General features: G+C 59.9%; 52 protein-coding genes, 1 tRNA gene and 1 pseudogene (2 of these 54 running past the window's edge). 23 read left to right on the top strand and 31 right to left on the bottom strand.

Annotated features, from left to right (window positions below; translation table 11 throughout):
• From GNP00_RS09625 to GNP00_RS09600, 6 genes and pseudogenes are all read left to right on the top strand, one after another.
• Positions 1-454, top strand: a pseudogene (locus GNP00_RS09625) (NAD-dependent epimerase/dehydratase family protein) (its annotated part extends 611 nt beyond the left edge of the window); the annotation flags it as partial.
• Between the two features lie 2 nt (positions 455-456).
• Entirely contained in the window at positions 457-1,572 is a 1,116-nt protein-coding gene (locus tag GNP00_RS09620) for a glycosyltransferase family 4 protein (RefSeq protein ID WP_011582095.1), read from the top strand.
• Complete coding sequence (locus GNP00_RS09615) at positions 1,572-2,702, top strand: CgeB family protein (protein ID WP_011582094.1); 1,131 nt, start codon at positions 1,572-1,574, stop codon at positions 2,700-2,702. Before GNP00_RS09620 ends, GNP00_RS09615 begins: the two co-directional genes overlap by 1 nt.
• Positions 2,702-3,796, top strand: coding sequence for a CgeB family protein (locus tag GNP00_RS09610; RefSeq protein WP_011582093.1), 1,095 nt, complete (start codon positions 2,702-2,704; stop codon positions 3,794-3,796). The genes GNP00_RS09615 and GNP00_RS09610 overlap by 1 nt, the downstream gene beginning before the upstream one ends.
• Entirely contained in the window at positions 3,793-4,884 is a 1,092-nt protein-coding gene (locus GNP00_RS09605; protein WP_011582092.1) for a CgeB family protein, read from the top strand. Before GNP00_RS09610 ends, GNP00_RS09605 begins: the two co-directional genes overlap by 4 nt.
• Positions 4,885-4,916: 32 nt before the next feature.
• Positions 4,917-5,909: a UDP-glucuronic acid decarboxylase family protein gene (locus GNP00_RS09600; RefSeq protein WP_011582091.1), complete on the top strand. Its 993-nt coding sequence runs from the start codon at positions 4,917-4,919 to the stop codon at positions 5,907-5,909.
• Here the strand turns inward: GNP00_RS09600 and GNP00_RS09595 are convergent.
• Positions 5,896-6,270, bottom strand: a complete 375-nt coding sequence (locus GNP00_RS09595) for a hypothetical protein (protein WP_157038100.1) — start codon at positions 6,268-6,270, stop codon at positions 5,896-5,898. The two genes, GNP00_RS09600 and GNP00_RS09595, sit on opposite strands and share 14 nt — an antisense overlap.
• A 35-nt stretch (positions 6,271-6,305) precedes the next feature.
• Between GNP00_RS09595 and GNP00_RS09590 the strand changes: the two genes are divergently transcribed.
• Together GNP00_RS09590 and GNP00_RS09585 are read left to right on the top strand one after the other, a co-directional pair.
• Entirely contained in the window at positions 6,306-7,424 is a 1,119-nt protein-coding gene (locus GNP00_RS09590; RefSeq protein WP_157038099.1) for a DNA topoisomerase IB, read from the top strand.
• Positions 7,425-7,623: 199 nt separating this feature from the next.
• Positions 7,624-7,779: a hypothetical protein gene (locus GNP00_RS09585; protein WP_166015960.1), complete on the top strand. Its 156-nt coding sequence runs from the start codon at positions 7,624-7,626 to the stop codon at positions 7,777-7,779.
• Here the strand turns inward: GNP00_RS09585 and GNP00_RS09580 are convergent.
• From GNP00_RS09580 to GNP00_RS09570, 3 genes are read right to left on the bottom strand one after another with little or no spacing between them, the layout of a single operon-like run.
• Positions 7,764-7,964, bottom strand: a complete 201-nt coding sequence (locus tag GNP00_RS09580; protein WP_083764495.1) for a hypothetical protein — start codon at positions 7,962-7,964, stop codon at positions 7,764-7,766. The genes GNP00_RS09585 and GNP00_RS09580 overlap by 16 nt on opposite strands.
• A gap of 11 nt (positions 7,965-7,975) precedes the next feature.
• The gene (locus GNP00_RS09575; protein ID WP_011582089.1) at positions 7,976-8,275 is read right to left on the bottom strand and encodes a hypothetical protein; all 300 of its coding nucleotides are present in this window, start codon (positions 8,273-8,275) and stop codon (positions 7,976-7,978) included.
• A gap of 14 nt (positions 8,276-8,289) precedes the next feature.
• A complete protein-coding gene (locus tag GNP00_RS09570; protein ID WP_011582088.1) occupies positions 8,290-8,670 on the bottom strand; it encodes a DUF427 domain-containing protein in 381 nt (126 codons plus the stop codon).
• Between the two features lie 132 nt (positions 8,671-8,802).
• Between GNP00_RS09570 and GNP00_RS09565 the strand changes: the two genes are divergently transcribed.
• The 4 genes from GNP00_RS09565 (at position 8,803) to GNP00_RS23875 (ending at position 12,681) form a co-directional block, all read left to right on the top strand.
• Positions 8,803-9,387, top strand: coding sequence for an HPF/RaiA family ribosome-associated protein (locus GNP00_RS09565; protein ID WP_011582087.1), 585 nt, complete (start codon positions 8,803-8,805; stop codon positions 9,385-9,387).
• Positions 9,388-9,552: 165 nt separating this feature from the next.
• Entirely contained in the window at positions 9,553-10,356 is an 804-nt protein-coding gene (locus GNP00_RS09560; protein WP_011582086.1) for a nucleotidyltransferase family protein, read from the top strand.
• Positions 10,349-11,071, top strand: coding sequence for a metallophosphoesterase family protein (locus GNP00_RS09555; protein ID WP_011582085.1), 723 nt, complete (start codon positions 10,349-10,351; stop codon positions 11,069-11,071). The genes GNP00_RS09560 and GNP00_RS09555 overlap by 8 nt, the downstream gene beginning before the upstream one ends.
• Before the next feature lie 242 nt (positions 11,072-11,313).
• Entirely contained in the window at positions 11,314-12,681 is a 1,368-nt protein-coding gene (locus tag GNP00_RS23875; RefSeq protein ID WP_011582084.1) for a DUF2793 domain-containing protein, read from the top strand.
• A 7-nt stretch (positions 12,682-12,688) separates the two neighbouring features.
• Here the strand turns inward: GNP00_RS23875 and GNP00_RS09545 are convergent, their stop codons facing one another.
• The 15 genes from GNP00_RS09545 to GNP00_RS09475 form a co-directional block, all read right to left on the bottom strand.
• A complete protein-coding gene (locus GNP00_RS09545) occupies positions 12,689-13,231 on the bottom strand; it encodes a glycosyltransferase (protein ID WP_041544792.1) in 543 nt (180 codons plus the stop codon).
• On the bottom strand, positions 13,114-13,887 hold the full coding sequence (locus tag GNP00_RS23870; protein ID WP_166015958.1) for a glycosyltransferase: 774 nt from the start codon (positions 13,885-13,887) through the stop codon (positions 13,114-13,116). Before GNP00_RS23870 ends, GNP00_RS09545 begins: the two co-directional genes overlap by 118 nt.
• Positions 13,884-15,107: a hypothetical protein gene (locus GNP00_RS09535; protein ID WP_157038097.1), complete on the bottom strand. Its 1,224-nt coding sequence runs from the start codon at positions 15,105-15,107 to the stop codon at positions 13,884-13,886. Before GNP00_RS09535 ends, GNP00_RS23870 begins: the two co-directional genes overlap by 4 nt.
• Before the next feature lie 4 nt (positions 15,108-15,111).
• Entirely contained in the window at positions 15,112-15,927 is an 816-nt protein-coding gene (locus GNP00_RS23865; RefSeq protein ID WP_425483013.1) for a sulfotransferase domain-containing protein, read from the bottom strand.
• A gap of 73 nt (positions 15,928-16,000) precedes the next feature.
• Complete coding sequence (gene rfbD, locus GNP00_RS09525) at positions 16,001-16,888, bottom strand: dTDP-4-dehydrorhamnose reductase (RefSeq protein WP_011582081.1); 888 nt, start codon at positions 16,886-16,888, stop codon at positions 16,001-16,003.
• The gene (gene rfbB / locus GNP00_RS09520) at positions 16,885-17,943 is read right to left on the bottom strand and encodes a dTDP-glucose 4,6-dehydratase (RefSeq protein ID WP_011582080.1); all 1,059 of its coding nucleotides are present in this window, start codon (positions 17,941-17,943) and stop codon (positions 16,885-16,887) included. Before rfbB ends, rfbD begins: the two co-directional genes overlap by 4 nt.
• Complete coding sequence (gene rfbC, locus GNP00_RS09515) at positions 17,940-18,509, bottom strand: dTDP-4-dehydrorhamnose 3,5-epimerase (RefSeq protein ID WP_011582079.1); 570 nt, start codon at positions 18,507-18,509, stop codon at positions 17,940-17,942. The genes rfbB and rfbC overlap by 4 nt, the downstream gene beginning before the upstream one ends.
• Complete coding sequence (gene rfbA, locus GNP00_RS09510) at positions 18,502-19,383, bottom strand: glucose-1-phosphate thymidylyltransferase RfbA (protein WP_011582078.1); 882 nt, start codon at positions 19,381-19,383, stop codon at positions 18,502-18,504. The genes rfbC and rfbA overlap by 8 nt, the downstream gene beginning before the upstream one ends.
• Positions 19,384-19,678: 295 nt before the next feature.
• Entirely contained in the window at positions 19,679-20,695 is a 1,017-nt protein-coding gene (locus GNP00_RS09505; RefSeq protein WP_011582077.1) for a glycosyltransferase family protein, read from the bottom strand.
• Positions 20,696-20,704: 9 nt separating this feature from the next.
• Positions 20,705-21,394, bottom strand: a complete 690-nt coding sequence (locus GNP00_RS09500; protein WP_011582076.1) for an ABC transporter ATP-binding protein — start codon at positions 21,392-21,394, stop codon at positions 20,705-20,707.
• A gap of 2 nt (positions 21,395-21,396) precedes the next feature.
• Entirely contained in the window at positions 21,397-22,164 is a 768-nt protein-coding gene (locus GNP00_RS09495) for an ABC transporter permease (protein ID WP_011582075.1), read from the bottom strand.
• Positions 22,165-22,170: 6 nt separating this feature from the next.
• Positions 22,171-23,373: a KpsE/RkpR family capsule polysaccharide export protein gene (locus GNP00_RS09490; RefSeq protein WP_011582074.1), complete on the bottom strand. Its 1,203-nt coding sequence runs from the start codon at positions 23,371-23,373 to the stop codon at positions 22,171-22,173.
• Positions 23,360-25,384 (bottom strand): capsular polysaccharide biosynthesis protein, encoded by a 2,025-nt coding sequence (locus GNP00_RS09485; RefSeq protein ID WP_011582073.1) that lies wholly within the window; start codon positions 25,382-25,384, stop codon positions 23,360-23,362. Before GNP00_RS09485 ends, GNP00_RS09490 begins: the two co-directional genes overlap by 14 nt.
• 33 nt (positions 25,385-25,417) lie before the next feature.
• On the bottom strand, positions 25,418-26,593 hold the full coding sequence (locus GNP00_RS09480) for a polysaccharide biosynthesis/export family protein (protein ID WP_011582072.1): 1,176 nt from the start codon (positions 26,591-26,593) through the stop codon (positions 25,418-25,420).
• Positions 26,590-27,960: a capsular polysaccharide export protein, LipB/KpsS family gene (locus GNP00_RS09475; RefSeq protein WP_166015954.1), complete on the bottom strand. Its 1,371-nt coding sequence runs from the start codon at positions 27,958-27,960 to the stop codon at positions 26,590-26,592. Before GNP00_RS09475 ends, GNP00_RS09480 begins: the two co-directional genes overlap by 4 nt.
• 490 nt (positions 27,961-28,450) lie before the next feature.
• On the opposite strand from GNP00_RS09475, the gene GNP00_RS09470 reads away from it, so the two are divergent.
• Both GNP00_RS09470 and GNP00_RS09465 read left to right on the top strand, forming a co-directional pair.
• Positions 28,451-29,206, top strand: a complete 756-nt coding sequence (locus GNP00_RS09470; protein WP_011582070.1) for a polysaccharide deacetylase family protein — start codon at positions 28,451-28,453, stop codon at positions 29,204-29,206.
• Positions 29,191-30,213: a glycosyltransferase family 2 protein gene (locus tag GNP00_RS09465; protein WP_343037182.1), complete on the top strand. Its 1,023-nt coding sequence runs from the start codon at positions 29,191-29,193 to the stop codon at positions 30,211-30,213. Before GNP00_RS09470 ends, GNP00_RS09465 begins: the two co-directional genes overlap by 16 nt.
• A 196-nt stretch (positions 30,214-30,409) precedes the next feature.
• Here the strand turns inward: GNP00_RS09465 and GNP00_RS09460 are convergent.
• Positions 30,410-30,484 (bottom strand) — tRNA-Val (locus GNP00_RS09460).
• A gap of 72 nt (positions 30,485-30,556) precedes the next feature.
• Positions 30,557-30,919: a cell cycle two-component system response regulator CpdR gene (cpdR, locus tag GNP00_RS09455; RefSeq protein ID WP_011582068.1), complete on the bottom strand. Its 363-nt coding sequence runs from the start codon at positions 30,917-30,919 to the stop codon at positions 30,557-30,559.
• A gap of 188 nt (positions 30,920-31,107) precedes the next feature.
• On the opposite strand from cpdR, the gene GNP00_RS09450 reads away from it, so the two are divergent.
• The gene (locus GNP00_RS09450; protein WP_011582067.1) at positions 31,108-31,998 is read left to right on the top strand and encodes an N-formylglutamate amidohydrolase; all 891 of its coding nucleotides are present in this window, start codon (positions 31,108-31,110) and stop codon (positions 31,996-31,998) included.
• Between the two features lie 337 nt (positions 31,999-32,335).
• Positions 32,336-33,115 carry a histidinol-phosphatase gene (gene hisN, locus GNP00_RS09445; protein WP_011582066.1) on the top strand — a complete coding sequence of 260 codons (780 nt, stop codon included), beginning with the start codon at positions 32,336-32,338 and terminating at the stop codon, positions 33,113-33,115.
• Here hisN and GNP00_RS09440 read toward each other — a convergent pair whose 3' ends face one another.
• Positions 33,116-34,087: an alpha/beta fold hydrolase gene (locus GNP00_RS09440; RefSeq protein ID WP_011582065.1), complete on the bottom strand. Its 972-nt coding sequence runs from the start codon at positions 34,085-34,087 to the stop codon at positions 33,116-33,118. It lies immediately after the preceding gene.
• Between the two features lie 423 nt (positions 34,088-34,510).
• On the opposite strand from GNP00_RS09440, the gene GNP00_RS09435 reads away from it, so the two are divergent.
• Complete coding sequence (locus tag GNP00_RS09435; RefSeq protein ID WP_041544787.1) at positions 34,511-34,975, top strand: Hsp20 family protein; 465 nt, start codon at positions 34,511-34,513, stop codon at positions 34,973-34,975.
• Positions 34,976-35,035: 60 nt separating this feature from the next.
• On the opposite strand, the gene GNP00_RS09430 is transcribed toward GNP00_RS09435, so the two are convergent.
• Positions 35,036-36,094: a threonine aldolase family protein gene (locus GNP00_RS09430; RefSeq protein ID WP_011582063.1), complete on the bottom strand. Its 1,059-nt coding sequence runs from the start codon at positions 36,092-36,094 to the stop codon at positions 35,036-35,038.
• Positions 36,095-36,554: 460 nt separating this feature from the next.
• Between GNP00_RS09430 and gltB the strand changes: the two genes are divergently transcribed.
• Together gltB and GNP00_RS09420 are read left to right on the top strand one after the other, a co-directional pair.
• On the top strand, positions 36,555-41,279 hold the full coding sequence (gene gltB, locus GNP00_RS09425; protein WP_011582062.1) for a glutamate synthase large subunit: 4,725 nt from the start codon (positions 36,555-36,557) through the stop codon (positions 41,277-41,279).
• Positions 41,280-41,375: 96 nt separating this feature from the next.
• Positions 41,376-42,830, top strand: a complete 1,455-nt coding sequence (locus GNP00_RS09420; protein ID WP_011582061.1) for a glutamate synthase subunit beta — start codon at positions 41,376-41,378, stop codon at positions 42,828-42,830.
• A gap of 45 nt (positions 42,831-42,875) precedes the next feature.
• On the opposite strand, the gene GNP00_RS09415 is transcribed toward GNP00_RS09420, so the two are convergent.
• The 3 genes from GNP00_RS09415 to GNP00_RS09405 are packed head-to-tail and all read right to left on the bottom strand — an operon-like array spanning position 42,876 to position 46,364.
• Positions 42,876-43,841, bottom strand: coding sequence for a hypothetical protein (locus tag GNP00_RS09415; protein ID WP_011582060.1), 966 nt, complete (start codon positions 43,839-43,841; stop codon positions 42,876-42,878).
• Between the two features lie 38 nt (positions 43,842-43,879).
• Entirely contained in the window at positions 43,880-45,130 is a 1,251-nt protein-coding gene (locus tag GNP00_RS09410; protein ID WP_011582059.1) for an SGNH/GDSL hydrolase family protein, read from the bottom strand.
• A 10-nt stretch (positions 45,131-45,140) separates the two neighbouring features.
• A complete protein-coding gene (locus GNP00_RS09405) occupies positions 45,141-46,364 on the bottom strand; it encodes a lytic murein transglycosylase (protein WP_011582058.1) in 1,224 nt (407 codons plus the stop codon).
• 201 nt (positions 46,365-46,565) lie between these two features.
• On the opposite strand from GNP00_RS09405, the gene galU reads away from it, so the two are divergent.
• Complete coding sequence (gene galU, locus GNP00_RS09400) at positions 46,566-47,450, top strand: UTP--glucose-1-phosphate uridylyltransferase GalU (protein WP_011582057.1); 885 nt, start codon at positions 46,566-46,568, stop codon at positions 47,448-47,450.
• A 3-nt stretch (positions 47,451-47,453) separates the two neighbouring features.
• Here the strand turns inward: galU and GNP00_RS09395 are convergent, their stop codons facing one another.
• Entirely contained in the window at positions 47,454-48,968 is a 1,515-nt protein-coding gene (locus GNP00_RS09395; protein ID WP_041544786.1) for an outer membrane beta-barrel protein, read from the bottom strand.
• Positions 48,969-49,152: 184 nt separating this feature from the next.
• Between GNP00_RS09395 and GNP00_RS09390 the strand changes: the two genes are divergently transcribed.
• A complete protein-coding gene (locus GNP00_RS09390) occupies positions 49,153-50,148 on the top strand; it encodes a KpsF/GutQ family sugar-phosphate isomerase (protein WP_011582055.1) in 996 nt (331 codons plus the stop codon).
• Positions 50,149-50,157: 9 nt separating this feature from the next.
• On the opposite strand, the gene GNP00_RS09385 is transcribed toward GNP00_RS09390, so the two are convergent.
• Positions 50,158-50,619 (bottom strand): NfeD family protein, encoded by a 462-nt coding sequence (locus GNP00_RS09385; protein WP_011582054.1) that lies wholly within the window; start codon positions 50,617-50,619, stop codon positions 50,158-50,160.
• Positions 50,620-50,630: 11 nt separating this feature from the next.
• Positions 50,631-51,590: an SPFH domain-containing protein gene (locus GNP00_RS09380; protein WP_166015952.1), complete on the bottom strand. Its 960-nt coding sequence runs from the start codon at positions 51,588-51,590 to the stop codon at positions 50,631-50,633.
• A gap of 409 nt (positions 51,591-51,999) precedes the next feature.
• On the opposite strand from GNP00_RS09380, the gene GNP00_RS09375 reads away from it, so the two are divergent.
• On the top strand, positions 52,000-52,902 hold the full coding sequence (locus tag GNP00_RS09375) for an N-acetylmuramidase domain-containing protein (protein ID WP_011582052.1): 903 nt from the start codon (positions 52,000-52,002) through the stop codon (positions 52,900-52,902).
• Positions 52,903-52,999: 97 nt separating this feature from the next.
• Positions 53,000-53,641: a 2-dehydro-3-deoxy-phosphogluconate aldolase gene (locus GNP00_RS09370; protein ID WP_011582051.1), complete on the top strand. Its 642-nt coding sequence runs from the start codon at positions 53,000-53,002 to the stop codon at positions 53,639-53,641.
• 50 nt (positions 53,642-53,691) lie between these two features.
• Here the strand turns inward: GNP00_RS09370 and GNP00_RS09365 are convergent, their stop codons facing one another.
• Complete coding sequence (locus GNP00_RS09365; protein ID WP_041544785.1) at positions 53,692-55,473, bottom strand: peptidoglycan L,D-endopeptidase MepK; 1,782 nt, start codon at positions 55,471-55,473, stop codon at positions 53,692-53,694.
• Positions 55,474-55,755: 282 nt separating this feature from the next.
• Positions 55,756-56,288, bottom strand: the end of a protein-coding gene (locus GNP00_RS09360; protein ID WP_011582049.1) for a sigma-54-dependent transcriptional regulator. Its footprint extends 985 nt past the window's final position; only the last 533 of its 1,518 coding nucleotides appear in the window; its start codon lies off the right edge, out of view; its stop codon occupies positions 55,756-55,758.

The raw sequence follows: 56,288 nt of genomic DNA, 5'->3' as shown, positions 1-56,288 counted from the left end.
GCATCAGTTCGGCACCGAGGACCAGGGCTGGGTGGCCCATTTCCTTATCCGCGCGTTGCAAGGGCAGCCGATTTCAATCTACGGAAACGGCAAGCAGGTGCGCGATGTGCTCCACGTGTCGGATGCGGTCGCTGCATACCGCCGCGTGCTCGACAACATCGATGCCGTAAGCGGCCGGACATTCAATCTCGGCGGAGGCGTGCGCAATGCGGTGAGCCTTCGCCTTGTGCTCCAGGAGATCCGCCGCATCACGGGAACGGAACCCGTAGTCGGATGGGGAGACTGGCGAGCGGGCGACCAGTACTATTTCGTCGCGGACACGACCCGTTTGCAGAGCGAACTCGGCTGGAGCGCCACCATTGGCTGGCGCGAAGGGTTGAAGGATCTTGCCGATTGGCTGCGCAAAGCACGCCGGCTGGAGCCACCCCATCACCAGGAAAGGCTGAGCGCATGAACATGTTCCGCGTGCCGGCGCAGGAAGGTCGCCCGCTCGATCAACGCCGGGTGCTTATGACCGTGGACGCGGTGGGCGGGGTGTGGCGCTACGCCATGGAACTCGCCCGGGGGCTGCTCAACCACAAAATCGATGTGGTCTTCGCCGGGCTCGGGCCGCAGCCTACAAGTCATCAGGCGGACGAGGCGAAGCGGCTGGGCAAACTCGTCTGGCTGGACGAGCCGCTGGACTGGATCGCCCCCGACGAAGCGGCGGTGAAGCACCTGCCCGCCAAACTCGCTCACCTCGCGCGAGAAGAGCGCGCCGATGTCCTGCACCTCAACCTGCCTTCCCAGGCAGCGGGCATCGAAACGGATCTGCCGCTGGTGGTCGTCTCCCATTCCTGCGTGGTTACGTGGTGGCACACGATGCGCGGCGAGAAGCTGCCGCAAGAATGGCAGTGGATGAAAGGCCAGAATGCAAGAGGCATGGCGCGGGCGGATGTGGTGGTGGCGCCGAGCGGCATCCACGCACAAGCCATCGGCGAGTGCTATGGCGAGCAGCCCAAGCTGACGGTCATCCACAACTCGATCAGCGCCTTCCTTCACGGCGGGGAGAAGCAGCCGCTCGTCTTTGCGGCAGGCCGCTGGTGGGACGAGGGTAAGAACGGACGCGTTCTCGACGAAGCAGCCGCCCGGACCTTATGGCCGGTGGTGATGGCCGGGTCCACCAAGGGACCGAACGGGCAGGAAATATCGCTCTTGAATGCCCGGCGTGCCGGCGAAATCCCGCACCGGCAGGTGCTGAGCGAGGTCAAGCGGGCGGGCATCGTCGCATCGCCTTCGCTTTACGAGCCCTTCGGGCTTGCCGCGCTGGAGGGGGCGCGCGCCGGCGCGGCGCTTGTTCTGTCCGATATCCCGACCTATCGGGAGCTCTGGGGCGGTGCGGCCATTTTCTTCGACCCGCACGATGCGGGGGCTCTTGCGCATGCGGTGAACAGGCTGGCATCCGATTCGGGGCTTCGCAACGAGCTTGCGGCCAGGGCGCTGGCACGCTCGCGCCGTTTCACGCCGGATATCCAGGCTGGCCGCATGGCAGAGCTCTATCGAGAACTCGTCGACCGACCCATGGCCGCGTGATGAAAATCCTGCTCTACACACATTCGCTTATCTCCGACTGGAACCACGGCAACGCCCATTTCCTGCGCGGGGTGATGCGCGAGCTCGCAGCGCAAGGACACACGGTGCTCGCCTTGGAGCCGGAAGACGGCTGGAGCAGGACCAATCTTCTTCGCGATCAGGGGGAAGCCGCGCTTGCACGGTTCCAAAGCGATTTCCCGGAACTGGTTTCGCTCGCTTACGGCCACGGCTTCGATCATGAGGAAATGCTACACGATGCCGATGTGGTGATCGTGCACGAATGGACTGAACCAGCTCTCGTCGCACAGATCGGGCGCGCGCGGGCAAGGGGCGGCACGTTCACGCTCATCTTCCACGATACCCACCACCGCGCCGTTTCCGCCGAGCCGCAGATCGCGGAGCTTCAGCTCAGGGATTATGACCTTGTGCTTGCCTTCGGCGAGACGCTGCGAGAGCGCTATCTGAAAGCCGGCTGGGGACAAAATGTCGTCACCTGGCATGAGGCGGCCGATACGCGCCTCTTCCGACCGATCGCTGGTGAGGAAAAAAATGGCGATCTGATCTGGATCGGCAATTGGGGAGATGACGAGCGCACCGCCGAAATCAGTGAGTTCCTGATCAAGCCGGCATCAAGGCTCGGCCTGAAGGGCAGGGTTCATGGCGTACGCTATCCGCCCGAGGCGCTTGGCGCGCTGGCGGAAACGGGCCTTTCCTTTGCCAGATGGATCGCCAATCACGATGTTCCGGTGGCGTTTGCAAGGCATCGTGTCACCGTTCACATTCCGCGCAGGCCTTATGTCCACGCGCTACCGGGGATCCCGACTATTCGCGTGTTCGAGGCGCTGGCCTGCGGCATTCCTTTGATTTCAGCACCGTGGAACGACGCCGAAGGCCTCTTCCGGCCAGGTACAGACTTCCTCTTCGCGAATGACGGGGAGGAAATGGCGGCCGAGCTTCGCCGTGTCCTTTCGGACCCGGAGCTTGCCGCCAGCCTTTCGGCGGCCGGGCTTGAGACCATCCGCAAGAAGCATAGCTGCGCGCATCGTGTGAATGAGCTTTTCGATGCGCTCATGCATCAAGGCACATTGAGGGTTCGAAAGCAGTTGGCACGGATGGAGGCCGCAGAATAATGAAGATTGCATTTTACGGATCGAGCCTCGTTTCGTCTTACTGGAACGGCGCGGCCACCTATTATCGCGGCCTAATCCGCCATCTTGCCCAGCTCGGCTACGAGGTGACTTTCTACGAGCCCAATGTCTATGAGCGCCAGCAGCACCGGGACATGTCACCTCCGGATTGGTGCCGCGTCGTCGTTTATGACGGCACGCAGGAGGCGTTGAAAAGCGCCACTGCAAAGGCTGGTGAAGCCGATGTGGTCGTGAAGGCAAGCGGCGTCGGCTACGAAGACGACATGCTGATGGATCATGTGCTTGCCGCCGCACGGCCAGATGCGCTCAAGATCTATTGGGACGTGGATGCGCCGGCTACGCTGGCGGAGCTCAGGAGCAATGCCGGCCATCCGTTGCACCGTCAGCTGAGCAAGGTAGACCTGGTACTCACCTATGGCGGCGGAGAGCCGGTCGTTTACGGCTATCGCGCCTTCGGCGCGCGCGAGTGCATACCGATCTACAATGCGCTCGATCCCGAAACTCACCATCCGGTCGCGCCGGAAGGCCGCTTTACCTGCGATCTCGGTTTTCTTGGTAACAGGCTGCCGGACCGTGAAGCGCGCGTAGACGATTTCTTCTTCAGGGCAGCGGCTATGTCGCCGAAGCAGACGTTCCTGCTCGGGGGGTCGGGCTGGGACGACAAACCAATGAGTCCGAATGTGCGGTATATCGGACATGTCCCGACCCGCGACCACAATGCGTTCAACGTCACGCCGAAGGCGGTGCTCAACATCAGCCGCGCCAGCATGGCGGAGAATGGGTTTTCGCCGGCGACCCGCGTGTTCGAAGCGGCGGGGGCGGGCGCCTGCCTCATAACGGACGCCTGGGTGGGCATCGATTTTTTCCTGAAGGAAGGGGAGGAGGTGCTCGTCGCACGCGACGGCCAGGAAGTGGCGGAAATCCTGACGGGCCTCGATCCAGAATCGGCGCGAACGATAGGAGAACGCGCGCGGGCGCGAATATTGCGCGACCACACCTATGCACATCGGGCAGCCGAAGTGGATCGCATCATCACCAACTTCTTCCGCTCACGACGTGTGGAGGCGGCGGAATGAGCCGGCCGCTGTCCATTGTCATACTGGGTCTGACGCTTTCCTCCTCCTGGGGAAACGGTCACGCGACGACCTACCGCGCTTTGCTGCGCGGACTTCATTCTGAAGGTCACAAGGTGCTCTTCCTGGAGCGGGACGTGCCCTGGTACGCCGAAAGCCGCGACCTGCCTAACCCTGACTTCTGCCGGCTCGCCTATTACAATGCGGTTTCGGATCTCGACCGTTATATTCCAGCGCTCAGGAACGCAGATGCGGTCGTCATTGGCTCCTACGTGCCGGATGGTGCCGCCGTCATCAACCGGGTGGCGGCAATGCAGCCGCGCCTACTTTGTTTTTACGACATCGACACGCCGGTCACACTGGCAGCTTTACAGCGAGGCAAGGAAGAGTTCCTGACGCTCAGGCAGGTCCCGCTTTTCGACATTTATTTTTCCTTTTCCGGCGGCGGCGTTCTCGACCGGCTGGAGAGCGAATTCGGCGCCCGCCGGGCAGAGGCGCTTTATTGCTCCGTGGATGAAGATGCTTATGGGCCCACCGGCGAGGATGCGCGCTGGGATCTGGGTTATCTTGGCACCTACAGCCCCGACCGCCAGCCCGTTTTGGAGCGGTTGCTGATCGAACCTGCAAGAAGGCTGCCGGAGAAGCGCTTCGTGGTGGCGGGGGCGCAGTATCCTTCCGATATAGCCTGGCCGGAGAATGTCGAGCTCATTACGCATCTGCCGCCCGAGGCGCATGCCTCGTTCTACAGCCGGCAGCGCTTCACGTTGAATGTCACTCGCGCCGATATGGTGGCTGCCGGATGGTCCCCCAGTGTGAGAGTGTTCGAAGCGGGAGCATGCGCGGCACCGATCATCAGCGACCGCTGGCGGGGGATTGAGGAGATATTCAGGGACGGCGAATCCATCCTGCTTGCGGATGAAAGCGATCAGGTTGTCTCCATTCTCACCGGCATGGCCGAAGCTGAGCGCGACGCGATAGGGCGGGCGGCGCGCGAGCGGGTGCTGGATAGCCACACAGGGAGGGTCAGGGCGCGGCAACTCGCGGGCATTCTTCGAGAAGCGGGCAACGCTGTGCTGGCGAAGGCCGTTTAACGCATCGACCATCGGGTCAGAAGGAACTCTGAATGGATGTCGTAAGAGGGAAGGCGAGGCGAAAGCGCGTGCTGGTGGCAGGCGGAGCCGGCTTTGTGGGGTCGCATCTTTGCGATGCGCTGCTGGCCGAGGGCTGCAAGGTCGTATGCGTCGACAGTTTCCTGACGGGAGCCTATGCCAATATCGCTCCGCTGGAAAACCATGGGAGATTTCAGCTTATTCGGCAGGATATCTGTAAGCCGCTCAAGCTGGAGGACAAGCTGGATGAGATCTACAATCTCGCATGTGCGGCCTCTCCGCCGATCTACCAGATGGACCCTGTCCATACCCTGATGACAAGCGTGCTGGGCACGCGGAACCTGCTTGCGCTGGCGGAAAAACACGGTGCCCGCTTCCTGCAGGCCTCCACAAGCGAGGTCTACGGCGACCCCGAAGTCCATCCGCAGCCGGAAGATTACCGCGGCAATGTCAACCCGACAGGACCGCGGGCCTGCTATGACGAGGGAAAACGCGCTGCAGAGGCACTCTGCTTCGATCTTCTTCGCCTCGGGCGGGTGGATGCGCGCGTGGCGCGGATTTTCAACACCTATGGACCGCGCATGAAGGCCGATGACGGCCGTATTGTCTCAAATTTCATCAACCAGGCGCTTCGGGGTGAGCCGCTTACAATCTACGGAACGGGCGAGCAGACACGCTCTTTCTGCCATGTATCGGATCTCGTCAGAGGCCTTGTCGCCTTGATGGAAGTGCAGCCCAACCCGAAAATGCCGATCAATCTCGGCAATCCCGGAGAATTCACCGTCAATCAGCTCGCCGCGATCATCAGCGAGAGCGTTCCGGGAGCGAAAGGCGTGATCCATCGTCCGCTGCCGCAGGACGATCCCCAGCGCCGGCAGCCAGATATTAGACGCGCGGAGAAATTGCTGAATTGGTCTCCCCGAATTGCGCTGCGGGAAGGTCTGGAGGATACGATTGCTTGGTTTCGGCTCGCCGACGAAGCGGAGAAACGCACTACGGCTGCTTGACCCAATCCGGCGCGGACACTTCCTTGCGAGCAGCGGCAGCCTCCTCCCGGCTCCGCTTTTCTTGAAGCATTTTCTGGAGCTTTATCGCCAAGGTGAGCAGCTTCTCGGGAACCGGCTCCTTTTCGATCTCTTCCAAGAGCAGGGGGAGGTCGGAAGGCAGTCCCTCCGCCGCCTCGGCGTGCTTCCTGTGCGGCTCTTCACTGCGACTCATGACAACCCCGCAATCCTTTTTCCGCAAGGTTTGTCGCCATATCGCATGCTTGGCAATCGTTGAACCCGGAATTCGCATGGTTTTCTGCCGGAAACTGCTCTTTTTCCATGTTGCTGGTGCGCGAGAGGAACAATCGGCATTGCCGCTCATTAGGCCAGACGCGTCATTCGGTGGGCAGGGAGTTCATGCTGGACGTTCTGGAAAGTTCAAAGATCACGCCGCATGATCCCGTGGAGGATGCGCTGCGGGCGGATCTCACTTATGTCAACGACAGCGAGCCGGGGATCGTAAGGCGGCGTGCCGGCAAAGGTTTCTACTACCTCGCGCCGGACGGTGCGCGCGTGGAGAATCCTGAAACGCTCGCCCGCATCCGTAAGCTTGCCATCCCTCCAGCCTGGATAGACGTATGGATCTGCGTGCGGCCTGATGGCCACATCCAGGCCACCGGTCGCGACCAGCGCGGGCGCAAGCAGTACCGGTATCACGAAGCGTGGTTCACCTGTAGGGATGAAGCAAAGTTCTCGAGCCTCGTTGCATTCGCCGAAGCGCTTCCAAGCCTTCGGGCGCAGGTGGACGGGGATTTGTCCCGCCGCGGCGTTCCGATCGAGCGTGCCATCGCCTCGATTGTCTGGCTGCTCGACAATACGATGATCCGCATCGGAAACGAGACTTACACAAAGGAAAACAAGAGCTTCGGGCTGACAACCCTGCGCAGCCGCCATGTGGAAATCGAGGGTTCGAGCCTGCGGTTTTCATTCAGAGGCAAATCAGGGCAGGAATGGAAGCTGAAGCTGGCGGATCGCAGAATCGCGCGGATCGTGCGTACGATCCAGGAGCTGCCGGGCCAACAGCTGTTTCAATATATGGAGGAGGACGGGGCCCGCCGACCGGTGACCTCCCAGGACGTCAATGAATATATTCGGACCTATGCCGGCGGGGCTTTCACCTCCAAGCATTTCCGTACGTGGGGCGCGACGCGGGCGGCCGCAATTCTTCTTGCCGTCGAACCTCCGGAAACCAGCAAGCGGGGAAGAAACCGGCAGATCAACGCTATCGTGGACCGGGTCGCCCGGCGGTTAAACAACACCCGCGCGGTCTGCCGTCGCTGTTACATCCATCCAAAAGTCATCGAAGCTTGGGAGGAAGGCAGGCTGGCCAGCGAGATGCTGGAGATACGCCGCCGACATCGCAAGCCGCTGAAGGGTTTGAGCGGAGAAGAGTCGCTGGTGCTGCGCTGGCTGCGTGGTAATGGGACCGGTTCTCAACGGAACCAAGCATCCGTCCTCGACGTTGGCAGCACATGAGGACGCGCGAGCAGAAGAATTTTTTTCGCAGCCTCATGGCGGAGCTTCTGCCAGGCTGGATCAAACAGAAGCGGCAAGAACCGCGTTTTCGGCCCCGTGCCGATCCCGCCCGCTCTAGCGGGACCGTGCAAAAGGATCGCCGTTCCTCCACTGAAGAAAAGCAGGCGGCGGAACGCAGGTTTTAGCGCTGGAGAACTTCATGGCCGAGTATTTATGGTTTTTCGCAGTTGGGATCGCGCCTTTTCTGGTGGCGGGGCTGGTGGTCTACGCCCTTCTGCGACGCCGCCGGCTTACCCCTGAAGAGAGGGCGGCACGCGACGAAAAGACCAGAGAGCTTTATCAGGACAGGCGCTGAAGCCTGAAGTCGATCCCGTGAGAGAGGCGGCGCGGCGGAGTTTCGCTTTCATCGGGATTTGGCCATGGTTCTTCGTCCGGCAGCCTTTCGGGATCTGGCTCGCGCACGGGCTCAGGATCGGGAAAGGGTTCTGGTGGCGGTGGGGGAGGTGGCGTGGGATCGGGGATGGGGCGGGGAGTGCTCATCGCATCCTCCTTCAACTCTGCAAAAGGGCGAACGTGCCCGTTATGATCAGCGCGATCCCGGCAATCAGCAGCACGTAAATAAGCAGTGAACCAGGTTCACGCCGACGGGGGGGATCGCCAGGCCTGCGGTTCTCATGTTCCATCCGGCGCTGCTCGGCCGAGGGCGGCGCACCGCTCGCTTCATCGTCGGTGCCGAGGGGCGCTGCCGCCGGGTCCGGATAGCGGACTTTGTCGTTTGTCCGCCCCTCATCGATATCCGCACGCAAGCGATCGGTCGTCGGCGGGTCGGTCCGCGGCTTTCGTTCAGACATTGGTGCTCTTTCGCTCAGGGAGCATGGGGCACGTGCACTACATCTTCTTGCGGCACTGCCTCAATACGCATTCTCGAAGGATCAAAAGCGGCATGCTGGCGAATGGGGGCCAGCTCCGGCGGCGGCTCGTCGTGAGCCCACATCACGTCCTGCGCGGATTCACCGACGGCCTGGACGTTCCAATAGCGAGTCCTGCCTCTGCCGGGCACGTCGCGTTCAGTTCCAGTCTCGGTCAGGAACTCGAAATAGATATCGCGCAAGGGGATGTAGAAAGCCGGATCCTCACCTTCCCGATGGAGGAGAAGCGCGTCCTTTGTCGAGGCGATCATCGCATCGGAGAACATGACGTTGACGGTGCCTCCAAAGGGCTCGACCGTTGTCCTTGAATCGTTCACGGGGCATTTCTCCTTCTCTCTGTCTTCCTAACGTCCGCTACACCGGCTGGTTCCGGTGCCAGCCGGCATGGGAACAACCGCCACACTGCGGCGGTTAATGCGCAAGATGCCTGCGGCAGATGCGAGGTGAATATGCAAGTTCCGCTACAGATTGCGTTCCACAAAGCCGAAAAATCGGATTGGGCGGAACAGGAGATCCGCGCCAGAGTAGACAAACTGCAAACCTACCATGACCGGATCATCGGCTGCCGCGTGACAGTCGACCAAAGAGCACGCAACGTGGAAGGCACGCTGCCGCCGGTCGTGCGCATTGAGATAAGCCTTCCGGGAACCGCGCCAGTCATCGTGGCTTACGAGCCGGATCGGCTGCAACAGAAATACCAGTCACCGGATCTGGGCAATGCCATCAATGACGCCTTCAACCTGGCCGAACGGCGGCTTGCGCAGATCAAGGAAGCGCGCGACGGGCGCAACAAGGACGGGCATCACGATAGCCAGAGGCAGTTCCTTGGGCAGGTGGCGCAGCTTTACCCCAACGAGGACCACGGTTTCCTGCTCACGAATGAAGGCAGCAGCCTCTATTTTCACCGCAATTCACTGCTGCAAGGCGACTTCGACCAGCTGAAGGTCGGCGACGAAGTCCGCTACGTGGAAGAGGTTGGCGACACGGGGCCACTGGCCACGAAGGTCAGGGTGATTTCCAACAACAAGGCTTGATTTGATGGTTCGGAGCGCGCGCTGGGCGCGCGGCGGCGAACGCTTGCTTCTCTGCCCGCCCGCGAAGGGCTGGTTGCGCCTCCACGGGTTCCAAAAGCTCAAGGGCAGGTGGGAACCGCATACCGCGCCGGGGAATTGTCCTAGACGATCAACAGGATGACCGCGATGATCACAGAACCGGAAAGGTTCCTCCTGTCCGCCGCACCGCTGGAGGCCAGGGCAGAGCCCATCCTGGACAGCGCGGAGGCCGAGAGCTTCTATGGGGAAGCCATTGGCGAGCTGCGTGAAGCGGGCATACCCTTCATGGTGGCCGGCACTTTCGCGGTCGCCGCCTATACGGGCATTTCTCGCCTCACCAAGGACTTCGACATCTTCTGCAAGGCGGGCGACTGGCCGCGGCTGCTTTCGCATTTCAAGAGCCGTGGCTACGAGATTTCCATCCAGGATGAGCGCTGGCTCGGCAAGGTCAGCCGCGGGCCGATCTTCTTCGACGTGATCTTCGCTTCGTCGAACGGAACGACCCCGGTCTCGGACCTTTGGTTCGAGCATTCCTGCGAGACCAACCTGCTGGGTCATTCCGTGCGGCTGGTAGGGCCGACCGAACTGGTCTGGTCAAAGCTCTTCATCCAGAACCGCAACCGCTATGACGGCGCGGACGTGGCGCATCTCATTTTGCGCGCCCATGAGCGTATCGACTGGAGGCGCCTACTGCAGCACATGGAAGTGCATTGGGAGGTGTTGCTCATCCACCTTCTCAATTTCCGGTTTATCTATCCCAGCGAGCGTGGATGCGTTCCCGTATGGCTCATGGACGAGCTGCTCGACCGGCTTGCCCATCAACGCCAGCTTCCGCCGCCAGAGGCGCGGATCTGCCGCGGACGCATGTTTTCCAGCCTGGATTATGAGATCGCCGTGCGGGAATGGGGTTTTGCCGACAACGAGGAGATGGTGAGCGGAAGAGATGAATGAAACCAACTCCCATACGCGCATCGCCGCAATCGGCGATCTTCACGTGAAGGAAGATGCGACCATCTCCTACCGCCAGATGTTCAACGAGATCGCCCGCGAAGCCGATATCCTGGTGCTTGCGGGAGACCTTACCGACCTTGGAAAGCCCCGTGAGGCGGAGCTTCTGGCGGAGGATCTGCGTGGCTGCGGCGTGCCGATTGTGGGTGTGCTCGGCAATCACGACTATGAATGCGACTCGGTCGACGAGGTTGCCCGCATATTGCGGGAAGCGGGCGTGCATCTGCTCGACGGGCAGACGGTGGAACTGAAAGGCGTGGGCTTTGCCGGCGTGAAGGGTTTCGCCGGGGGATTCGGCAAGCGCATGCTCGCCTCCTTCGGCGAGCCGGCCATTAAGGCGATGGTGGGCGAATCCGTGAAGGAGGCCATGAAGCTGGAGAATGCGCTGCGGCAGGTGAGGGCGGAAAAGTCGCTCGCTATCCTTCATTACGCGCCCATCCTCGAGACGGTGGAAGGCGAACCGCCGGAAATCTATCCTTTTCTGGGCTCCGCTCGCCTGGGGGAGACGATCGATCGTTTCCAGGTGGGAGCGGTGGTGCACGGGCATGCGCATCATGGAGCCTATCAGGGCACGACTGCAGGGGGCGTGCCTGTCTACAATGTGGCTCGGCACATCGACAAACCAACCGGTCAGCCTTACGCAATTATCGAACTTTGAGACGGCTATTCAGGAGGGGACAGATTTTGGAAAATTCCCTCCAAGTGCTGCGTAACAGGCATACAGCCTGCCCGGCTGTTAAGGCGGATTTTGCTTTGAAAGCAGAATCTTAAGCCCGCGGTGCGCCCGCCACGCATCCCTCCGGGAAAGCTAGCTCATTCAGAAAAGACAGAGGTTTTATCCCCCTCCCTCGCCCTCATAGCAAAATGCGCGGCAGGTCAAGGCGCATGGAGGCGTGAGCGATGAGCGAAGAAACCCCAAATTTGAACCTCCCTTATATCCTGCCATCCCAGGCGCAGAAGCATGTGACGCATAACGAGGCCATTCGGGCGTTAGACGCGCTGGTGCAGATCGCAGTGCTTCAGCAAGGTCTGGAAACGCCGCCTTCCGCCCCCGCCGAAGGCGAACGGCATATCATAGGGGATGCGCCGACAGGCGCCTGGAGCGGGCAGGCGGGGCGGATCGCTGCATTTCAGGATGGGGCATGGGCGTTCTACGCGCCGCGCGCCGGGTGGCTGGCCTATGTTTCGTCTCAAGGCCAGATGGTCGTCCATGACGGTGTCGCGTGGCAGCCGGTGCGAAACAGGATTTCGGCAGACGACCTGCAAAACCTGGCGGGCGTGGGCATCAATGCGGCTTCGGACGCGGTGAACCGGCTGGCGGTGGCCGCGCCGGCCAGCCTGTTCAATCACGAGGGCGCCGGGCATCAAATGAAGGTGAACAAGAACGCTCCCGCCGATACGGCGAGCCTTTTGTTTCAGACCAATTGGTCCGGACGCGCCGAAATGGGACTTGCGGGGGATGATGATTTTTCCATCAAGGTGAGCGCCGACGGAGCCGCGTGGGCCACGGCGCTGACCGTGAGCCGGGCCAGCGGCGCGGTGGATGCACCCGCGGGCTTATCCATCGCGGGGAATGCGGCCTGGCATGCCGGAAATTTCTCGCCTGCATCAAAGCAGGATGCGCTTACCGACACGCGCATGGTCGAACTGTTCCAAACTGCGGCTAACGGTACCTTGCCCACGTATATCGACTTTCATACCGAAGCGGGGACGGACTATGACGCGCGGATCGTGCGCTGGAACAATAGCAACGGCACGAAGGCCGGCTGGTTCGAAATCGCAAACGGCGGCTCCGGCACGCTTTCCCTTACACCGGCCGGACCCAGTTGGAACGGCAGCCAGATCGCGCGCGACGGGTCTTCGCCGCAGTTTGGAAATCAGGTGCGGGTTTCTGGCGTAGCGCCCGCCTTTCTGCTCGTCGAGACTGATACGAACGTCTCCTCCCGCCTCGTCGCGGACGCGGGTGGGCTATACATTCAAGCTGCTGCACAATCGGGAAACGCCGGGATAATTCGCATCGCCGGCTGGGCAAACACAGACATTGGCGCTTTTCAAGTGCGCTATGACGGCGCATTCCGCAATATTCACCACGCTGGCGCGCCCATCACCTTGCGCAGCTATACGGTAGCGGAGATGCCAAGCGCCGCCGCTGCTGGGGCAGGTGCAATCATTTTCGTCACCGACGATGCGGATGGCCCGGTGCCGGCGTTTTCTGATGGCCTAGATTGGCGAAGAGTGAGCGACAGGGGCGCTATCGGCATAGCTTAAACAGGTACTAGTCACATAGCGATGCGTATAGCTCATTGTACTTGGATATCTGTGTTTCCCAAGTTGGGACCTTGTCCTTACAGGGATTGGAATAGATGCTCCAATTCACGGTTGAGATAGTCTTCACATGCGAATGTGCAGTCTCCATGTCAACAGCAAACGTGTCGAACTTATTTCCGTTGACACCATCTATAACGGCATCTGCTTGCCCGCCCCCATTTGATGTAAGAACCCACTTATTTCTAATGAGCGCTTCTCTCACCACGAGGCCATACGATTCAGGTATCCTAGATGGAGAAATCACTACATCGACGATGTTGTAAAAGTCCTCTACGGCACCATGGTCCACCGGTTTTATGAATTCAATTTTATTATCTCCAAATCCATCAACCAGGAAGCTATCTAAACTCCGTTTTCCATTCATATTCGATATTATTGCAAAACGGCAATGCTCGGGCGCTCTGAGCGCAATATCAATGACAATATCGATGCCTTTGTGAGCGGCATCCCCTCCGAGAAATCCAAAATACACCTCTTCCTTTTTTTCCATGGAACGCGTTTTGCCGGTCTCGGAACGTCGACTCCATTTTCGATTGTATGCACATTACTATTTACCATTCCGCTGCTCTCATAAAGATTCTTCATGAAAGTGGAGACGTGTACGACGGCATCGAAATTAGCATATAAGCTTTTCAAAATTTCCGCACGAGCTGTCATGTCAAATGCATTTGCGGTGCAATAAAGGCATGTACCGTGATCTATGTATTTTACTTGGCCGCAGAATATTTGATCCTCGTGCCATAAGAACTGCCTCTCACACAGCCACCAACTGTCATGGATGGTAACAATAGATTTTATACCAAGATTATTAACGGATTGCACCATCTCTATCCCCATTGTCTGTATAGAATGGAAATGGACGAGATCTTGCTTGTATTTCTGACAAATTCTCACGATGCATTCAGCTACTGTAGAATTCCTATGAAATGAAATATAGCTGCTCGGCTTGGAGATCGTTAAAACTACCGACGTTATATTATAATCTAAACCATGTTCCTCTATAGATATTGAGTTTCCATACTTAACCGAAAAAAGTATTATATTTGACTCTTTCTCTAATCCTTTGGCAATGCGTTCCGCGACTATGCTTCCGCCGCCAGTGAGATACGGTGAGAAGTGGACGTTAACAAACAAAATAGTTTTCATTGTAACAGGTCTTTTACATTTTTCGTGCATACATTCGGGAGGTAAATTCCTGACGCTGTAACTTTCTCAATTCTATCTCTAAAAGCGCCTCGAATGTCTTTGTAACTCTTCCATTTTGCGAGAGCTTCAAGGCAAAATTCTATGTCCCTACCCTTGTCATTTAAAATGTGAATAGAATCGCTGGCCCGAAGTTCCTCTTTCGCATACGTAGATTCTGGCGATTCTGAACATAGAACACTTGCTGAGAGAAGGAAGCTTTCCTGCATCCGAATTGCGCTCTTGCAGCGGTTAAATAAGTGATCAGCTAGCGGGATCACTGTTACGGGGAAGCGGGCCACGCGAAACAAGTGTGGTAGATAATTCAGCGCCGGAAGATTTCTTACGCGATCTTTGTAGTGGTTCAACCAGTCCATCTTGGGGGTCGGACCAGCTAAAGACAAAACAGCACCTTTGTTAATCCCAAACAGTTTTTCGAAAAACGATCGCACATTATTGAGGTCGTTCTCTACGCCAGAGGAAAGAGAGGTCATCAATATATTATCCGGAAGTTTTATATCCCAATCCTGGGTTGAGTAGTAGGTCGCAACCGATAAATGCTGATCATCCAGCGAGTTTCTCCAGATTACAACTTTTCCTGGCGAGTAACCCGAGGCTAGATCAGCTATAGGTTGGGTGGAGGCGCAGTAGACATGGGATTGGCGGAGCATCTCTTGGTAAAAGGGGACAGCCTTATAAAAGCTCGAGACCAATTGCGCTGATAAGCCCGCTAGGCCTGGATTCAGATCCAGGGCCTCCTCCGAAAAAATGGCATCGTCGATGTCAAGAATAACCTTTCCTCGTTCGGTGGCATACTTCATCATCTTGATAGTGCGCTCTGAAGGCTCAGGTCGCTGAAAAAGAAAATGGGAATAGCCATTAAGCTCTGAGGTAGACACTATTTCGTTTTCGGGAACTACCTCATATTGTATGTCCTCTCTCCGAAATGCCTCAATTTTCTGCTGAACTCTATAGCGGACACATTGGCGCAGATGTGGGTTGTAAATTATCAAAATAGATGGCTTGCTCTTCAGGTTTGGGAGCGGTAATCGATTAACGGCGTTTGCGTTGAATCTGGCGCTGACTAGTGCTCCCGCACGTGAAGCGCGCAAAATAGCTTTTCGATTACTCTCCCGTTTTAGAAATTTAGCGATAGTGATAGCGTTTAAGACGCGTCGATACACAGCTTCAATCCTGCCTAACACACCACGATGCTGGGAGCGTGCCCAACAGATTCCCTAGCTCTGCATAGATCGGTTCATACGTTACTCTTAACTTCTCAATGAGATCCCGGGAAAACTCCCTTTGCGGACCCTTGTTGATGGACTTGGATAGCGATTCTGAGTAATTTAGTTTTATCCCTAAAAAGCTAGAAAGATCTTTCGCAAAGGCCTCCTTGTCCGACATTACGTTCTCGAAAATGTAATATCTAAACTGATCTTTCGGAAATACAGATAGTATAGTTCGTACCGTTTCAGAGTAGCGCGACCTGGAGTATACGTCATTCTTTTGAGCGAAGCTTAATATCTCGGCATCTGATATGCGGTCGATGAGGGTGCCTTGTCCGGAGAACTGCAGCTGAAATTTCAGGTGAGATAATGTTCGTTGGACGGGGTCTCGCATGATAAACGTTATCCGCGTGTGCGGGTCGAACTTCCTCACGTGCTCCCAGCCGGAAATCGGCAGGTGACAATATGTGTTCGACAAGTCGGCAATATACCTAGCTTCGTCAGATTCCTGAAAGAGGTTATAGTACCAGTAATCGTTAATATCATTTCTTAGGTATAAGGAGAACCAACGAAATAGGTCGTAAATTTCTTTGTTGCTTGCGCTGTCAGACATAGATGATATGATTCGTTGGATGCGAGACTTTCGTGCCTCATGTCCGATGAGTTTATAATCTGTATGAAGATAGCTGAAATAGTCTATTTCTTTAACGGGCGAGGTAATGATTCGTTTGTTGCTTTTTAGGAGATGTAGGAGCCAGGTTGTCCCTGCCTTCATTGCGCCAGCATTGATGTAAAGTCGTGGCCTCATTGGTTAACCTCAGTACATCGGTTTTGTGGTATTTGGATGTTCAGTGTGCGCCCGAAGCTGCCCCTAAAAGTTCCACCACCGCCTCCCGCCAAGCGGGCGCGCGGTAGCCGAAGGCATCGGCGAAGCGGTCGCAGCACAGACGGGAGTTTCGGGGGCGGACGGCTTTCGTGGGATAGTCTTCCGTGGCGATCGGCGTCACGCGTGCGGAAGGTCCGCCGCGGCGGGCGCTTTCCTCAAAAATATGCGCGGCAAATTCATGCCAGCTGGCTTCGCCCGATCCTGCCAAGTGATAGGTCTTTCCCCAGCCTCGCGTTCCCTGCACCCGACGCGCTTCGGCCGCGGCAAGGATGCCGCCGGCAATATCGTGCGCGGATGTCGGATTGCCGATCTGGTCGCAGACTACGCGGATCTCGTCCCGCGCCTCGGCGAGCTTCAGCATGGTTTTCAGAAAATTCCGGCCATAGGGGCTGTAGACCCAGGCCGTGCGCAGGATCAGATGGTCCGGGTTTTGCTCCCGCACCGCCCTTTCGCCGGCGAGCTTGCTTGCGCCGTATACCGAAAGCGGGTTGACGGGATCTTCCTCGCGATAGGGGCGGGCAAGCGCGCCGTCGAACACATAATCGGTGGAGATGTGGATGAGTGGAATGCCGCGCGCGGCAGTGGCGCGCGCGATAAGGCCGGCGGCTGCGCCGTTGACGGCATGCGCAAGCTCAGGCTCGTCCTCCGCTTGGTCCACTGCCGTATAGGCGGCGGCATTGACGACGAGATCGGGCGCATGGCGGGCGATTGCCGGCGCGATGGTGCGCGGGTCGGCAAGGTCCAGCTCGGGCCGTGCGGCGAAATCCAGCGCAAGATGCGGATGCCGGGCGGCCCGGTCGAGCAGGCTGCGCGCTAGCTGACCGTTTTTCCCCGTAACCAGGATCTTCATGCCGCGCCCAGTCTTTCGCCCTGATAGGTTCCCATGCGGATCGGCTTCCACCACCAGGCGTTGGCAAGATACCAATCGATGGTTCTCGCCAGCCCGGTTTCGAAGCTCACCGAAGGTTTCCAGCCGAGTTCCCGGTCGATTTTGCTCGCATCTATGGCATAGCGCCGGTCGTGCCCCGGACGGTCATGCACGAAGACGATGAGGTCGCGGCGCGGCTTTCCCCCAGGGCGGGGGCGGCGCGTATCGAGCAGGTCGCATATCGTCTCAACCACGGCCAGGTTCGTACGCTCGGAATTGCCGCCGATGGCGTAGCTTTCCCCCACCCGACCGTGCCGGAATACCTGTTCCAGCGCGCGGGCGTGATCCTCGACAAAAAGCCAGTCGCGCACATTTTCGCCGCTGCCGTAAACCGGGAGCGGCTTTTCCTCGAGCGCGTTCAAAATTGTGAGCGGGATGAGCTTTTCGGGGAAATGGAAAGGACCGTAATTGTTGGAGCAGTTCGAAAGCACCACCGGCAGCCCGTAGGTGGCATGCCACGCGCGCACCAGGTGATCGGCCGCCGCCTTCGAGGCCGAGTAGGGCGAGGAAGGCGCATAAGGGGTGGTTTCGTCGAACTTCTTCGACGGATCGAAGGGAAGGTCGCCGAACACCTCGTCCGTCGAGACATGGTGGAAGCGGAAGCGCGCCCGGCGCTCTCCGTCGAGCGAGCGCCAGTAATCAAGGGCTGCCTCCAGCAGCCGGAAAGTGCCTACGATGTTCGCCTCAATAAACGCGGCCGGGCCATCTATGGAACGGTCCACATGGCTTTCGGCCGCCAGATGCATGATCCCGTCAATGGCGAAGCGGTCGAAAGTCTCGCGCATCTTGCGCATATCGCAAATGTCGGCGCGCACGAAATGATAGTTCGACTGCGTTTCGATTTCGCTGAGCGAGGTGCGATTGCCGGCATAGGTGAGCTTGTCGACATTGATCACGACATTGCCGCGGTTTGCCGCCAGCCGACGGCAAACGGCCGATCCGATAAAGCCCGCACCGCCCGTTACAAGTATCCTCATGCACCTTCTCCGTAGCGGAAGCCCGTTTCCACCTCGGCTAAATCGGGCGCGGCCCGATCCTTCCCGGAGAGAAGGGGCTTTATTTCTTTGGGCCAGGCAATGCCAATCGCCGGATCGTCAAAGCGGATCGCCTGATCATGTTCGCGGGAATAGAAGGCGCTGACCTTGTAAACGACCTCCGTGTCCGGTTCGAGCGTCATGAAGCCATGGGCGTAGCCCTTGGGAATGAAAAGCTGGTTCCACTTGCGGGAGGACAGTTCCACGCCAACCCAGCGGCCAAAGGTGGGCGATCCTGCGCGAATATCGACAGCGACATCGAGGATCGCCCCGCGCACGACACGGACGAGCTTGTCCTGCGCAAAAGGAGGTTTTTGAAAATGAAGTCCGCGAACGGTGCCCGGCACACTCGAAAGCGAGTGATTGTCCTGGACGAATTCGACCGCGATCCCGGCCTCCGCGAAAGCTTTCGCATTGTATGTCTCCGAGAAGAAACCCCGCTCGTCGGAAAATTTTTCCGGCAGGATTTCTTGAACGCCCTCAAGCTCCATGGTGCGAAACTCAGGCATTCTCGAGCTCCTGGGCACAGCGGATGACATAGGAGGCGTAGGCGTCGTTCTTCATCCGGCGCGCCCTGGCGATCGCTCCCTCGGGAGACAGCCAGCCCATATGCATCGCGATTTCCTCCGGGCAACAGATCTTGATGCCCTGGCGGTGCTCCATCGTACGCACGAAGGAGGCTGCCTCATGCAGACTGTCGGGTGTACCGGTATCGAGCCAGGCATAGCCTCTTCCCAGCCGCTCAACCGTCAGAGCGCCGCGCTTCAGGTAGGCCCTGTTCACGTCGGTTATCTCCAGTTCGCCGCGCGGGGAGGGCTTCACGTCGACGGCTATGTCGATGACATCATTGTCATAGAAGTAAAGTCCGGTGACCGCCCAGTCGGATTTGGGATTGCGCGGCTTTTCTTCGATTTCGGTCGCGAGCATCGTATCGGGATCGAAAGCAACCACGCCATAGCGCTGAGGGTCGGCCACGCGATAGGCAAAGATCGTCGCGCCGCTTGGCCTTGCAGCTGCTGCCCTGCACTTGGCCGCCAGTCCGCTGCCGTAAAAAACGTTATCGCCCAAAACGAGCGCGCAGGCGCTTGATCCGATGAAGGACCGGCCGATAACGAATGCTTCCGCGAGGCCATTGGGACTTGGCTGCTCCGCAAAAGTGAGCTCGATGCCGAAAGACCCCCCATCCCCCAGCAGCGTTCTGAATGCCGGCAGATCGTGCGGGGTGGAAATAACAAGAATTTCTCTTATCCCCGCCAACATCAGCACGCTGAGCGGGTAATAGATCATCGGTTTATCGTAGAGCGGCAACATCTGTTTGGATATGGCCGCCGTTATCGGATGCAGCCGCGTTCCGCTGCCGCCTGCAAGTATGATGCCCTTCATCCCCCACGCGCCCAAAGATCCATGGCCCGCGTTTCCCCTCGCAGGCCATGGTTACGCCAAAACATATACGAGCCTGCGGGAAATCAACCCACAGACACGACATCCAACATCTTCGGCGATCTTCTCGCCCCCGCCGGGAGTTCTTTTAACGGGATTACGGTTGCATGTAAAGAACCAAGTAGCGTTAAAGGTGCAGTTTATGCTCCTCCGGCCCTCCATGTTTGCAGGGCAATATCCAGTAGGCGCCATGCTTTGCTTTGGAGGATTTCAGAACGTTGCCGTTCCGAGAAACCAACTATCCCGAAGGGGCTTCAGGCAACCGTAATTGACGGTGCCAGAACTCACGAAGTTTCCAGGGGTCACCAAGTTCCTGCGCCAGCCGGCAATTGGCCGCGGAAATTCTTCGGACCAAGGCCCGGTCATTCTTTAGCCTGGTCAAAAGAGCGTACCAACCCTCGCCGTCGCATAGGAAGCCTGCCTGCGCCTTGCTGACAACCGCCGCGAAAGGGACTGTGGAACTGTATACTGGGGCTGCGCCGAAACAGGCGATCTCCAGGATCTTGTTGTGCGATCTTGCGCTGTTGAAGGCCGTCGGGAGCGCCGGCGCGAGCGCGACGTGGAAATGACGTTCGGCGAGTGTGGCCCGATAAGCCTGCCAGCTCTGTGGCGGGTTGTGTATGGCATTTGGAAGACGAAGTGAAACAGGCGCAAACTTGCCTAGAAATGTGTCGAGAAGACAATCCGGGTTCGCTCTCAGGAAGCTCGCGAGCGCGCCTTCAATGCTTCGCAAATCCGCCAGGTGCGATCGCGTCCCGACAAAAACAAGGCGCAGCCGCTCCTCATCATGGTGTTTGAGATCGGCGGGTGGGACTACCACACTCGGTTGAACGAGGATGGTGCCCTGTCCGAGCCGTTCTGCGAGAGGTTGCGACGAGGCATAGACCTTGACAGCTTTCTGAAGAAGCCACTTGGCATTCCCCATTGAAAGACGGCGCAGGCGCTCGCGATAACCACTCGGGAGGGAGGGGTCGTTGCTCCCCGCCCAAATATCGTCATCGAGCAGATAATAGAGCTTTGGCGGCGGCAGATCCGCCAGCCAACGTCGTGCGCCGGGGTCCCAGTCGCGCATGACCAGCATTTTCGGCTCACTCGGATCAGGCACATAAAAGACGTTGGGCGAAAGGGCCCAGATGCGAAATCTTATGTCCCCAGCGGCGCCGATCTCCTTGCGCATGCATTCCGCGAAGTAGATGGATGTGGTGGGCCGCTCCCGTGCTGCACTTGTGGTAAACCAGCGCGACAGGAAGACCACTGAAAAGCTCTAGCTCGAAAGGGGGGCCGGCTGCGCCGCAAGACGCGCCTTATTGGATGTTTCGTAGGCCCTGATGAGATCCCTCACGTCATCGAAATACCAAACACCCTCCGGAGAAATCAGAAGGCCGCACTGGCAGTATTCCAGGATCTGGTTCATGGCATGCGAGATCATGAAGATGCGGGCGTGAGGAAGTTTTTCCGTGAAGACTTTTCTCGACTTCCGCCGGAAGTTCTCGTCTCCCACCGCCGTTATCTCGTCTATAAGGTAGCAGTCAAAATCAATAGCCATGCTGAGGCCGAAGGCGAGGCGGGCCTTCATCCCGTTTGAATACGTCCTCACCGGTAAACTCAGCGATTTGCCGAGCTCGGCGAAGTCATGGACATAGTCGATGACCGCGTTGGTCTTCTGGCCATAGATCCGCGCAACAAAGCGGATGTTCTCGATGCCGGTCATCGAACCATTGAAGCCGCCGGCAAAGCCAAGTGGCCAGGAAACACGGCCATGCCGGACAATGCGGCCTTCGTCGGGTAACTCGGTACCGGCTATAAGCCGCATCAGTGTCGACTTGCCAGCGCCATTTGGGCCGAGGATGGCGACATTCTTGTCGCGCGGGAAACTGAAGCTCAAGCGATCGATCACCCGCTTCTTAACGCCCTTTGCCGTATAGGATTTGGAGATATTGATGAGATCGATCATTCTCAATTTCTCCGGCTGCGGGTGAGGCGCTCTCCGGCAAGCCCGGTGAAGACGAGGCAAAGGGCGATGCCGACCAGATATGTCTTATCGAGCACCCGGCTGTCGTAGTTGGCGTAATAGCCGTTCCTCAGCCACTCGATTGCGTGCAGCACTGGATTCCAGGCCACCCATTCCCTGGCGCTCGCGGGAAGCGCGCTTGGAACGTAGAAGACCCCCGATATGAATATCAAAGGACGTGTGAGGATTTTCTCCACGTGCCGCCAGCTATCCAGAAGCGAAACGATCACGGCATTCGTCGCCCCGAAGCCGAAACCGAAGATCAAGGTGACAGCGAAGGCTTCCATCAAGGCCATGGGGTGGGCTGGCGGTCCCGCCATGTCGAGCGCGATGAGAGTGCAGAAGAAAAGGCCCATGATCAACGCGTAAGTGGCGCCGATCAGGGTCGCCCGCGCAAAGAGGAAATCCGCTCCCTTGAGGAGCGGGTAGGCCATGAGCGCCCGATTTGCCTCGAAGGCTGTCATCAATGAGGCGGAAAGCTTGTTGAAGAACTCCAGCGTCAAAATACCCGTGGCGAAGAACAGAGCGAGGCTGGCGCCGAAAGGCGGATGCCGGCCGACCGCGGAAAACAGAAGGACCAGAAGCATGGTGCCGGCGGCGGGCACGATAATCGCCCATAGATAGCCAATCTGGGAGGTGCCGAAGGTCGCGCGCGTCTCGCGCAACACGAGCGCTGCGATAACGCGAACCTGGGTGGTGAGCGAGGCCTCCATAACGCCTCACGAAATATGGTCACGCACGGCGTAAACGACGAGCACGCCAATGCCCCAAAGAAGGGTGAGGGTGGCCAGGACGAGAAAGCCAATCAGAACACGCTGAGGATAAAGGGGGTACTGCGGAACCAGGGGTTCTGAAAAGACCGCCAGATAACGCTGCTGGCGATCTGCTTCCACACGCGCGCGTTCGAGAGACGAGAGCGCGGACGTGTAGGCCTGCTGGGCAAAGTTGCGTTCGACTTCAAGGGTTTCATAGGATGCAAGCAGCCCGGAAAGAGCAGAGCCGTCATCTTCGGCACTGCCACCCTTGTTGGCCTGAGCATTCATCTCGGCCACTTCCTTCTCCAGCGCTTCCGCATGGCGGCGGAGGGTGCGCATGGCAGGCGAGTTTTCGTCTACCGCGCCCTGGAGCGCGGAGATTCGGGCTCTGGTCTCCGCCAACTCCTTCTCCAATCCGCCAACAATCTCGATCTGAAGCTGGGCGATGCGTCCGGGATCGAGGGCATTCTCCTCGACGCGGAACTGGCGCAGCTTTTCCAAAGCGGTGCGCAGCCGGGCCTCCGCGCGCTCCACCTCGCCTTCGGCGTAGGCAACGGCATCCTTGCGCGCATTGGCGGAGAGTTCGTTCACCAGGGTTTTGCAGTAGGACAGAACAAGTTCGGAGATCCGCGCAGCATCCTCCGGCCGAAAGGCTTCCACCTGGAATGTGATAATGCCGGAATTGGTATCGAAGATGGTGTGGATGCGGTCCGCCCAATATTCGACCATATGCTCGATATCGGTGTCGGGATCGAGCCGATAGAGGAAGTCCGCAAAGGGCGCGCCATAGGCATCGCGGAGCGGAAAAGAGCGCTCCAGTTTCTCCACCAGGTCACGACTTTCGAGGAACTCCAGCAGGATATAGGAATCGGAGGCGGTGGACCCCACATTCGCAAGCCCGGTGAACGCGCCCAACAAATCCGCGCCGACGCTGGAATCCATGCCGCGCACGGCAAAGCCTGCCCCCGAAACATAGCGATCGGAAGCGATGAACGCGTAGTACATGGCCGCGAGGAAGGCGGGGACGAGCACGCAGACCGCAAAAGAAAGGGCCAGAATGCGGCGGCGTGGCTGCCCTTCAGATCCGGCGCTGGCAGGCAGCGATAATTGCTGCGCCTTTTCGAAACCGGGCTTCAGCATCAATCGAACGGTATTATTGTCTGCCACGGTCCACCTCCAGATGCTCCGGCTGACAGAAGCTGGGAGCGGCCGTCCCAACGCCATTTCTTGTGAGATCGCGCAGGTAGAGCAATGGACGCAGAAGCTTGCGAACCATCGAGGGTTCTCCCGCGCTTGCCGAGCGCCAGGCGCTCAGTTCGGCGACGGCTTGCTCAGGCGTGATGAAGCCGGCGGAGCTGCGGCTGTGATAGGTGGGATAGAGGATGAGACTACCCGCAACGAGTTCGTCCAGGCTCAGCCGCCGCTTGCGGCGTTCAATCGGTATCATGTCGCAGCTCAGTCCCCAGCCCGCGTAGAACGGTTGGCCATAACAGGTCACCGGCAGTTCCCGCAGCAGGGCCTCAAAGCCGGTCAGCGATGTGAGTGTGTGCACCTCGTCCACTTCTTCGAGAAGCTGTGCCATATCGGCGGTGACGACGACCTCATCGCAGAGGTCGCTCCATCGGGTGTTGCCAGGCTGATGGCGCACCCCCGCCGCAACGTCGGGGTGCGGCTTGTAAACAACATAGGCGTCTGGATTGGCCTGGCGAACGGCCTTCAGGAGCTCCAGATTCGTCTTAATCCCGGGAGCACCAAAACGAAGGGAGGCATCGCTTTCCACCTGCCCGGGAACAAGGATGACCCGCACCGCCCTTGCGGGACGAACCCAGCGCGGGGCGCCCAGATTGTATTTGGTCAGCCGCGCCCGCAGGATGGCTTGGCGGAGCTTTCCGGCACGATCCAAGAGAAGCTGGTCGAAATCGGTATCGGAGAGAATCCGCTCCAGGCGGGAAGGGCGGGATGCATCATAGTAGATACCCTCCTCGTCACATATCCAGGAAACCGGCCTGGAAAGTTCGGAACCGAGACCGACGGAACGCAGGAATCCGTCTTCTATTCGAATGATTTTCGTCCCTGGAGGCGTTTCGCCGATGTGGCGGGCGCCCCATAGGGCGACTGTCGCGTTTGGGGGAACGGCGCTCATTCTTCCGACGAAATTCAGCTTCGATCCCGCCAGAAAACGCTTGAGAATAGGTGCTTTCCACCATGAGAAGCCCAGAGCATGAAGTTCGGGAGAAAAGCGGGCGCGCATTCTCGTCTGAAGCGTGACATGCTCTATTACCGCTTCCACGTCGGCTGGGGTTTCGCCGTGGAGATCCCGGTAACGGGGATAGCGGACCAGTGATGCATGGACCAGTTGCTCGAGCGTGGCGGATTTTCTTCGCGCGGGGGCTGCAAGCGCATCATCCGTCAGCCCCCAACCGGCATAGAACGGCATGCCGAAGCATCGGACGCGCTTTCCCCAAATGAGCGCTTCGAAACCAAGCTGGGATGTGACCGTATAGACCGCCTCAGCCTGCTCCAGGAGCCTGGCCGGACGACAGTCATCAAGGATGAATTTGACACGCGGGTGATCGGCGAGCTTGCGCGGCTCAAAATAGCCACGTTTCCTCCGTCTGACGACGTCAGGGTGAGATTTCACGAGCACGCTGCATTCGGGATTTTCATCCAAGGCAGCTTGAAGCATGCCTTGGAAGGAGGATGCGTCGGCCAAGCCATGGCGAACGGAAGCGTCTCCAAAGGTCTGATCGACAACAAGCACGAAACGTGAGGGCAGAGGCCCGTCATAGTCCCGCGCATGATTGTATTTCGAGATATGGCCATCGCGCCAGGCCCTCATCAGGAGAAGCGTCCGCCGGACCTGCTCTTCAGAAAGCGGCTCACGGACCAGTGTCTCAAGTCGCGATGGCGCGGAGGCATCATAATAAATGCCGATATCATCCACGATCAGGGAAAGAGGGGGACCGGAGCGCTCGACCGATCTCAAAAAACCATCTTCCAACAGAAGAAACGGGAGCTTCCTTTTTGAAGCAAGCGCAATTGCACGGTGACCGGAAGGCTTCCGGCCCCAGCCGACCACTGCGCTTCCCCATCCATCCAGAAAAACCTGAAGGTGCGGAATCTTCGCAATGCCGCGCGAGGCTAGGACGTGGCCACCGGAATGCCGTTTGCTATTCATCGTCTGAAAGCATCGCCTGTTCACTGCCTTCTATCATTGCAGCGTGCTTGCGCCGCGCACTGCGCCAATCAGCGGCTGAACGATGGTTGCGAGGAATTTGCCGAACTCGGCGGTCGGGTGATTGGCGACGTAAAGAATATCCTTGTCGCGGATCCTGAATTCCTGAGCGACAAAGAAGGCATAGGGACGTTTGAAATCGAGGGCATATACCACTGGCACCTTACCGCCGTGCGCAAGCGCGACCTTACCCTGCTGATCGGAACTGGTAAGCCACCGCATCAAATCTGCATCTTCGAAGCGGAAGAGATAAACACCTCCCATGTCGGCAGTGTTGTCGCGAAGGCCGCCCACCTGGGCGAGGGCTTCGGCTATAGTCACCGTCTCGGTCTTCAAGGATATGAGACCGCTTGAGCTGACCGCTCCGAACGCCGAATAGGTTCTGGGCTCATGCTTGACGAGCACGGTATCGCCGGGCGCGAGCCAGATATTGTTCTCCGGGGAGCTCACCACGTCATGGAGGCGCAGCGTCACCTTGCTCGCACCTCGTGTGACGGTGACAACCGTCTCATAGGCGGGTTCGCGCGCGCCGCCAGCCTGTGCGATCACCTCGATGAGGCGCAGGCCTTGCGCAGGCAGGGGGAAATGCCCGGCATTCACGACATCACCCACCACCACGACATTGTTGCTTTTGTTTTCCGCTACAAGCACTTGGACCTGAGGTTCGGCCGCCTGCCCCTCCAAGGTTCTCTGAATGGCTTGACGCAGCGCTTCGACGCTGCGACCTGCTGCGCGGATGCGGCCTGCATAGGGGACAAAGATTTCGCCGGTGCCGTCCACGACGACCTGCAGCGAAACCTGTTTGTTCTCGGCGGTCGAAAACAGGCCGTCGGGAGAGGCTTCCCAGATATTCACGGCCAATGTGTCGCCTACGCCCACGGTGATGGGCCGGGAGCCGCCAAGGGTGGAGACGATCCGCCCCTCCTGAGCTGGCGTCTGAAAGCTGTTTATCCTGCTGATTTCCGTCGAGTCCAGCCGCACCAGGATATAGTTATCCAAGGGGAGCGATTTGCTGGATTCGCCGAGCGCTATATCCAGCGCGGTCGGCCCCTGGCCGGGCAAGGCCGCACAAGCCGAAAGCAGCGGGATCAGCAAAAGCAATCTGGTGAGAGCCCGCGAGCAGGAGGAAACGGTCCGCCAACCAATGGTCATGCTGTACTCCTTGGCGGAACATTCGCCTTGCTTTGACTTTCTTTCGCCCCGTCAGCGGCGGCCATCGAGGATACGACCTCCAGAACTCCCTGGCAGGCGGCCGATATTCCAGCCCGCGCATAGAAATCGCCTGGCTTCAGGCATTTCTCGCGAATCCAGCCGAGATATCGGTGGCGCAATTCCGCGCTCGCCACTTTTTCCGATGTCCAGAACGCATCGAAATCCGGCTCGCCATGGGCAGAGGTGGCGAGAGCGTCATTGGCATAGAGCGCCTCTCCGATCACCAGCAACGGCACCCCATGATGGATTGCCGACAAGCCGGAGGATGAGTTGATCGTGATTACCCCTGCCGCATGCCGTATGATGAGGCCGACGGAGCCGGTGTAAAAAATGTCCACACGTTCCGCGATGCCCTGCGCTTCCGCTTCCCTCAAAATGAGTTCACGTTCATTGCCGTGACCGCGCTGCAGCGGATGGATCTTGAAGGCGAGGCGGAATTCCTTCGGCGCGGAGCGCGCGAAGGATTTCAAAGCTTCGCGAATGAGCTTGGGTGTAGACCAACCCCGTGCCGCCGCTCCCATTTGCATGTCGGCGGCAACTTGAAGGACGACGAGAAAATAGCGCCGCTCATAGTGTTCAAGCAGCGTCTCGATCGTCTGAAAGTCTGAACTGCGGTTGGCGGTTGTCCGCCACACATTGCGGGCCCAGGCATAGGCTTCCGGAATGGCGGGGAACCGGCGGTGAAATTGGTGCCGCTCGGAAGGCAGGCTGAACAAGGTTCGCACCGCATAGTAAACGCCTCCGTAGAGACACATGGAGCGGAAGCCGTGAAAATCTTTTCGCTTTAGGTCCTCGTTCGGCTCGAAGCCTTCGGGCGGCAGGCATCCGGCAAGCGGCGAGCCGGAGTTGTTGCCGCCCTGTTCGATTGTCACGAAACCGGGCCGAAGATACCCTTCCTCGAGCGATAGCACGTTGATACCGGCTTCATCGGCAAGACGGCGAGCGACTACGTGAATAGGGCGATTACAGCCGAAAAGGATGATGAAGCCGATAGAATGCTCCCGCAGGAAATTGCGGAACCATAGCTCCCAAAGAAGCGGGCTTCCGCGAAAATCGATGCGGTTTCTTTTCGGCGCGAAAAGCCGGTCCCCGGCGTTAAATGAAATTCGCCAACACGAGAACCCGGCCCCTTCCAGCGTGCGCTGGAGATGTTTGAAAAAAGGTCCGACCGGCCCCTGCAGCAGAACCACGCGGCCGCCGACAGCATGGCTGCCCGCAATCGTGCGTTGAGACGCGGAATTCGCATCCGCTGGCAAAGATTGCCGCACGGGCAGCCGTGCTTCTGCTGCCGCGATGCGGGCAATCAAATTTTTCTCTTTGCAGGAGGTGCCCTCAAGCCCATCTCTGGACACCCCCGACAAAGCCGGCGCAACCCGACCCATTTTCCCCCCTTCAGCGTTCCGCATCGCTGAAAAGCCCCAGTGGGTGTTAAGAGGGAAGATCGCGCCGAGTCAACAATTAGATCGCAAAAAGAAACGATCGCTTCACCATAAGGTAAATGAGCACCGCAGGAGTTTTCAGACGGGGCTTGGACAAAAACGCAGGATGAAGCTGTTCCAGCTTCGCTGTCATATAAGGCTTGTCGACCTAATCCCCTGGTTGTGTGACGGCTGCCTGCCGGACGTTCTTTGAACCATGCGCCAGGTCAATCAGGCCCGTGGGCTTGAGGGCTGGTCTTCTTACCGTCCGCGTTTACGATATGCGGGTTTTCAAGGGCGGCCATAATCGCACCGCTATTTGCGAATAGGCGACAGCCTGTTTTGTTATCGTTTATTGCATCACGAATTGTGTTTTGAGATGAGATCGAAGGCATTGCCGTATAATTGCGAGCGCTTTGTCCGGCCGGATGGAAGCGCGATACCTGTTCTCATGTATCACCAGATATCCAGACCGCCGAGATGCGGTCATCCATATCGCTATCTGACTGTTTCGCCGAGCAATTTCGCTCGTCAAATGAGATGGTTGAAGCGGCTCGGGTTCCGGGGGCTGTCCATCCGCGACCTGGCGCCGTATTTATCGGGAGAAAAGGTGGGGAAAGTCGTTGGTATTACCTTCGACGACGGTTATCAAAATAACTTTGAATACGTTCTGCCGGCTCTCGATGCGGTTGGGTTTACGGCAACCAACTATTTCGTAAGCGGGCAGATAGGCGGATACAACGCCTGGGACCGAAACATCGGCATTGCGTATTCGCGGTGCATGAGTAAGGCCCAACTGCGGGAGTGGGCCGCGCTCGGCCAGGAAGTCGGCGCACATACCGTGGATCATGTGCGCCTGACGCAGGTGGATATCCGCATTGCGCGGCAACAGATAGGTCAAAGCCGCAGCCACCTTGAGGACATGGTTGGGGAAGCGGTCACGTCCTTCAGCTATCCCTATGGCGATGTCTCAGGAGCGGTCAGAGAACTTGTGCTGGAGGCCGGGTTCTCTACGGCAGTGACGACGAAGCGAGGGCGCATCCGCCCGAGCGACGACCGCCTTCTTCTTCCAAGACGAATAATTCGCGCAGACAACCGCTGGCCCGGTCTGGTGCGCAAATGTGTGACGGGCTGACGATGTCGAAGCCATTTCTTTTCAGGAACTCCCATTCGGAGCAACGCAGCATCTGTTTGGGCACGGTCACCAGGGACCGTCCCGTGATGCTCCGGAATCTCCTTTCTTCATACGCTAACCTGCTTGTCCCACATGGAGTGACGCTGCATTTCCTCATTGTCGAGAACAATGAGCATGCAAGCCTCACCAACATTATGCAGGCTTTTCATAAGCAGGTTCCGCAATGGACGGTTCAGTATGTTGTCGAGCCGAAACTGGGGATCGCTTCCGCCCGCAATCGAGTGTTGCAGTGTGCATTGACGGGAGGCCATGATCTGCTGACATTCGCGGATGATGATGAAGTCGTTGACGAGAATTGGCTCGCGAACCTGCTCGCCGAGCGGGACCGCCATGACCTTGACATAGTCGGCTCCCCGGTCAGGACTGCGCCTTGCCGGGAAAAGCTGACCGGTTTGCAGCGGCTTGTCTGGTCGGGAGTCCACCAGAGCAGGATGCGGGCGGAGCTGCGCTGTCTTAAAAAATGGAATGAGGGACGTGCGGACAGCATCAAGCTTGCCACCGGAAGTTGGATGGCAAAGCTCGAATTCTTCCGCCAGACGGGGCTGCGTTTCGATTCAAGCCTGGGCCTTTCGGGCGGCGAAGACTGGCGGCTTTGGAGCCAGGCAAAGGCCCTTGGCGCGAGGACAGGCTGGACCCCCCATGCCATTGCGTATGAGACTATACCTGCCGAGAGATTGCGCCTGCGCTATTATTACAGGCGTACACGGGATCACAATGCAACGGAGATAAAGGCGCGTCTAAAAGCGCATCCAATTAGGACGCTCGTTCGACTTCCGGGCTCTATCCTCAGCCGCCTGTTGAAATTTTTCATAGAGCTCTGCTCGCTGCCCGCCACGCGAGGAAAGGCGCTCGTGTCGTCCGCGTCGAATCTGGGTGGCATCGTCGGTCTCCTGCAAGGCTGCCTCGGCAGGAAAACCATGCATTACGAGAAAGTCAGTGGCCACTGATCGTGTGCACCGCGATCAAGGAGAGGAGTTGCGCTTCGCGCCGATGAGGAGGTTTTCGACTTCAGGGGCCGGGCGCTGTTCCAAGACACGCGAAAGCTGGGCTTGGTGTGTCCTAAAAGCGCGCCCAAACTCGTGCATCATCCCGATGCGAGAAGTGTCGGTCGCCGCAAGCCGTTGAATTTCTCGGGGGTTTGGATGGTGGGCGTGACAGGGATTGAACCTGTGACCCCTACGATGTCAACGTAGTGCTCTCCCGCTGAGCTACACGCCCATCCGACGCGCCGCATAGACCATAAAGCCCCCCTGCACGTCAATAGGAAGCTTGTGCGCAATTCAACGGTCTTTAGGCCGCCTGAAGCAGCTTTTCCACTTCTGTGACCAGCTCGCGCAGGTGGAAGGGCTTTGAAAGCACCTTCGCATCGCGCGGGGCCTTGGAATCCGGGTTAAGCGCCACGGCGGCGAAGCCGGTGATGAACATGACCTTGAGGTCCGGATCAATCTCCGTTGCGCGCCGGGCAAGCTCTATCCCATCCATCTCCGGCATCACGATATCGGTTAGGAGGAGGGAAAACGGTTCTTCGCGCAGCCGCTCATAGGCCCCTGCGCCGTTATCGAAATCGACCACTTCATAGCCGGCGCGCTCAAGCGCCTTGACCAGGAAGCGCCGCATGTCGTCGTCATCTTCTGCCAGGAGAATTCGTGTCATTTCCGTCTACCGCACCTGTCCACCCCGCCCGAGGGCGCTTCTGGTATATGTTTTCGGCAGGGTAAATATCAAGTGAATCCTGCCTCCGGTAAAGGTTCAGCCCCGCCCGCCCACTGGACAGGGATCGATTGGAATGGCAGGCTCATGCGGTGGCATTGGGAGGGCCTTTCCAGCGCGTGAGGCAACAAATGGGTGTAGAGGCCGACTTTTCGGAAATTCCGGCCTTCAAGGTTTTGCAGCCGGGTCAACAGCGGGTACCCTTTATCTTCAACTCACCCCATAGCGGGCGTTTCTATCCACCCCGTTTTCTTGCAATGAGCAAGCTGGACGCCTTTACTATCCGGCGTTCGGAAGACTGTTTTGTCGACGAGCTGTTCGCGGGCGCCGCCAGTCTTGGAGCGCCGCTTCTGATCGCCAACTTTCCCAGAGCCTATCTGGACGTCAACCGCGAGCCCTGGGAACTCGATCCGCGGATGTTCCGCGAGCCGGTGCCTTCCTTCGCCAATATCCGCTCCCCGAGGGTAGCGGGGGGGCTTGGGACAGTGCCCAAGCTCGTGGGTGAGGGCCTCGACATTTATCCCTCGCGCCTGCCGCTTGCGGAGGCTTTGGAGCGCATCAATCATATCTACCGTCCCTATCACGCCTGCCTGTCAGATCTCCTCGCCCGCACGCGAGCAATGTTCGGCTATGCGATCTTGATCGACTGCCATTCCATGCCCGCCAACATCCGCGTAGCGGATGGTTCTTCAAGGCCCGACTTCATTCTGGGGGATCGATTCGGCTCGTCGGCCTTTCCGGTTCTGACGCAAAATGCGGTGGCGCTTCTTACGGCCAAGGGCTATAGCGTGGCGCATAATCGTCCATATGCAGGCGGCTTTATCACGGAGCATTATGGGCGGCCCGCCGAGCGGCAGCACGCGCTGCAAATCGAAATTAGCCGCAGTCTTTATATGAATGAGCGCACGTTGGAGCGGAATGCACGATTCGAGACATTCGCAAGGGATCTCATGGATTTCGTTCGCGGTCTCGTTAATATGCCGGAGCAGTATTTCCTCGCTCCGCCCCTTGCGGCGGAATAATAGCCAGCTTTCACAGGCATTTAAAAAGAGACCGTATCGTTTTCACGACACGGTCAAAGTCTAGGGAGGAAACGCCCAAGATGGGCATGGACAGGGTCACTGTCCGAATCAAAGTCTATGCTGCATTGCACAACTGTCAAGCCTTGCTGCAAACTTGTGCACATAAGAGTGGGATTATTTGACTTTCATCAGCTTTCTCGCTTACAGCGCCGTGCGTTCTTCAGGACGCAAAAAGGACTATAAACTTTTTGGATCTACGCATCGTGCTTCCGAAACCGCTTTCGGATTTTTGGAGCGATGCGCTAGCCACTCGCTTCGCGCGCCCCTGGGGACCAAAATGGCCAACCACCCTTCGCCCGACTTCCTGCGTCGAATTGCTGCTGCGGCGGCGGCTGAAACCTTACCGCGCTTCCGCCAGAACGGCGCCGTCGTTAATAAGGCTTCAGGCTCTTTCGATCCGGTGACGGAGGCGGACCGGGCGGCGGAAGAGGCCATCCGCCGCCTTATCCGCGAGCATTTCCCCGATCACGGCATCATAGGTGAAGAGTTCGGTGCGGAAAAAGGCGACAGCAGCCATCTCTGGATTATCGATCCCATCGACGGTACGCGCGCCTTCATTTCGGGCTTGCCGCTCTGGGGCACCCTCGTCGGACTGACGGTGGAAGGCGACGCGGTGGCGGGCCTGATGTCGCAGCCCTTTACGGGTGAGCTCTATTACGCGGATGGCGGCGGAGCATATTATGAGGGGCCGGGCAGCCCACGCAGGTTAACGACGCGCCGCACCACCACCCTCGCCGATGCAACGCTGTGCACCACGACACCTTCGCTCTTCGATGGCAAGCGGCGTCCCCTTTATGACAGGGTGGAGCAGGCGGTGAGGCTGCCGCGCTACGGCACCGATTGCTATGGCTATGCTATGGTCGCCGCGGGCCACGTGGATCTGGTGATAGAAAGCGGTTTGCAGTCCTACGATATCGTCGCGCTGATCCCCATTATCGAGCAGGCCGGGGGCGTGGTGACCACCTGGGCGGGAGCGCCGGCTGAGGCGGGAGGAGATATCGTTGCCGCCGCGACGCCGGAGCTGCATTCACGGGCGCTGGAATTCCTGCAGGGGTAACTACATCCCCACAGGCTCGTTTGCGGCGGCTCTTTCCTGGTGGCCCTTTGCGAAGGTCTCGAAGGCGGCGAGAGCCTGTTCCCGAAACATATCGACCTCCTGCAGAATTTCATGCCGCGCACCGTCGATGGTTAACACCCTTGCCGAGCGCAGGCAGCGCGCATAGCGCTCGATCGCGGGCGTCGAAACCACCCTGTCCATCCCGGCCGCCAGGAAGAGAATGGGAATGCGAACCGATGCCTGGAAATCGGGGTCGTTGACGCGCTTTATCGCCGACCAGGCCGCATTCAGCCACGCAGCTGTAGGGCCTCCCACAAAAAGCTCCGGAAAGGCGTGGAGGAGCGCCTGGTTTCGGCTGTGCCGTTCCTGATCGCTCGTCAATACATTGGGCTGGAAAGGGACTTCCTTCCCGCGCCTGCTTCGCCCGGCAATATAGATGCGGCCAAGGCCGACGGCGCAGAGCAGTTTTGCAAGCATTTTCGCCGGGCCAAGCGGAAGCGAGGTCTGGATTTCAAGCAGCGGCGCAACGAGCACCATGCGTCGAACGCGGGTGGTGAGATAAGGTGCGGCGAGTAAAGCCGCAAGCGAGCCGGTCGAGTGGCCGAGCACGGTGAAAGGGGGGCGGCAATCCGGCAGCACGACCTCGCGGAAGAACTGGTCGAGATCGGAGGTGTATTGGTTGAAGGACCGCACATGTCCACGCCGAGGATCCTTGAGAAGACGGTCCGATCCACCTTGGCCGCGCCAATCCAACATTGCCACCGCGAAGCCGCGCTCCGACAGGTCGCGCACCGTCTCGAAATATTTCTCGATACATTCGTTGCGCCCGGGCAGGATGACCACGGTTCCGTACTCGCCGGAGGAGGGGAATAGAGCGTAGCGGATGCGCCGACGGTCGCGTGCGGTCATCATGCCCGATATTGCGCCGGGCGGCACGGGGTTTTCCGGAATTTCGCGGAGCAGGTCGGCCATGTCGCTGTGATCGGCTCTTTCTTTTTTTGATAAAGAGCCGCAGCCTTAAAAGCAAAGTGTTTTACGCCCATAACCTGAAAAGCATACCGGAGGCGGCGTTGAGTCCGCCTCCGGCCTAGCCCGGAAGGATGGAAGGGACGGATGCATCCTTTCCGGAATTTCGCACTCATCCTATCTGGATCAGCCTGAACGGGAGGCGAAGACGACGTTCAGCTGGCGTTCATCTTTTTTGGAGCCCGCGCCAGAATGCAGGTCGCTAAGTCCCTTTTTGGAAGCTGCAGTCGGCCTTGAATTAATGCGCCGAAACCACCAGATTCTTGGTGCGGCTGCCGATGAAGGAGCCGTTGGCCGGATGGAAACGCCCTTTGCGGGTTTCCGGTGATGGCCAAAACGCAAACTTGTTGCTCAACAGGAGGACAGACCATGCGTCATGTCGATTTCTCTCCCCTTTACCGATCGACCGTAGGGTTCGACCGGCTTTTCACGATGCTCGACTCGCTTGGCCAGCTCGAGGGCGGTCAGACCTACCCGCCCTACAATATCGAGCGCACGGGCGATGACGCCTATCGCATCTCGATGGCTGTTGCGGGCTTCTCCGAGGACGATATCTCGGTCGAAGCGCATCGCAACGTGCTGACCATCAAGGGCGAGAAGCTCGAGGAGAATAAGGAAACGAACGAATTTCTGTATCGCGGCATTGCCTCTCGCAGCTTCGAGCGGCGCTTCCAGCTTGCGGACCATGTGGAAGTTGCTGGTGCCGTACTTAAGGACGGCCTGCTCCATGTGGACCTTGTCCGCAACATTCCCGAGGAAATGAAGCCGCGCCGCATCCCGATTGCGCGGGCTGCCAAGGAAGCAAAGCAGATCGAGGCAAAGAACGCCGCGTAAGGCAGATTCTTGCAAGCTTATGGCGGCGCCTTCGGGCGCCGCTTTTCTTTTGGCCTTACGTCACCTGTGCAGCAGCCCTCCAAAGGCGTCGACCTCCTCCTCTGTTGTAGCAAAAGAGGTGACGAAGCGATAAAGCCCTTCGCCGGGGGCGAGCGCGAGTTCAGCCTCCTGCGGCACTTTCCAGGGATGGAAGAAGACGCCCTTTTCGCCCAGATACCTGGCCGTTTCATCCGTGAGGATCGCGAATACCTCGTTCGCCTGCGGCCGCCAGGCAAGGCGTGCTGAGGAGGCACCCGCCAGATGATCGGCCAGCCTGCCCGCCATCCGGTTGGAATGGGCAGCATTTCTCAGCCAAAGATCGTCGCGGAAATAGGCATCGAACTGGGCGGCGATAAATCTGGACTTGGAAAAAAGTTGCGCCGCCCTCTTGCGCAGGAAAGGAAGGTCGTGGGCTTTTGCCGGGTCTGTGACGACGATCGCCTCCGCGCACCAGCAGCCATTCTTCGTCGCGCCGAATGAGACGACATCGACACCGCGTTTCCAGGTCATTTCCGCTGGCGACGTGTCAAGCGCCACCAGCGCATTCGCAAAACGAGCTCCGTCCATGTGCAGCGGCAGGCCATGCGCGCGGCTGATCTCGGCGATCGCAACGATCTCATCCAGAGAATAGATTGTGCCGATCTCAGTGCTTTGTGTGATCGACACCGCCATAGGCTGACCGGAATGGACGAATTGCGCCGGATAGAGGCGAATGGCCGCGTCCAGCGCCTCGGGCTCTACGCGTCCCAGCGGGCCGGGAATGCCGTGGAGCCTGGCGCCTCCCGTCAGATATTCGGGTGCCCCGCATTCATCCTCCCGCATATGCGCCTCATTATGCGTGAAAACGACGCCGCCCGGGCGATTGAACAGCGATATGGAAAGCGAATTCGCGGCGGTCCCAGTTCCCACAAAAAAGACTGCGACCTCCCGCTCGAAAATCTCGCAGAAGCGCTTTTCAACCTGCCGATCAAGATCGCTGCCGCCGTAAGCCGGCGCGTGTCCGCTCGAATGTTCCGCAAGTGCTGCGCTGATTGCGGGATGCGCGCCCGCCCAATTGTCCGATGCGAAATTGAACGCCATTGGTAACCTCGTCTGTTGCGGCCGCACCCTCGCGCATTCACCCGCCGGATTTCAAGGCCGAAGCTTCATCCAGTGGCTGACTGGGCTTTAACTTGCGGCGCGGTGGCGCTTTCGGCAATTTTGTTGCCGGTCGATCTCGTTTTTTTGCTGTTTCGTATTGTGCCCGGCGCCATTTTCTGGCAATGAGGGAAATAGGACAGCACTGCTGTCTTATTTATCCCAGCGTTTTCAGGCCGTTTGCGCTATAGTGGTGCGGCGGTCTATGAGAATGCGCGGAAGGCGGTGACGAGGACCCAAGTTCGCGCACTGCCCACCAGAAGGGTGCACCCACGGAAGAGGGAAAGCGTTCTTCACGGCTTTTCGAAAGATACGCCGATCCAATACACCGGGATGACCACCGCTAGGAGGCTGCCCGAAAGCCAACGCCGCCCCGAGAGGGCCACGACTGGAGGACGAAGCGATGACGGAACTGACGCCATCTGTATCGACCGGGCAGGTGCCCGCCGTGCAGGCTGGGGCGACGGCCGTCAAACGCACGGCCTACAGCGGTTTGCCTGATGTGCGAGGGCTCTACAATCCCCGTAATGAGCACGACGCCTGCGGTGTCGGCTTCGTGGCTCATCTGAAGGGCGTGAAATCTCACGCCATCGTTCAGGACGGGCTGGCAATGCTGGAGAACCTCACCCACCGCGGCGCGGTGGGTGCCGATCCCCTCGTGGGTGACGGCGCCGGTATCCTGGTGCAGATCCCCGATCGGTTTTTCCGCGAGGAGATGGCGAGAGAGGGCCTGGAGCTGCCGGCTTCCGGCCATTACGGCGTCGGTTATCTCTTCATGCCGCAGGATCCTGCTCTGCGCGCCCATATCGAGGAGGTGATCGCGGATGCTTGCCGCTCCGAGGGGCAGACGCTCCTTGGCTTCCGCGACGTGCCGGTCGATAATTCCTGCCTTTCAAAGGCTCCGGACATTACCGCGTCCGAGCCGGTCCATCGTCAGGTTTTCGTAGGTCGCGGCGATATGATCCGCGACGAGGAGGATTTCGAGCGCCGGTTATACATCCTCCGTAAAGTGATCTCCGGTCGAATCTACGAGGAGACCGGTGGGCGCGACAATGGCTTCTACATCGTCTCCATGTCGGCGCGCACGGTGGTCTACAAGGGCATGTTCCTGGCCTACCAGCTCGGCGCCTATTACAAGGACCTAAAGGACCCGCGCTTCGAGTCGGCGCTTGCGCTCGTCCACCAGCGCTTCTCCACCAATACGTTTCCATCCTGGAAGCTCGCGCATCCGTACCGCATGGTCGCCCATAACGGCGAGATCAACACGCTGCGCGGCAATGTGAACTGGATGGCTGCACGGCAGGCGTCGGTGGATTCGGAGCTTTTCGGCAACGACATCTCCAAGCTCTGGCCGATTTCCTACGAAGGGCAGTCGGATACTGCCTGCTTCGACAACGCCTTGGAATTCCTCTATCAGGGCGGCTACAGCCTAGCGCACGCCATGATGATGCTCATCCCTGAGGCATGGGCGGGCAACAAGCTCATGGGGCCGGAGCGCAAGGCATTCTACGAATATCACGCGGCCCTCATGGAGCCATGGGACGGTCCGGCGGCGGTAGCCTTCACGGACGGTCACCAGATCGGCGCCACGCTCGACCGCAATGGCCTCAGGCCCGCCCGTTATGTGGTGACGGACGATGATCGCGTCATCATGGCTTCGGAAGCCGGCGCTCTGGCCGTCCCTGAGGAAAAGATCGTCAAGAAGTGGCGGCTGCAGCCCGGCCGCATGCTGCTCATCGATCTCGATCAGGGCCGGATCATCTCCGACGATGATCTAAAGGCGGCGATAGCCGCCAAGCACCCGTATCGCGAGTGGCTTGGCAATACGCAGCTCATCCTGGAGGAGCTGAAGCCTGTTGCGCCGCGTGCGCTGCGGCAGGATGTGTCGATGCTCGATCGGCAGCAGGCCTTCGGCTACAGCCAGGAAGACGTGAAGATGCTCCTGCCGCCGATGGCCACCACCGGCCAGGAGGCGATTGGCTCGATGGGCACCGATACGCCGATCTCGGCCATGTCGGACAAGTCGAAGCTGCTCTACACCTATTTCAAGCAGAACTTCGCGCAGGTCACCAACCCGCCGATCGACCCGATCCGCGAGGAGCTGGTGATGAGCCTTGTCTCCTTCATCGGCCCCCGGCCCAACATTTTCGACCTGGTGGGCAATTCGCGTCGCAAGCGGCTGGAAGTGCGCCAGCCGATCCTGACCAATGGGGACCTGGAGAAGATCCGGTCGATCGGCCATACCGAAGATCGGTTCGACACCAAAACCCTGGACGTTACCTATTCGGCTCTCGAAGGTGCTGCCGGGATGAGCGGCGCTCTCGACCGGCTTTGCGAGCGCGCGGAGGCGGCGGTTGCCGGCGGTTACAACATCATCATCCTGTCGGACCGGCAGATCGGACCTGATCGCATCGCGATTCCCATCCTGCTTGCCACGGCGGCGGTGCACCATCACCTCATCCGCAAGGGCTTGCGCACGTCGGTCGGCCTCGTCGTAGAATCCGGCGAGCCGCGCGAGGTGCATCATTTCTGCTGCCTTGCAGGCTATGGCGCGGAGGCGATCAACCCCTATCTCGCCTTCGATACCCTCCTCGACATGCATGCCAAGGGCGAGTTCCCGCCCGAGGTGGATGCCAATGAATTGGTGAAGCGCTACATCAAGTCCATCGGCAAGGGCATCCTGAAGGTGATGTCCAAGATGGGCATTTCCACGTACCAGTCCTATTGCGGCGCGCAGATCTTCGACGCGGTGGGTCTGAAGACGGACTTCGTCCAGCGCTATTTTACCGGCACCGCCACCACGGTCGAGGGCGTTGGGCTCGAAGAGATCTCCGAGGAGACGGTCGCCCGCCACAGGGCTGCGTTCAGCGACGATCCGGTGCTGCGCATCGGGCTCGATGTCGGCGGCGAGTACAATTACCGCATGCGCGGCGAGGACCATGTGTGGACGCCCGATGCGGTGGCGACGCTGCAGCATGCGGTTCGCCAGGGCTCCTGGGACACCTATCAGGAGTATTCCAACCTCATCAATGGCGAGGCTGCCCGGGCCAAGACCATCCGTGGTCTTTTCGAGATCAGGACGGGGGCTGAGACCGGCCGCAAGTCGGTGCCGCTTGAGGAGGTCGAGCCCGCGGCTGAAATCGTCAAGCGCTTCTCCACCGGCGCGATGTCCTTCGGCTCCATCTCCAGAGAGGCGCACACCACGCTGGCGCGCGCCATGAATGCGATGGGCGGCAAGTCCAATACGGGCGAGGGCGGCGAGGAGCCGGACCGTTTCCTGCCGCTGCCCGACGGCAGGCCCAATCCCGAGCGCTCGGCTATCAAGCAGGTGGCGAGCGGCCGCTTTGGCGTGACCACCGAATATCTCGTCAACTCCGACATGATGCAGATCAAGGTGGCGCAGGGAGCAAAGCCCGGCGAGGGCGGACAGCTCCCCGGCCACAAAGTGGACGCGACCATCGCCAAGACGCGGCATTCAACGCCGGGCGTCGGCCTCATTTCACCGCCGCCGCACCATGACATCTACTCGATCGAAGACCTGGCGCAGCTCATCTTCGACCTGAAGAACGTCAACCCGGCGGCCGATGTGTCGGTGAAGCTGGTCTCCGAGGTGGGCGTGGGCACGGTGGCGGCGGGCGTTGCAAAGGCGCGGGCCGACCACATCACCATTGCCGGCTATGACGGCGGTACGGGCGCATCGCCGCTCACCTCCATCAAGCATGCCGGCAGCCCATGGGAGATGGGTCTTGCCGAGACGCACCAGACGCTGGTGCTGAACGGGCTTCGCAGCCGTATCGCGCTGCAGGTGGATGGCGGGCTGCGCACGGGCCGCGACGTTATCATCGGCGCACTGCTCGGTGCGGACGAATTCGGCTTCTCCACCGCGCCGCTGATCGCGGCCGGCTGCATCATGATGCGCAAATGTCATCTCAACACCTGCCCGGTGGGCGTGGCGACTCAGGACCCGGTTCTCAGAAAGCGCTTCAAGGGAACGCCTGAGCACGTCATCAACTACTTCTTCTATGTGGCTGAGGAAGTGCGGCAGCTTCTCGCCGAGATGGGCTTCCGCAAGCTGGAAGAAATTATCGGCCAGTCGGAACTGCTCGAAAAGCGGGCCTTGATCGAGCACTGGAAAGCAAAGGGCCTCGACTTCTCCCGCGTCTTCTTCAAGCCGGAAGCGCCGCGCGAGGCAATCCGCTGGACCGAGCGGCAGAAGCATCCGATCGACGATATCCTCGACCGCAAGCTTATCGCCGCCGCCCAGCCGGCGCTGGAGAAGAAGGAGGCGGTCGCGCTCGAAGCCGACATTTGCAACACCGACCGAACGACAGGCGCCATGCTTTCGGGCGAGGTGGCCAAACGCTATGGCCACAAGGGGCTGAAGGACGACACCATCACGGTCAAGTTCACAGGCACGGCGGGCCAGTCCTTCGGTGCCTTCCTTGCGCGCGGCATCTCCTTCGAACTGGAAGGCGACGCAAATGACTATGTCGGCAAGGGCCTTTCGGGCGGCCGCATCGTCATCAAGCCGTCAGGCAAGGCAAAGATCGACCCAGAGAAGTCGATCATTGTCGGCAACACGGTCCTTTATGGCGCGATCGAGGGCGAGTGCTACTTCCATGGCGTGGCCGGCGAGCGTTTCGCGGTGCGTAATTCGGGCGCGGTGGCGGTTGTCGAAGGCGTGGGCGACCACGGCTGTGAATATATGACTGGCGGCCTTGTGGTGGTGCTGGGGCCGACCGGCCGTAACTTCGCGGCCGGCATGTCCGGCGGCGTTGCCTATGTGCTCGATGAGGCCGGGGATTTCGCCGACCGATGCAACATGGCGATGGTGGAACTGGAGCCGGTGCCAGAGGAGGACGAAATCCTCGAGAAGCTGCATCATCACGGCGGCGATCTCGCCCATATGGGGCGGGTGGATGTCTCCGGCGACATGACGCGGCATGACGAGGAGCGCCTGGCGCATCTCATCTCCAACCACTACCGCTACACGGGTTCGGAGCGGGCGCGGGCCATTCTCGACCATTGGGCGGAATACCGGCCGAAATTCCGCAAGGTGATGCCGGTCGAATACCGCCGTGCGCTTGAGGAGATGGAGCGCATGCGCATGGGCATCGCGGCGGAGTAGCAAGCAATCGTTGAACGGAGGCGCCCGCGCACGCGGATGCCTCCCTGCGGATCACTTTGGCTGTGGGCGTAAAGCCTTCAGGAACAAGGAACGAGCATGGGCAAGGTTACAGGCTTTCTCGAGATCGACCGGCAGGAGAACAAGTATCAGCCGGCGTCGGACCGGATACGGCACTTCCGCGAGTTCACGATTCCGATGTCGGATCAGGAGGTCTCGAAACAGGCCGCGCGGTGCATGGATTGCGGCATTCCCTATTGCCATGGGCCCACGGGATGCCCGGTGCACAATCAGATCCCGGACTGGAACGATCTCGTCTATCAGGGCGATTGGGAGGCGGCGATCCGCAATCTCCACTCGACCAACAATTTTCCGGAGTGGACGGGGCGCATCTGCCCGGCGCCGTGCGAGGAAGCCTGTACGCTCAATCTCGAAGACGTGCCGGTGACGATCAAGACCATCGAACAGGCAATCGGCGATAAGGCCTATGAGCTGGGCTTTGTCCGGCCGCAGCCGGCAGACAGGAAGACCGGAAAGCGTGTGGCGATCATCGGCTCCGGCCCGGCCGGCATGGCGGCGGCGCAGCAACTCGGCCGCGCCGGCCACGACGTGCATGTCTATGAGCGCGAGAGCAGGCCGGGCGGGCTGATGCGCTACGGCATCCCCGATTTCAAGATCGAGAAGCGTTATGTCGATCGCCGGGTCGAGCAGATGCAGGGCGAGGGCGTTACCTTCTTTTGCGGTGTGAATGTCGGTGTCGACAAGCCCGTTTCCGAGCTTCTCGCCGAATATGACGCGGTGCTTTATTGCGGCGGCTCGGAAAAGCCGAGGCCAGCGGGCATTCCGGGCGTCGAGCTCAATGGCGTCTACGATGCCATGCCCTATCTCGTGCAGCAGAACCGGAGAATCGGCGGCGAGAACACCCAATCCGTCGCGTGGGCGTCGGTACCGATCCTGGCCAGCGGCAAGCATGTCGTCGTTGTGGGCGGCGGTGATACAGCGTCGGATTGTGTGGGCACGGCCTTCCGGCAAGGCGCGGTGCGCGTTACCCAGCTCGACATTCGCCCGAAGCCGCCCGAGAAGGAAGACAAGCTCACCGTCTGGCCCTATTGGGCCACAAAGATGCGAACCTCATCCAGCCAGGCAGAGGGGGCGGAACGGGAATTCCAGGTGGCGACGCTGGAATTCATAGGTGAAGACGGACAGCTTACCGGCGTGAAGTGCTGCCAGGTGGACGAGAGGCGCAAGCCCATCGCCGGGACGGAGTTTATTATAAAGGCAGACCTCGCCTTCATCGCGATCGGATTTGCCGGGCCGCTGGAAACCGGCATTTTGGACGAACTGGGCGAGAAACTGACGACCGACGTCGATCGGCGCAGTTCCACCAATGTCGTGGCCAATGACCGGGATTACCGCACTAGCTTGGACAAGCTTTTTGCCGCCGGAGACGTTCGGCGCGGGCAATCCCTCGTCGTGTGGGCAATTCGCGAGGGCAGGCAGGCGGCGCGCGCGATCGATGAATTCCTCATGGGAAGCTCGGTCCTGCCGCGATAGCGGATCGGCGCAAGGGTAATATTGTCCTTGCGCCAGGCCTTTCGATCAAGCCTGGCGTTCCCACCAGTCAAGCACGCGCATTGCGCGGAGCGTCACCCATGGCGAGGGCGTGCCCGGCCCCTCATTGACGTCGAACCACACCCGCCCCGGGACGCTCCAGTCGAGTGGCCAGCTGCCGTCCTCCAGCCGCCTGGAGCGGATGTGGCCGATGGCTTCACCCAGCCGAGGATCGGGATCGGCGCCGGTAAACATGGCCGAGGCACGAAAATAATCGAGCGCGCGCAGGATGTCGTAGCGCCAGCGGTTCGGGTGCAGGAAAAGCAGAAACCGCTCGTCGGCCGGCTCGCCCGTGCCGAGGCGTCGGAAGAGATGGCGCTTGAGCAGATACTCCTCGCCAGACCTGCGCGCTTCACAGGATTCGGGCGTACCTCCGGTGGCTTTCTCGAACTCCAGGAGCCCTTCCAGTACATTGATCGTGCTGTGGAATGACGAGCGGGTCGAGCCATTCGCCCTTTCGCAATTCCAGCCGCCATCAGCTTGGCGCTCGCTGACCAGCCGCCTTACGATGGGCGAGACGTCGACGCCGAAATAAGCGCCGTCGGCAACGGTCCGGCCGTTGATGCACTCTTCGACTTCGCCTTCCCAATAGGGCTGGCCGCCTTCGTCCCAGCGTGCGTTGGCGCCGATCAATTCGACTGTCCGCCTAGCCCGGTCAGAAGAGGGATCGAGACCGAATTCCCGAAGCTGCGTCAGCGAAAAACAGGTGGCCGTCCAGGGCTGGCCTCGTTCCCGCCATTCGCGTGGATCGAAACCGGCCGGAACAAAAGAGCCGCCCGCCCACTGGCCGTCCGCATCCTGGCAGGAGAGAAGTCTTGCTCCCCAACCTTCCGTTTCCACCTTGGCCCGCTCCGCCTCCCATTCGGATTCTGGCGCGTCGAGCAGGTCGCGCATTACCTGCCAGCGAATCGACGGGTCGGAATCGAGAAGCCACTCGATCACGGAGCCAGTCATCGGGTGAGGTCGGGAAAGCTTCTGATAGCCATTGCAGCCTACCGCTCTATCGCCGTCGTGGTTTCGGGCGCGGAAGATTTGGCCGTCGCGGGTGTGCGCCGTGAGAAGTCGTCTGCGCGACCGGTCTGGGTGGACGGCTCAATTTTCTTGCTGTCCGTGCGTGTTGGCGCGTTTGCGCCTCCAAGAAGCTCGGTACCGCCGTCGAGATCAGGGCCCGCAAGCGAAATGGGCTGGGTGCGCCTGAGATCCACCGGTTCGCCGACCGCGACAGCCGGTTGCGGTGTGTTTGCGCCCTCCGGCCCGGCTCCGGGAGAGACGGCCGTGCCAAGGATCTTGGCCAACGGCTTTTCCACATAGAAGGCGATCTTGCGCTTGCCCGCATCGGTCAGATTGATGCCGTCGCTTCCGCGCAGGCGAACGGGCTGCCCGTTCATGTCCGGACCGACCGAGGCGAAAGCGCCGTTCTCGTCGACAAAGCCTTCCCAGATATCAACGAAGCTGCCGCCGACAGCCTGCGCTGCCTTGCTGTAGATATCATTGAATGCCAGCATATCAGACGACATGGACTGCGATTTGAAAGGCGGTACGCCAGTCCAGATCAGCGGTATTCCCGCCGCTTTGATTTTCTCGGCGAATGCGTTGACCCGTGCGGTATATTCCCGGCGCCAGGCCTCCGTTTGGGGCCGCTCCGATTGCCCGCCGACCATGAGCCTCTGGCGATCATTCGCGCCGATCATCACGACGACTGCCGCCGGCTTGACCTCTTCCAGCATCGAAGCGATCTCGCCATTCCAGTCATAGTAATCGTCGCGCACGAAACCTGAAGATCCGTTCGCCTGATCGACCACGCGCACGGTCGGCACGTTGGCATATGCCTCATCCAGGCCTTGAGCGAGGCCGCTCGCAAGGAAATCGCCCACCACGAGAATCGCGCGGGCGTTCTCATTTTTTTCGATGACTTCGGGAGGAGGGGGGGTGGGTGCGCTACGCGCCACATTCGACCGTTGGCGGGGACGGGCTGACGCAGCGCCGCGTTGCCGCAGAGGCGCGGCGCGCGGCCTTCGATTGAGGATGCCTCCTTCCCGGCGCGGACGTTCGACCCGAACGGGCGGCAGTGTTCTGCGAGGGGGAGGCCCCCCGAAAAGGCGCTCGAAAAAGCCCTGGCGACGAATAAGTTCCTGCCCCGAGGCAAGCGGCGGCGGCGTAAGCAGAACCAGACCCGCCGCTATCAGGCCGAGCGTGATGGCTGTCCGCAGGAAGCGGTATGCCCAATGCCGGCCTGCGGCCATGATCCTCTCCTCAACGACCTCTCAGCACGTTAAGCACTTCCTTGCTGGGGTGCCCATCCTGTGCCAAGCCCATGCGCGACTGGAAGGCTCTTATCGCTTCGCGGGAAGCTTGACCGACTTTTCCATCGATCTCGCCTTCATAGTAGCCGAGCGTTCCGAGCCGCTTTTGCAACTCCCTCGTCTCCTCGAACGAGAGGCGCTCGAATGGCCGGTTCCAGTCGCGAACCAGGCCACCATAACCTGCTATCTGGTCGGCAAGCAGGCCGACGGCAAGAGCGTAGGTGTCCGCATTGTTGTAACGTTTGATGACAAAGAAATTCCTGGTCATCAGGAAAGCTGGGCCTGCGCGCCCGTCCGGCACTTTGAGCTCGGCATCCCGCGAAGCGGCGGGAAAGCCCTGGCCATTCGCCCGTACGACACCTATGGATGCCCAGCGGCTGAGCGGCATGGAGCCGCCGGGGAATTTGCGCCCCTCCGGCAGGACAACTTCATAGCCCCAGGTTTCCCCGCCGCGCCATCCGTTCCGGGCAAGGAGATTGGCCGCCGATGCAAGCGCATCCGGCACGGAGCTCCAGACATCGCGCCGCCCGTCGCCGTCCATATCAACCGCATAGGCCTCGTAGCTCGTGGGAATGAATTGCGTATGGCCCATGGCGCCTGCCCACGAGCTGGCGAAATGCCGCTCGGAAACATCCCCGCGCTGGAGGATCTTGAGCGCGGCGATCAACTGCGTGCGGGCGAATTTGGCGCGGCGCGAATCCGCATAGCCGAGCGTGGCGAGTGCACGGGGCAGGTAGTGCAGCATGCGCTCGTTCGCGAGCGCCGAACCATAGCTGCTTTCCATCGACCAAATGGCCAGCAGAACATACCGGCTGACGCCGAATTGGCTCTCAATCCGGTCGAGCCACGGCTTCCATTGGCGCGCCATCTGGCGACCGGTCGCGACGGTATGCTCGTTTATTCTATTGTCGAAATATTCCCATGGCGCGGCGCGGAATTCAGGCTGGAAACGCGCCTTTTGCAGCACATCGGGATCAGGTTCCGTTATGCCGCGAAACGCGCGGTCATAGACGCCGGGAGAAATTCCGTTCTGGATGGCCACGTTTCGGAACTGTGCGATCCAGCGCTGGAAGCCCGCGTCGGCGGCAGACGCTTGGACCCCTACGGCAAGAAAGGCCGCGGCGATCAGGAGCTTCACACCGACAAGGCCCACAACGGCCCGAGTTGCGAACATTTTCCACCCTCCATCCGACAATTTAACGCAAATTATCGCCAGTTGCGGTAAGGAAAGAGTTTATCATATAAGCCAAACTGAGGCCTTGCGGCCGGAAAGCGATCTTTTCTTTTTACCTTCGTTACCAGGAACCGTTCACGCGCGGAAAGCATTGTGCGTGGTTTTTGGCAACATCACGACACTCTAAGGACCGTCCCTCCCATGAAGAAGATCCGTAAAGCCGTTTTCCCCGTTGCAGGCCTGGGCACCCGCTTCCTGCCGGCAACGAAAGCGCTTCCCAAGGAAATGCTGACGGTTGTCGATAAGCCGGTCATCCAATATGTCGTGGACGAAGCTCGCGAAGCGGGCATAGAGCATTTCATCTTCGTCACCGGGCGAAACAAGACCGCAATCGAGGATCATTTCGATGTGGCCGTGGAGCTCTACGAGACGCTGTCCAGGCGTGGAAAAACCGAAATACTCGAGCGGCTGAAGGCCATGCAGCCTGAACCCGGCCAAACGGGTTATACGCGCCAGCAGGTGCCGCTGGGGCTCGGACACGCTGTGTGGTGCGCACGCGAGTTGGTGGGGAATGAACCTTTCGCGCTGCTGCTGCCCGACATGATCATGCAATCGGAACCCGGCTGCATGAAGCAGATGGTCGAACTCTATATGGAGACCGGCGGGAATATCCTTGCGGTGGAAGAATGCGATCCGGCCGAGACTCAAAAATATGGCATTGTCGGGCGGGGCAAGGAAACCCATGGCGGCTTTGAAATCACGTCCATGGTGGAGAAGCCAAAGCCGAAGGACGCCCCTTCCAACTTCTACATCAATGGCCGCTATATTCTGCAGCCCGAGATCTTTTCACTCCTCGAAGATCAGGAGACGGGCGCGGGGGGCGAGATCCAGATCACCGATGCCATGCTGCGGCTGCACGCGAAAGAACCATTTTACGCGCATATCTTTCGCGGGCGGACTTTCGACTGCGGCTCGCCGGAGGGGTTCATCAAGGCGAATATCGCGCTTGCCCTGCAGCAGGAAACGCTAAAGCCGCAGGTGCTCGGTTTCCTGAAAGATTTTCTCGAAGAAGAGGGGTTGGCCTGACACTCAGCGCTGGAGCGTCATGCCCATGAAGATGCTGGTCGTCTCATAGTCGCGGCTGGGCAAGTCGCTCGTCTGCCGCTCGTGGCGGGCGCGGCCGATCAGGCCAACATAGCGGTTCAGCCACCATGTCAGCGCCGCCTCCCCGCTCAGGACCAGGTCATGGCCCCCGCGTTCATAGTCGCGGTAGCTTGCTCCGAAAGCGAGGCTGCCGGTCAGGTTGGAGCGCATTTGCCGCTCCAGCCGCAGCGTTGCGGTATGAAGCAGGGACCCGCTCGCGCCGGCGGAGGTGCTGCCTTCCACATAGGTTGCCGCGTCGAGGCCGACGATCGTGCCACGCATCGGCGACCATTCGAGGCTCGCGGCGAGCGACGGGCCTGAAATGCTGCGCAGCCTGTCATCCTCGAAATCTTCGTTGATCCAACCTGCCGAGATCTCGCCCGAGAGCTTTTCCGTGAGGTTTAAGGCCACGCCGGCACGCGCTCCAAGATGAGTGGCGGAGCGGGCATAGCCGGCGCTGTCGCGTTCCTCGTCATAGAAGCGCCGGCCTGCCTCGACTTCAATGAAAGGCATCAGCGCGGGCGAGATTTCATATCCGCCGCGCAGCCGCAGGAGCGCCAGAGTCGAGTTTCGGTCGGACTGGGATAGCGTTCCGCCGCCCACGAGTTCCGCATCGCCATACTGATTGCGGATAACCTCTCCGGTTGCCCGCAGGCGCAGGGGACCGAGGCTTTTCTCGATGCCAAGCGAACCGTCGATTGTGTGCCGGAGCGGCTGCTCCTCGACGCCAGCGATGCTGAGGGGCGAGGAGGCGCCTTCCCGGCCGAAGGAATAGCCCAGCGAGGCGCGGCCGATTAGGCCATGGGTGATGTCGAGTTCCAGATTGCCCCGGAAATCGCCTTCGGCCTCCTTGATATCCTCGCCGGAAAGTGAGCGGCGAAGGGTGGTGGATGCGTCCAGATTGGCGCGATGTCGAGACCAATCGGAGGCGGCGCGCAGGCGCAGGGTGGTTTCGGAAAGCACCGCTTCCCCGCCTTCGGGACTGTCATTCGCGTTCGAGGTCCAGGTGAGGCCCTGTTCAAGGCTGGGCCGCAACACAAAGGCGCCGACCCGCAGCCCGAGCGGCGCATAGGGATCGTCTTCCCGCCTGAGCGCTCCGCCCTCAACGGCCGTTGCTCGGGTGTTTTGCCGCTGATCCTCCTGCTCGACGGGGCCAATCCGGACGGCTCTTGTCCTCGTGTCATCGAGGGGAGGTTGTTCAGGGCGAGGTCGTTCGGGCTCCTCGGCTGCCTCAAGCCCTGTGTCTGCAGGCTGAGCGTCATCACTCCTGATGATGATCACATCGTCGTCCGGCAGCGCTCCGGGGCTTGTGGGGACATAATCAGGCGAGGGGATGCCAGCGTCTTCCGCCTGGGCGATCATGGTGTCATCAACGGCGCCAAGCGTGCCGCGCAAGCGCTCCTGGCTGTTCGCCGGCATGGCACAGATCAGCGCACCGGCCGCGCAGGCCAGGTACAGCATTGTCCGTTTTCGGCAAAAGCGAACGCCCGACATGAATACCAAAACTGGATGCGGCGCATTTCGGCGCCAGGGTAACCAAAGGGTAAAAGCTTGCGGTTAACACTTTGTTGAAGACTGCTCCGGCCATCATCTCTCGCGTAAAGAGCGTTGGACATGGGCGCTTGAAAGAGGTAAGCGGCACTCCATGCTGAGCAGACAGATCAAAAGGTTCGATGCTGCGAGCGCCATTGCATCGGCAGCGCGCACGCTGAGCACGGAACAGGCGGCACTGGCTGCTCTTGCCGAAGCGCTCGACAATGGCTTGTCGGAATCCTTCGCCGAGGCGGTCGAGATGATCGCGCGCATTTCCGGACGGGTCATCGTAACGGGTGTGGGCAAGAGCGGGCATATCGGGACGAAGATTGCCGCCACTCTGGCATCCACCGGCACGCCCGCCTTTTTTGTGCATCCGGTCGAGGCCAATCACGGCGATCTCGGCATGATTGCCCCTGATGATGCGATCATAGCGCTATCCTGGTCCGGGGAGAGCGCGGAGTTGAAGGGCATCGTCGCCTATGCGCGCCGGTTCTCCATCCCGCTCATCGCGATGACATCCGGTAGCCGCTCCGCGCTAGCGCGGGAGTCGAGCGTAGTGCTCTGCCTTCCCAAAGTGCAGGAGGCCTGCCCGCACGGGCTGGCGCCTACCTCCTCCACGCTCGTGCAACTTGCCGCCGGCGATGCGCTGGCGATCGCGCTTCTGGAGGCGCGGGGATTCACGCCAGACCACTTCCGCACCTTCCACCCCGGAGGGCAACTCGGCGCGAAATTAACGCGTATCGGCGACATTATGCATACGGGCGAGCGCATGCCGCTTGTCTCCTCCGGCACCGGGATGCGCGAGGCGATCCTCGAGATCTCGCGCAAGGGTTTCGGCTGCGTGGGCATCACTAACGGCGAGGGAGCGCTGATCGGTATCGTCACGGACGGCGACCTGCGCCGCCACATGGACAGCGATTTGCTGGCCATGAGCGTGGACGAGGTGATGACGCACGCGCCAAAAACCATAAAGCCCGACACGCTGGCCGCGGCAGCGCTGCAAATGATCAATTCTTCCGCGATCACCACCTTGATGGTGGTCGAGAATGGCAGGCCGGTCGGCATCGTCCACCTGCACGATTTGCTGCGGATCGGGGCGGCCTGACAGGGCCGGCTATTCCTTTTCCACGTGTAAATCGCCGCCTCTCGCCGAGACGACGCGAACACGGGTGCCAGCCGGCAGGTCGGGCCCGGTCACGCGCCACGTGGTGTCGCCCAGGCGAATGCGGCCGTAACCGCCGCTGATCGGCTCTTCAAGGGCGGCTGTGCGGCCGACGAGCTGTTCCGCCCGGCGGTTGAGCAGAGGCTCGTCCGTGTCCTCTTCGCGGCGCGCATCGGTCACGCGCTTGCCGATAAAGGCGGAAACAAGCGATAGGGCGAGGAAAACCAGCACCTGCACCTGCCAGGTCCAGAAGCTTACGTCCCATAGCTGCAGCGATAGCGCTCCGGTGAGGACCGCTGCGATGCCTATCCAGAGCAGGAAGACCCCTGGGAGGATGATCTCAAGCACAAGAAGGATAAAGCCGAGGAGCATCCAGTTCCACGGCCCGAGATCGGTGAGAAAACTCATCAGCATCGAAGCGTCACTCAGCCCTGCTCAGGACCGGTTGACGGCGGGCGAGCCCTGGACGGACGCGGTGCCGGCCGTGGCGCGGGCGTTTCCTCGCCGCTGCCGAATACATCGCGGGCAATGGCGCCGATGCCGCCCAGCGTGCCAATCAGCGAGGAGGCCTCGAAGGGCATGAGAACGATCTTGTTGTTGTTTGCGGAGCCGATCTTAGCCAGTGCTTCCGTATATTTCTGGGCGACAAAATAGTTCACCGCCTGCACATCGCCCTGAGCAATTGCCTCGGAGACCACCTGCGTGGCCCGGGCCTCTGCCTCGGCCGCGCGCTCACGGGCTTCGGCATCGCGGAAAGCGGCTTCGCGGCGGCCTTCGGCTTCCAGAATCTGCGCCTGCTTCAAGCCTTCCGCTTCAAGGATCTGCGCGCGCTTGTTGCGCTCGGCCATCATCTGCCGCGCCATGGACTCGACCAGGTTGGCGGGCGGGTTGATATCCTTGATCTCGACGCGCGTGATCTTGATGCCCCAGGGATGGGCTGCCTCGTCAACAATGCGCAGGAGGCGCTCATTAATGGCATCGCGGTTCGATAGAAGCTCGTCGAGGTCCATCGAGCCCATCACGGAGCGGATATTGGTCATGGTGAGGTTGAGGATCGCGTTCTGCAGCCCGGCAACCTGATAGGCCGCCTGGGGAGCATTTAGCACCTGATAAAAGGCGACGCCGTCCACAGCCACGATCGCATTGTCGCGCGTGATGATCTCCTGCGTCGGCACATCAAGCACCTGCTCCATCATGTTCATCTTCGCGCCGATGCGGTCGATGAAGGGAATGATGATGTTGAGACCGGGTGTGAGCGTGCGCGTGTAGCGGCCGAAACGCTCGACGGTGTAGTTGTGTCCCTGCGGCACTGTTTTGATGCCTGCGAAGAGAATGAGAAAAACAAGGACGACAAGAACGGGAATGAGAATATCAAAACCAGACATCTTAAAAAGCTCTCCAGTTCGCAATGGGACCTCGGGCCGGGACTGTAGCTTAGCGTTGTAGCCGGGGCGAGGTAGAAAATACGTGAAGGCGAGCGTTTTCATTCGCTCGATTTTCTCTTGGTATGCGGAGGCGCACTTCCCTCATCATCCGGGCTCGCGCCGCTTTGCGAAACCCGTTCGCAGGGGTAAATCCTGCATCCATCCGCTTCACGGCCGTTTCAGGATGCTGGCCAGAGGGGGATAAACCAGCCGGGAGAAGCAAGAATGTGATCGCGGCCTAAGCCGATTTTCCCTTGCTTTGCCGTTGCTTGGCTCCTGTCGGCAGGAACTGCCCGAGAATGCGCCCTCGGATTTATCCCCCTCGTTCTGATAGGCGACAGAATGGCGGAGGAGAAAGCGGAGGCCAATTATGACTAATAGCGAAACGACGGATCGCATCGCGGGGCTTGCAAGCAAAGCCGGTCTGGAACCTGCCATTTTGATGGCGGTTATCGAGGTCGAGACCGGCGGATTGGCCCATACGCAGGTCAAGGGCCGGCAGGAGCCCCCGATCCGATTTGAAGGACATTATTTCGACCGCCGCCTGCCATCGGAAAAACAGGCGATCGCACGCCGCGAAGGATTGGCTTCGCCCTCGGCCGGCTCGGTCAAAAACCCGCCTTCCCAGGCGGCGCGTTGGCGCATGTTGCAGCGGGCCGCCGAAATCGACCGCAAGGCCGCTTACGAATCCACCTCATGGGGAATGGGTCAGGTGATGGGCGCTCACTGGGCTTGGCTGGGCTACCCCAGCGTTGAGGCATTGGTGGAAGAGGCCCGCGGCGGCGTGGAGGGCCAAGTTCGGCTCATGCTGCGCTATATCGAGAAGGCGGGGCTGATGGAGGCGTTGCGCCGACGCGACTGGGCCGCGTTTGCCCGCGGCTATAACGGCCCAGGATTTGCCCGCAACAGCTATCACCTGCGGCTCGCGCTCGCCTATCGCCGTCTCGCAGGTCAAGCCGTGCGCTCCGCCCCCTCGCAGGCGACCACTCCGCTTATCCGCAGCGGCGACCGGGGAGCGGCCGTCAGGAATCTTCAGATCCTTCTTTCAGCTGCCGGTTATCCCGTCTCGGCGGACGGTATATTCGGCGCGAAAACACAGCAAGCCTTGCTCAGTTTTCAGCGCCACCACGGGCTTCCGGCCGATGGCATTGCCGGTCCTGCGACCATGAAGGTCTTGCAGGGTTCCCTGCCGCGCGGCGGGCTCCTTTCTCTCTGGCGGAACCTCGCCGGCTTCTGCCGGCGCATCCTGCAAAGTTTGGGTGTTTCAGGTTAGTGCATAAGCACGATGCGTGTATTCAATAATTTGCAGCGTTCTTCCTTAAAGGACGCAAGGTGCTGTAAGACAGTCGTATCATCCACAGGAGCCGCCGATGAAAAAGAAGACCGAGAAGCTTTTGGAAATTCTCACGGCGCAGCCAGTCATCCCCGTTTTGAAGATCGACAGGCTCTCGGACGCGGTACCGCTGGCAAGGGCACTTGCAAAGGGTGGCCTGCCGGCGATCGAGATCACGCTGCGCACGCCGAACGCGATCGATGCGATCCGCCTTGTCGTCGATGAGGTGCCGGAAGCGATCGTCGGAGCCGGTACGGTTCTGACGAAGAAAGACTTCGCAAGGGCGGAGCAAGCGGGGGCAAGATTCATTGTCTCTCCGGGCACGACGCAGGAGCTTTTGGACGCGGCGGAAGGTTCCCTTGTGCCGTTCCTGCCGGGCGCCGTGACCCCGAGCGAGATCATGGCGCTGCGGGAGGAAGATTACCGTGTTCTCAAATTCTTCCCGGCCGAGCAGGCGGGCGGGGCGGCATTCCTGAAATCCCTTGCCTCGCCGCTCGCCGATATGCGGTTCTGCCCGACGGGCGGGATTTCGCCGAAGAATGCGGGCGATTATCTGTCCTTGCCCAACATCGTCTGCGTGGGCGGCTCATGGGTGGCACCGGATGCCGAGCTTGCGGCCGGCAATTGGGCGGCAGTGGAAGAGCTCGCGCGTCAAACGGCGGGACTGCGCCAAGGATAGCGCTCAAGCCTTGGGGGAAAGAGCCGCCCTGAAAGGAGCGGCTCCGGCGTTTATTCGAATTTTGCGAGCGAAAGGAAGACGACAGCCTTGCCGCTAAAGCGGCGGGGGTCTGGCGCCGGACCACCCTGCTTGAAGCCGTCTGTGTAAACCGCAGTCGGCGCTTCCGCCATTTCCGTGCTGAAGGCGGGAATGGCTGCGACGGTCTTCTTGTTAAGCATGGATTCCTTGCTCAGCGCCAGGTCGGTCGCGATCGATTGGACCGGCATCACATTCGGCTCTGGCTGCCGAACTGCCTGGTCGGGATCGACGCGAGCGCTCTTTGGCGTGGTTCTGGCGCCAAAATTCGTGCTCCTGTCCTCCAGCATCGCCATACGCGGCGAAGCTTCGACCGGCTTGGCCCGGCTGTCCACGAGAGCGCTGACAGCAGCGGGAACAGCTGCGGCGGAGGCATTGGAAACGCCCAGCGTATCTGCTTTTGCGAGCGCATGGCGCATCGCAGCCTCGGAGGCCGGCTCATTTCCCGCTCTGGCAGCAGCCGCAACCGTTTGCTTGCTCGCGGCGTCGGCCTCTTGCGGGACGGAGAGATAGGCGGCTACGACAGGCTGTTCGGTTTCAGGCAGTTCCTTCTCTTCCGCAATCAGCGCCGCGATTGCATCCGCCGTTGCCGGCCGCTCCGGACGCCGCGTCGGCGTCACATAGGCCGATGCGGGAAGGGCCGCCGTGGCCTCGGCCACCTGGGTCTCCGCTTCCGGCGGCGTGAAATCGGGCCTGCGTGAGGGCAATGGCACATTGCTGATGGCGGCCAGCATTTCGGGAGCCTGCGCCGGTTGCTGCGGCGCTTCCGCCGCGGCCGGTCCGGTTGCCGCCGGCGGGGCAGGCTCCTGGCCTGCTTGGTTCGAAGCGACAAGGAGGTCGCTGCCCACATTCGCATCTGGACGCGGTGCTGCGCGGGGCACCGGCAGCTCCCGTGGCGGCAAGGCCGCTATCAATGTGGCGGGGCTTTGCTCTTCTTGCGCGGGCGGAACCTGCGGTTGCTGTGGCGCTTGCACCTGCTGCGGCGCCTGCGCCCGAGGCGCTTGCTGTACCGCGGCGCGCTGCGGGCGCTGGGTGGCTGCCACCTGGATTTCGGCGTTATCCTCTTCCTCGTCGGCACCGCCGCCAAAGAGCATCGCCAGCAGGCCGCGGCCGCCATTTCCTCTGGTGTCGTCCGCCACCTGGATCGAGCCGCCGTTCCTCTTGCGTGCCTCATAGGACGCAAGCGCCTGCTTGTAGCCGGGCATGGGCTTGCCGTCAGATGGGATGTAAAGCGTCTTTCCGTCCGGGAAGAGGGAGGCAAGCTCCCTGCGGCTCATGCGCGGCCAGTACCGCACGCCGCCCACATCCAGATGCACGAATGGGGACCCGGAACGCGGATAATAGCCGACGCCGCCCATTTGCTTGCGAAGGGCGATCGCCCGCAACGTGGAAAGCTTTACGTCGGGAATGAAGAAGTCCATTGCCTTGCCGAGCATATGCTGGCTCTTCTCGGCCACGCCGCTCGACCGGCTGCGCAACATCGCGTTTGTCTGCGGCGAGCGATAGGCCGAGACCACGTTGATATAGTCGCGCGAGCCGGATTCCCTGTACACCTCCCACACCAGATCAAGCAGGCGCGGATCCATATTGGCCGGCTCGTTGCGGCGCCAATCGCGCAGAAAACGGTTGATCTGGTCCAGCCCGCTTTTCACGTAGCGCCCGTTGCGCTTGAACGTGATCTCGGCGCGCTCCTTCGTATGGATGAAGTAGAGCCTCAGCGTCCGTGTTTCCGCCTGCGCGTGTCCGGCAGCGATCATGAAACCAGCCACAAGAAGCAGGCCCGCCAGAAGCTTTTTAGGCCCAAGTTTAACTCTGCGGCATTCAGGGCATTGAACGTCGTGGTTTTTCAAAACTGCGCCTGTCGGCTGGAACTGTCCCCACAAAACTCCGGGCTCGCCGAAGCACCCGAAGTGTTCACCATAATGGTTAATGTCCTCTTATTGAAGAAAAATTGCGCAGAGAGAATGGCAGGAACGTGTCAAACGCGCTTTTTAGAAAGCACGGTTAACATAAAATTTCCGTCGATTTGAGGCGAGTCCTCATCCGCCAGGGGATTCAGTCTTTTTCCCGCCGCCCTCCGGAGGCTCGATCCCCATCTCTTTCAGCTTGCGGTAAAGCGTGGAGCGGCCAATTCCCAGCCTTCGCGCAACTTCGCTCATCCTGCCGTCATAATGTTCGATCGCAAACTGGATCATCTCCCGCTCCATCTCCTCCAGCGGGCGGACATTGCCGTCTTCTCCGATAACGGGCAGCAAAGCGGGATGCAGCGGCTGCATCTCCTGTTGCGACGCTTTGTCGGGTTGCGGTGGTGGCGCGCTTTCCTGATGCGCCGGCTTTATTTCATCCGCGAGAAGCTTTTCGTCGATTCCTTCAACCTGTGCCCGTATCTGTGGGAATTCGGCGGCGGTGAGCACCGTTCCATCGCACAGGACCATGGCCCGGAAGACGGCATTTTCGAGCTGCCGGACATTGCCTGGCCAATCATATGCCGAGAGCAGCTTGATCGCATCCGACGATATCCCTGAAATATTCCGGCCGGTTGTCGCATCTCCGAACTGCGCGATGAAATACT

This window comes from Chelativorans multitrophicus (assembly GCF_011317445.1).
Taxonomy (GTDB): Bacteria; Pseudomonadota; Alphaproteobacteria; order Rhizobiales; family Rhizobiaceae; genus Chelativorans; species Chelativorans multitrophicus.
This window is presented reverse-complemented; position numbering and strand designations above follow the sequence as displayed.

What these genes read in the sequence shown, in the direction of transcription:
- GNP00_RS09620 (WP_011582095.1), top strand. Translation starts at nt 457, where the DNA reads ATGTTCCGCGTGCCGGCGCAGGAAGGTCGCCCGCTCGATCAACGCCGG.
- GNP00_RS09615 (WP_011582094.1), top strand. Translation starts at nt 1,572, where the DNA reads ATGAAAATCCTGCTCTACACACATTCGCTTATCTCCGACTGGAACCAC.
- GNP00_RS09610 (WP_011582093.1), top strand. Translation starts at nt 2,702, where the DNA reads ATGAAGATTGCATTTTACGGATCGAGCCTCGTTTCGTCTTACTGGAAC.
- GNP00_RS09605 (WP_011582092.1), top strand. Translation starts at nt 3,793, where the DNA reads ATGAGCCGGCCGCTGTCCATTGTCATACTGGGTCTGACGCTTTCCTCC.
- GNP00_RS09600 (WP_011582091.1), top strand. Translation starts at nt 4,917, where the DNA reads ATGGATGTCGTAAGAGGGAAGGCGAGGCGAAAGCGCGTGCTGGTGGCA.
- GNP00_RS09595 (WP_157038100.1), bottom strand. Translation starts at nt 6,270, where the DNA reads ATGAGCGGCAATGCCGATTGTTCCTCTCGCGCACCAGCAACATGGAAA.
- GNP00_RS09590 (WP_157038099.1), top strand. Translation starts at nt 6,306, where the DNA reads ATGCTGGACGTTCTGGAAAGTTCAAAGATCACGCCGCATGATCCCGTG.
- GNP00_RS09585 (WP_166015960.1), top strand. Translation starts at nt 7,624, where the DNA reads ATGGCCGAGTATTTATGGTTTTTCGCAGTTGGGATCGCGCCTTTTCTG.
- GNP00_RS09580 (WP_083764495.1), bottom strand. Translation starts at nt 7,964, where the DNA reads ATGAGCACTCCCCGCCCCATCCCCGATCCCACGCCACCTCCCCCACCG.
- GNP00_RS09575 (WP_011582089.1), bottom strand. Translation starts at nt 8,275, where the DNA reads ATGTCTGAACGAAAGCCGCGGACCGACCCGCCGACGACCGATCGCTTG.
- GNP00_RS09565 (WP_011582087.1), top strand. Translation starts at nt 8,803, where the DNA reads ATGCAAGTTCCGCTACAGATTGCGTTCCACAAAGCCGAAAAATCGGAT.
- GNP00_RS09560 (WP_011582086.1), top strand. Translation starts at nt 9,553, where the DNA reads ATGATCACAGAACCGGAAAGGTTCCTCCTGTCCGCCGCACCGCTGGAG.
- GNP00_RS09555 (WP_011582085.1), top strand. Translation starts at nt 10,349, where the DNA reads ATGAATGAAACCAACTCCCATACGCGCATCGCCGCAATCGGCGATCTT.
- GNP00_RS23875 (WP_011582084.1), top strand. Translation starts at nt 11,314, where the DNA reads ATGAGCGAAGAAACCCCAAATTTGAACCTCCCTTATATCCTGCCATCC.
- GNP00_RS09545 (WP_041544792.1), bottom strand. Translation starts at nt 13,231, where the DNA reads ATGGAAAAAAAGGAAGAGGTGTATTTTGGATTTCTCGGAGGGGATGCC.
- GNP00_RS23870 (WP_166015958.1), bottom strand. Translation starts at nt 13,887, where the DNA reads ATGAAAACTATTTTGTTTGTTAACGTCCACTTCTCACCGTATCTCACT.
- GNP00_RS23865 (WP_425483013.1), bottom strand. Translation starts at nt 15,927, where the DNA reads ATGAAGGCAGGGACAACCTGGCTCCTACATCTCCTAAAAAGCAACAAA.
- rfbD (WP_011582081.1), bottom strand. Translation starts at nt 16,888, where the DNA reads ATGAAGATCCTGGTTACGGGGAAAAACGGTCAGCTAGCGCGCAGCCTG.
- rfbB (WP_011582080.1), bottom strand. Translation starts at nt 17,943, where the DNA reads ATGAGGATACTTGTAACGGGCGGTGCGGGCTTTATCGGATCGGCCGTT.
- rfbC (WP_011582079.1), bottom strand. Translation starts at nt 18,509, where the DNA reads ATGCCTGAGTTTCGCACCATGGAGCTTGAGGGCGTTCAAGAAATCCTG.
- rfbA (WP_011582078.1), bottom strand. Translation starts at nt 19,383, where the DNA reads ATGAAGGGCATCATACTTGCAGGCGGCAGCGGAACGCGGCTGCATCCG.
- GNP00_RS09500 (WP_011582076.1), bottom strand. Translation starts at nt 21,394, where the DNA reads ATGATCGATCTCATCAATATCTCCAAATCCTATACGGCAAAGGGCGTT.
- GNP00_RS09495 (WP_011582075.1), bottom strand. Translation starts at nt 22,164, where the DNA reads ATGGAGGCCTCGCTCACCACCCAGGTTCGCGTTATCGCAGCGCTCGTG.
- GNP00_RS09485 (WP_011582073.1), bottom strand. Translation starts at nt 25,384, where the DNA reads ATGAATAGCAAACGGCATTCCGGTGGCCACGTCCTAGCCTCGCGCGGC.
- GNP00_RS09480 (WP_011582072.1), bottom strand. Translation starts at nt 26,593, where the DNA reads ATGACCATTGGTTGGCGGACCGTTTCCTCCTGCTCGCGGGCTCTCACC.
- GNP00_RS09470 (WP_011582070.1), top strand. Translation starts at nt 28,451, where the DNA reads ATGAGATCGAAGGCATTGCCGTATAATTGCGAGCGCTTTGTCCGGCCG.
- GNP00_RS09465 (WP_343037182.1), top strand. Translation starts at nt 29,191, where the DNA reads ATGTGTGACGGGCTGACGATGTCGAAGCCATTTCTTTTCAGGAACTCC.
- cpdR (WP_011582068.1), bottom strand. Translation starts at nt 30,919, where the DNA reads ATGACACGAATTCTCCTGGCAGAAGATGACGACGACATGCGGCGCTTC.
- GNP00_RS09450 (WP_011582067.1), top strand. Translation starts at nt 31,108, where the DNA reads ATGGGTGTAGAGGCCGACTTTTCGGAAATTCCGGCCTTCAAGGTTTTG.
- hisN (WP_011582066.1), top strand. Translation starts at nt 32,336, where the DNA reads ATGGCCAACCACCCTTCGCCCGACTTCCTGCGTCGAATTGCTGCTGCG.
- GNP00_RS09440 (WP_011582065.1), bottom strand. Translation starts at nt 34,087, where the DNA reads ATGGCCGACCTGCTCCGCGAAATTCCGGAAAACCCCGTGCCGCCCGGC.
- GNP00_RS09435 (WP_041544787.1), top strand. Translation starts at nt 34,511, where the DNA reads ATGCGTCATGTCGATTTCTCTCCCCTTTACCGATCGACCGTAGGGTTC.
- GNP00_RS09430 (WP_011582063.1), bottom strand. Translation starts at nt 36,094, where the DNA reads ATGGCGTTCAATTTCGCATCGGACAATTGGGCGGGCGCGCATCCCGCA.
- gltB (WP_011582062.1), top strand. Translation starts at nt 36,555, where the DNA reads ATGACGGAACTGACGCCATCTGTATCGACCGGGCAGGTGCCCGCCGTG.
- GNP00_RS09420 (WP_011582061.1), top strand. Translation starts at nt 41,376, where the DNA reads ATGGGCAAGGTTACAGGCTTTCTCGAGATCGACCGGCAGGAGAACAAG.
- GNP00_RS09415 (WP_011582060.1), bottom strand. Translation starts at nt 43,841, where the DNA reads ATGACTGGCTCCGTGATCGAGTGGCTTCTCGATTCCGACCCGTCGATT.
- GNP00_RS09410 (WP_011582059.1), bottom strand. Translation starts at nt 45,130, where the DNA reads ATGGCCGCAGGCCGGCATTGGGCATACCGCTTCCTGCGGACAGCCATC.
- GNP00_RS09405 (WP_011582058.1), bottom strand. Translation starts at nt 46,364, where the DNA reads ATGTTCGCAACTCGGGCCGTTGTGGGCCTTGTCGGTGTGAAGCTCCTG.
- galU (WP_011582057.1), top strand. Translation starts at nt 46,566, where the DNA reads ATGAAGAAGATCCGTAAAGCCGTTTTCCCCGTTGCAGGCCTGGGCACC.
- GNP00_RS09395 (WP_041544786.1), bottom strand. Translation starts at nt 48,968, where the DNA reads ATGCTGTACCTGGCCTGCGCGGCCGGTGCGCTGATCTGTGCCATGCCG.
- GNP00_RS09390 (WP_011582055.1), top strand. Translation starts at nt 49,153, where the DNA reads ATGCTGAGCAGACAGATCAAAAGGTTCGATGCTGCGAGCGCCATTGCA.
- GNP00_RS09385 (WP_011582054.1), bottom strand. Translation starts at nt 50,619, where the DNA reads ATGCTGATGAGTTTTCTCACCGATCTCGGGCCGTGGAACTGGATGCTC.
- GNP00_RS09380 (WP_166015952.1), bottom strand. Translation starts at nt 51,590, where the DNA reads ATGTCTGGTTTTGATATTCTCATTCCCGTTCTTGTCGTCCTTGTTTTT.
- GNP00_RS09375 (WP_011582052.1), top strand. Translation starts at nt 52,000, where the DNA reads ATGACTAATAGCGAAACGACGGATCGCATCGCGGGGCTTGCAAGCAAA.
- GNP00_RS09370 (WP_011582051.1), top strand. Translation starts at nt 53,000, where the DNA reads ATGAAAAAGAAGACCGAGAAGCTTTTGGAAATTCTCACGGCGCAGCCA.
- GNP00_RS09365 (WP_041544785.1), bottom strand. Translation starts at nt 55,473, where the DNA reads ATGATCGCTGCCGGACACGCGCAGGCGGAAACACGGACGCTGAGGCTC.